Annotated in this window: 70 protein-coding genes and 1 riboswitch (1 of these 71 cut by a window edge); of the genes, 20 read left to right on the top strand and 50 right to left on the bottom strand. The window is 55.8% G+C overall.

The features are described 5' to 3' along the window. The 4 genes from ACXJGX_RS12310 to ACXJGX_RS12295 form a co-directional block, all read left to right on the top strand. A protein-coding gene (locus ACXJGX_RS12310) for a PQQ-dependent methanol/ethanol family dehydrogenase (RefSeq protein ID WP_474782076.1) crosses the window boundary here: on the top strand, window positions 1-706 show its 3' end. 1058 nt of this gene lie to the left of the window's left edge; only the last 706 of its 1764 coding nucleotides appear in the window; the start codon falls outside the window, past its left edge; its stop codon occupies window positions 704-706. A gap of 110 nt (window positions 707-816) precedes the next feature. After that, window positions 817-1512, top strand: coding sequence for a response regulator (locus ACXJGX_RS12305; protein WP_474782074.1), 696 nt, complete (start codon window positions 817-819; stop codon window positions 1510-1512). Between the two features lie 144 nt (window positions 1513-1656). Then, entirely contained in the window at window positions 1657-2703 is a 1047-nt protein-coding gene (locus tag ACXJGX_RS12300) for an FIST N-terminal domain-containing protein (protein ID WP_474782072.1), read from the top strand. Then, window positions 2703-4931: a hybrid sensor histidine kinase/response regulator gene (locus ACXJGX_RS12295; RefSeq protein WP_474782070.1), complete on the top strand. Its 2229-nt coding sequence runs from the start codon at window positions 2703-2705 to the stop codon at window positions 4929-4931. Before ACXJGX_RS12300 ends, ACXJGX_RS12295 begins: the two co-directional genes overlap by 1 nt. Before the next feature lie 151 nt (window positions 4932-5082). On the opposite strand, the gene ACXJGX_RS12290 is transcribed toward ACXJGX_RS12295, so the two are convergent. The 11 genes from ACXJGX_RS12290 to ACXJGX_RS12240 form a co-directional block, all read right to left on the bottom strand. Next, complete coding sequence (locus ACXJGX_RS12290) at window positions 5083-5850, bottom strand: ABC transporter permease (RefSeq protein ID WP_474782068.1); 768 nt, start codon at window positions 5848-5850, stop codon at window positions 5083-5085. Next, on the bottom strand, window positions 5847-6572 hold the full coding sequence (locus tag ACXJGX_RS12285; RefSeq protein ID WP_474782066.1) for an ABC transporter ATP-binding protein: 726 nt from the start codon (window positions 6570-6572) through the stop codon (window positions 5847-5849). The genes ACXJGX_RS12290 and ACXJGX_RS12285 overlap by 4 nt, the downstream gene beginning before the upstream one ends. Further along, on the bottom strand, window positions 6569-7255 hold the full coding sequence (tenA, locus tag ACXJGX_RS12280; RefSeq protein WP_474782064.1) for a thiaminase II: 687 nt from the start codon (window positions 7253-7255) through the stop codon (window positions 6569-6571). The genes ACXJGX_RS12285 and tenA overlap by 4 nt, the downstream gene beginning before the upstream one ends. Continuing rightward, window positions 7252-8190, bottom strand: a complete 939-nt coding sequence (locus ACXJGX_RS12275; protein ID WP_474782062.1) for an ABC transporter substrate-binding protein — start codon at window positions 8188-8190, stop codon at window positions 7252-7254. Before ACXJGX_RS12275 ends, tenA begins: the two co-directional genes overlap by 4 nt. A 14-nt stretch (window positions 8191-8204) precedes the next feature. Next, window positions 8205-8999: a bifunctional hydroxymethylpyrimidine kinase/phosphomethylpyrimidine kinase gene (thiD, locus tag ACXJGX_RS12270; RefSeq protein ID WP_474782060.1), complete on the bottom strand. Its 795-nt coding sequence runs from the start codon at window positions 8997-8999 to the stop codon at window positions 8205-8207. Next, window positions 8996-9628, bottom strand: a complete 633-nt coding sequence (thiE, locus tag ACXJGX_RS12265) for a thiamine phosphate synthase (RefSeq protein WP_474782058.1) — start codon at window positions 9626-9628, stop codon at window positions 8996-8998. Before thiE ends, thiD begins: the two co-directional genes overlap by 4 nt. After that, complete coding sequence (thiM, locus tag ACXJGX_RS12260) at window positions 9625-10398, bottom strand: hydroxyethylthiazole kinase (RefSeq protein WP_474782056.1); 774 nt, start codon at window positions 10396-10398, stop codon at window positions 9625-9627. The genes thiE and thiM overlap by 4 nt, the downstream gene beginning before the upstream one ends. 44 nt (window positions 10399-10442) lie before the next feature. Continuing rightward, a riboswitch (TPP riboswitch) is annotated at window positions 10443-10531 on the bottom strand. A 72-nt stretch (window positions 10532-10603) separates the two neighbouring features. Then, complete coding sequence (locus ACXJGX_RS12255) at window positions 10604-11656, bottom strand: NAD(P)-dependent alcohol dehydrogenase (RefSeq protein ID WP_474782054.1); 1053 nt, start codon at window positions 11654-11656, stop codon at window positions 10604-10606. A gap of 97 nt (window positions 11657-11753) precedes the next feature. Further along, window positions 11754-11861, bottom strand: coding sequence for a DUF2474 family protein (locus tag ACXJGX_RS12250; protein ID WP_474782052.1), 108 nt, complete (start codon window positions 11859-11861; stop codon window positions 11754-11756). Next, window positions 11858-12862, bottom strand: a complete 1005-nt coding sequence (cydB, locus tag ACXJGX_RS12245) for a cytochrome d ubiquinol oxidase subunit II (RefSeq protein WP_474782050.1) — start codon at window positions 12860-12862, stop codon at window positions 11858-11860. Before cydB ends, ACXJGX_RS12250 begins: the two co-directional genes overlap by 4 nt. Continuing rightward, the gene (locus tag ACXJGX_RS12240; protein WP_474782048.1) at window positions 12859-14265 is read right to left on the bottom strand and encodes a cytochrome ubiquinol oxidase subunit I; all 1407 of its coding nucleotides are present in this window, start codon (window positions 14263-14265) and stop codon (window positions 12859-12861) included. Before ACXJGX_RS12240 ends, cydB begins: the two co-directional genes overlap by 4 nt. Before the next feature lie 191 nt (window positions 14266-14456). On the opposite strand from ACXJGX_RS12240, the gene ACXJGX_RS12235 reads away from it, so the two are divergent. The 11 genes from ACXJGX_RS12235 (at window position 14457) to ACXJGX_RS12185 (ending at window position 25007) form a co-directional block, all read left to right on the top strand. Continuing rightward, window positions 14457-15125 (top strand): Crp/Fnr family transcriptional regulator, encoded by a 669-nt coding sequence (locus ACXJGX_RS12235; RefSeq protein WP_474782046.1) that lies wholly within the window; start codon window positions 14457-14459, stop codon window positions 15123-15125. 87 nt (window positions 15126-15212) lie between these two features. Beyond that, window positions 15213-15416, top strand: coding sequence for a YgaP family membrane protein (locus ACXJGX_RS12230; RefSeq protein WP_474782044.1), 204 nt, complete (start codon window positions 15213-15215; stop codon window positions 15414-15416). A 31-nt stretch (window positions 15417-15447) separates the two neighbouring features. Continuing rightward, window positions 15448-16329, top strand: coding sequence for an MBL fold metallo-hydrolase (locus ACXJGX_RS12225; RefSeq protein WP_474782042.1), 882 nt, complete (start codon window positions 15448-15450; stop codon window positions 16327-16329). Window positions 16330-16352: 23 nt separating this feature from the next. Continuing rightward, entirely contained in the window at window positions 16353-18026 is a 1674-nt protein-coding gene (locus ACXJGX_RS12220; protein WP_474782040.1) for a bifunctional protein tyrosine phosphatase family protein/NAD(P)/FAD-dependent oxidoreductase, read from the top strand. A 53-nt stretch (window positions 18027-18079) separates the two neighbouring features. Continuing rightward, window positions 18080-19798: a SulP family inorganic anion transporter gene (locus ACXJGX_RS12215; RefSeq protein WP_474782038.1), complete on the top strand. Its 1719-nt coding sequence runs from the start codon at window positions 18080-18082 to the stop codon at window positions 19796-19798. A 279-nt stretch (window positions 19799-20077) separates the two neighbouring features. Continuing rightward, window positions 20078-20251 carry a hypothetical protein gene (locus tag ACXJGX_RS12210; RefSeq protein ID WP_474782036.1) on the top strand — a complete coding sequence of 58 codons (174 nt, stop codon included), beginning with the start codon at window positions 20078-20080 and terminating at the stop codon, window positions 20249-20251. 180 nt (window positions 20252-20431) lie between these two features. After that, on the top strand, window positions 20432-22249 hold the full coding sequence (gene yidC / locus ACXJGX_RS12205; protein ID WP_474782034.1) for a membrane protein insertase YidC: 1818 nt from the start codon (window positions 20432-20434) through the stop codon (window positions 22247-22249). A gap of 64 nt (window positions 22250-22313) precedes the next feature. Then, window positions 22314-22961 carry a ribosome biogenesis GTP-binding protein YihA/YsxC gene (gene yihA / locus ACXJGX_RS12200; protein WP_474782032.1) on the top strand — a complete coding sequence of 216 codons (648 nt, stop codon included), beginning with the start codon at window positions 22314-22316 and terminating at the stop codon, window positions 22959-22961. Between the two features lie 17 nt (window positions 22962-22978). Continuing rightward, the gene (gene argB, locus ACXJGX_RS12195; RefSeq protein ID WP_474782030.1) at window positions 22979-23833 is read left to right on the top strand and encodes an acetylglutamate kinase; all 855 of its coding nucleotides are present in this window, start codon (window positions 22979-22981) and stop codon (window positions 23831-23833) included. Between the two features lie 5 nt (window positions 23834-23838). Next, on the top strand, window positions 23839-24486 hold the full coding sequence (locus ACXJGX_RS12190; protein ID WP_474782028.1) for a ferredoxin: 648 nt from the start codon (window positions 23839-23841) through the stop codon (window positions 24484-24486). Further along, entirely contained in the window at window positions 24483-25007 is a 525-nt protein-coding gene (locus tag ACXJGX_RS12185) for a SixA phosphatase family protein (RefSeq protein WP_474782026.1), read from the top strand. Before ACXJGX_RS12190 ends, ACXJGX_RS12185 begins: the two co-directional genes overlap by 4 nt. Before the next feature lie 101 nt (window positions 25008-25108). On the opposite strand, the gene ACXJGX_RS12180 is transcribed toward ACXJGX_RS12185, so the two are convergent. From ACXJGX_RS12180 to rpmC, 28 genes are all read right to left on the bottom strand, one after another. Then, window positions 25109-25891, bottom strand: coding sequence for an amino acid ABC transporter ATP-binding protein (locus tag ACXJGX_RS12180; RefSeq protein WP_474782024.1), 783 nt, complete (start codon window positions 25889-25891; stop codon window positions 25109-25111). A 21-nt stretch (window positions 25892-25912) separates the two neighbouring features. Beyond that, window positions 25913-27226, bottom strand: a complete 1314-nt coding sequence (locus ACXJGX_RS12175) for an amino acid ABC transporter permease (RefSeq protein WP_474782022.1) — start codon at window positions 27224-27226, stop codon at window positions 25913-25915. A 1-nt stretch (window position 27227) separates the two neighbouring features. Further along, window positions 27228-28445, bottom strand: a complete 1218-nt coding sequence (locus ACXJGX_RS12170; protein WP_474782020.1) for an amino acid ABC transporter permease — start codon at window positions 28443-28445, stop codon at window positions 27228-27230. A 136-nt stretch (window positions 28446-28581) separates the two neighbouring features. Further along, the gene (locus tag ACXJGX_RS12165) at window positions 28582-29601 is read right to left on the bottom strand and encodes an amino acid ABC transporter substrate-binding protein (protein WP_474782018.1); all 1020 of its coding nucleotides are present in this window, start codon (window positions 29599-29601) and stop codon (window positions 28582-28584) included. Between the two features lie 215 nt (window positions 29602-29816). After that, entirely contained in the window at window positions 29817-30527 is a 711-nt protein-coding gene (locus ACXJGX_RS12160; protein WP_474782016.1) for an ATP12 family chaperone protein, read from the bottom strand. After that, on the bottom strand, window positions 30524-31201 hold the full coding sequence (locus tag ACXJGX_RS12155) for an HAD-IA family hydrolase (RefSeq protein WP_474782014.1): 678 nt from the start codon (window positions 31199-31201) through the stop codon (window positions 30524-30526). The genes ACXJGX_RS12160 and ACXJGX_RS12155 overlap by 4 nt, the downstream gene beginning before the upstream one ends. Then, the gene (locus tag ACXJGX_RS12150) at window positions 31194-32249 is read right to left on the bottom strand and encodes an RluA family pseudouridine synthase (RefSeq protein WP_474782012.1); all 1056 of its coding nucleotides are present in this window, start codon (window positions 32247-32249) and stop codon (window positions 31194-31196) included. Before ACXJGX_RS12150 ends, ACXJGX_RS12155 begins: the two co-directional genes overlap by 8 nt. After that, window positions 32246-32623, bottom strand: coding sequence for a fluoride efflux transporter CrcB (gene crcB, locus ACXJGX_RS12145; RefSeq protein ID WP_474782011.1), 378 nt, complete (start codon window positions 32621-32623; stop codon window positions 32246-32248). The genes ACXJGX_RS12150 and crcB overlap by 4 nt, the downstream gene beginning before the upstream one ends. Window positions 32624-32655: 32 nt before the next feature. Then, on the bottom strand, window positions 32656-33966 hold the full coding sequence (locus ACXJGX_RS12140) for a replication-associated recombination protein A (RefSeq protein WP_474782009.1): 1311 nt from the start codon (window positions 33964-33966) through the stop codon (window positions 32656-32658). Window positions 33967-34050: 84 nt separating this feature from the next. Next, entirely contained in the window at window positions 34051-34470 is a 420-nt protein-coding gene (gene rplQ, locus ACXJGX_RS12135; RefSeq protein WP_474782007.1) for a 50S ribosomal protein L17, read from the bottom strand. Between the two features lie 133 nt (window positions 34471-34603). Continuing rightward, window positions 34604-35620 (bottom strand): DNA-directed RNA polymerase subunit alpha, encoded by a 1017-nt coding sequence (locus ACXJGX_RS12130; protein WP_474782005.1) that lies wholly within the window; start codon window positions 35618-35620, stop codon window positions 34604-34606. A 110-nt stretch (window positions 35621-35730) separates the two neighbouring features. Beyond that, a complete protein-coding gene (gene rpsK / locus ACXJGX_RS12125) occupies window positions 35731-36120 on the bottom strand; it encodes a 30S ribosomal protein S11 (RefSeq protein WP_474782003.1) in 390 nt (129 codons plus the stop codon). Between the two features lie 14 nt (window positions 36121-36134). Then, on the bottom strand, window positions 36135-36503 hold the full coding sequence (gene rpsM / locus ACXJGX_RS12120) for a 30S ribosomal protein S13 (protein ID WP_474782001.1): 369 nt from the start codon (window positions 36501-36503) through the stop codon (window positions 36135-36137). Window positions 36504-36722: 219 nt separating this feature from the next. Continuing rightward, window positions 36723-37367, bottom strand: a complete 645-nt coding sequence (locus tag ACXJGX_RS12115; RefSeq protein WP_474781999.1) for an adenylate kinase — start codon at window positions 37365-37367, stop codon at window positions 36723-36725. Continuing rightward, the gene (secY, locus tag ACXJGX_RS12110; RefSeq protein ID WP_474781997.1) at window positions 37364-38725 is read right to left on the bottom strand and encodes a preprotein translocase subunit SecY; all 1362 of its coding nucleotides are present in this window, start codon (window positions 38723-38725) and stop codon (window positions 37364-37366) included. The genes ACXJGX_RS12115 and secY overlap by 4 nt, the downstream gene beginning before the upstream one ends. 102 nt (window positions 38726-38827) lie before the next feature. Then, a complete protein-coding gene (gene rplO, locus ACXJGX_RS12105; RefSeq protein WP_474781995.1) occupies window positions 38828-39310 on the bottom strand; it encodes a 50S ribosomal protein L15 in 483 nt (160 codons plus the stop codon). Between the two features lie 232 nt (window positions 39311-39542). Continuing rightward, window positions 39543-39764: a DUF1127 domain-containing protein gene (locus ACXJGX_RS12100; RefSeq protein WP_474781993.1), complete on the bottom strand. Its 222-nt coding sequence runs from the start codon at window positions 39762-39764 to the stop codon at window positions 39543-39545. 236 nt (window positions 39765-40000) lie between these two features. Beyond that, window positions 40001-40189 carry a 50S ribosomal protein L30 gene (rpmD, locus tag ACXJGX_RS12095; RefSeq protein ID WP_474781991.1) on the bottom strand — a complete coding sequence of 63 codons (189 nt, stop codon included), beginning with the start codon at window positions 40187-40189 and terminating at the stop codon, window positions 40001-40003. A gap of 3 nt (window positions 40190-40192) precedes the next feature. After that, window positions 40193-40777 carry a 30S ribosomal protein S5 gene (gene rpsE, locus ACXJGX_RS12090; RefSeq protein WP_474781989.1) on the bottom strand — a complete coding sequence of 195 codons (585 nt, stop codon included), beginning with the start codon at window positions 40775-40777 and terminating at the stop codon, window positions 40193-40195. A gap of 141 nt (window positions 40778-40918) precedes the next feature. After that, window positions 40919-41284: a 50S ribosomal protein L18 gene (rplR, locus tag ACXJGX_RS12085; protein WP_474781987.1), complete on the bottom strand. Its 366-nt coding sequence runs from the start codon at window positions 41282-41284 to the stop codon at window positions 40919-40921. Between the two features lie 11 nt (window positions 41285-41295). Beyond that, window positions 41296-41832 carry a 50S ribosomal protein L6 gene (rplF, locus tag ACXJGX_RS12080; protein WP_474781985.1) on the bottom strand — a complete coding sequence of 179 codons (537 nt, stop codon included), beginning with the start codon at window positions 41830-41832 and terminating at the stop codon, window positions 41296-41298. Window positions 41833-41841: 9 nt separating this feature from the next. Further along, window positions 41842-42234, bottom strand: a complete 393-nt coding sequence (gene rpsH / locus ACXJGX_RS12075; RefSeq protein WP_474781983.1) for a 30S ribosomal protein S8 — start codon at window positions 42232-42234, stop codon at window positions 41842-41844. 12 nt (window positions 42235-42246) lie between these two features. Continuing rightward, entirely contained in the window at window positions 42247-42552 is a 306-nt protein-coding gene (rpsN, locus tag ACXJGX_RS12070) for a 30S ribosomal protein S14 (RefSeq protein WP_474781981.1), read from the bottom strand. A 20-nt stretch (window positions 42553-42572) separates the two neighbouring features. Next, entirely contained in the window at window positions 42573-43136 is a 564-nt protein-coding gene (gene rplE / locus ACXJGX_RS12065) for a 50S ribosomal protein L5 (protein ID WP_474781979.1), read from the bottom strand. After that, window positions 43136-43441 (bottom strand): 50S ribosomal protein L24, encoded by a 306-nt coding sequence (gene rplX / locus ACXJGX_RS12060; RefSeq protein ID WP_474781977.1) that lies wholly within the window; start codon window positions 43439-43441, stop codon window positions 43136-43138. Before rplX ends, rplE begins: the two co-directional genes overlap by 1 nt. 2 nt (window positions 43442-43443) lie before the next feature. Beyond that, window positions 43444-43812 (bottom strand): 50S ribosomal protein L14, encoded by a 369-nt coding sequence (gene rplN / locus ACXJGX_RS12055; protein ID WP_339932868.1) that lies wholly within the window; start codon window positions 43810-43812, stop codon window positions 43444-43446. An 80-nt stretch (window positions 43813-43892) separates the two neighbouring features. Then, on the bottom strand, window positions 43893-44123 hold the full coding sequence (gene rpsQ / locus ACXJGX_RS12050) for a 30S ribosomal protein S17 (protein ID WP_474781975.1): 231 nt from the start codon (window positions 44121-44123) through the stop codon (window positions 43893-43895). Window positions 44124-44126: 3 nt separating this feature from the next. Then, a complete protein-coding gene (gene rpmC, locus ACXJGX_RS12045; protein ID WP_474781973.1) occupies window positions 44127-44333 on the bottom strand; it encodes a 50S ribosomal protein L29 in 207 nt (68 codons plus the stop codon). 203 nt (window positions 44334-44536) lie between these two features. On the opposite strand from rpmC, the gene ACXJGX_RS12040 reads away from it, so the two are divergent. The 5 genes from ACXJGX_RS12040 (at window position 44537) to ACXJGX_RS12020 (ending at window position 47743) form a co-directional block, all read left to right on the top strand. Next, window positions 44537-45046: a hypothetical protein gene (locus ACXJGX_RS12040; protein WP_474781972.1), complete on the top strand. Its 510-nt coding sequence runs from the start codon at window positions 44537-44539 to the stop codon at window positions 45044-45046. A gap of 181 nt (window positions 45047-45227) precedes the next feature. Beyond that, window positions 45228-45848, top strand: a complete 621-nt coding sequence (locus tag ACXJGX_RS12035) for a TIGR02466 family protein (protein WP_474781970.1) — start codon at window positions 45228-45230, stop codon at window positions 45846-45848. Between the two features lie 101 nt (window positions 45849-45949). Then, a complete protein-coding gene (locus ACXJGX_RS12030) occupies window positions 45950-46264 on the top strand; it encodes a hypothetical protein (protein ID WP_474781968.1) in 315 nt (104 codons plus the stop codon). Window positions 46265-46286: 22 nt separating this feature from the next. Beyond that, a complete protein-coding gene (locus tag ACXJGX_RS12025; protein WP_474781966.1) occupies window positions 46287-47087 on the top strand; it encodes a DUF2145 domain-containing protein in 801 nt (266 codons plus the stop codon). Window positions 47088-47170: 83 nt separating this feature from the next. Further along, entirely contained in the window at window positions 47171-47743 is a 573-nt protein-coding gene (locus ACXJGX_RS12020) for a hypothetical protein (RefSeq protein WP_474781964.1), read from the top strand. Window positions 47744-47781: 38 nt separating this feature from the next. On the opposite strand, the gene ACXJGX_RS12015 is transcribed toward ACXJGX_RS12020, so the two are convergent. The 11 genes from ACXJGX_RS12015 to rpsJ all read right to left on the bottom strand — a co-directional run bounded on the left by ACXJGX_RS12015 (window position 47782) and on the right by rpsJ (window position 54334). After that, the gene (locus tag ACXJGX_RS12015; protein ID WP_474781962.1) at window positions 47782-48333 is read right to left on the bottom strand and encodes a peptidoglycan-binding domain-containing protein; all 552 of its coding nucleotides are present in this window, start codon (window positions 48331-48333) and stop codon (window positions 47782-47784) included. 188 nt (window positions 48334-48521) lie between these two features. Next, entirely contained in the window at window positions 48522-48935 is a 414-nt protein-coding gene (gene rplP, locus ACXJGX_RS12010) for a 50S ribosomal protein L16 (protein WP_474781960.1), read from the bottom strand. A gap of 12 nt (window positions 48936-48947) precedes the next feature. Continuing rightward, window positions 48948-49664, bottom strand: a complete 717-nt coding sequence (gene rpsC / locus ACXJGX_RS12005) for a 30S ribosomal protein S3 (protein WP_474781959.1) — start codon at window positions 49662-49664, stop codon at window positions 48948-48950. After that, entirely contained in the window at window positions 49664-50044 is a 381-nt protein-coding gene (gene rplV / locus ACXJGX_RS12000; protein ID WP_474781957.1) for a 50S ribosomal protein L22, read from the bottom strand. Before rplV ends, rpsC begins: the two co-directional genes overlap by 1 nt. Before the next feature lie 3 nt (window positions 50045-50047). After that, window positions 50048-50326, bottom strand: a complete 279-nt coding sequence (gene rpsS, locus ACXJGX_RS11995) for a 30S ribosomal protein S19 (protein ID WP_474781955.1) — start codon at window positions 50324-50326, stop codon at window positions 50048-50050. A gap of 2 nt (window positions 50327-50328) precedes the next feature. After that, window positions 50329-51171: a 50S ribosomal protein L2 gene (rplB, locus tag ACXJGX_RS11990; RefSeq protein WP_474781953.1), complete on the bottom strand. Its 843-nt coding sequence runs from the start codon at window positions 51169-51171 to the stop codon at window positions 50329-50331. 365 nt (window positions 51172-51536) lie between these two features. Then, window positions 51537-52157, bottom strand: coding sequence for a YdeI/OmpD-associated family protein (locus ACXJGX_RS11985; protein ID WP_474781951.1), 621 nt, complete (start codon window positions 52155-52157; stop codon window positions 51537-51539). A gap of 212 nt (window positions 52158-52369) precedes the next feature. After that, window positions 52370-52666 (bottom strand): 50S ribosomal protein L23, encoded by a 297-nt coding sequence (locus ACXJGX_RS11980; protein WP_474781949.1) that lies wholly within the window; start codon window positions 52664-52666, stop codon window positions 52370-52372. After that, complete coding sequence (gene rplD, locus ACXJGX_RS11975; protein ID WP_474781947.1) at window positions 52663-53283, bottom strand: 50S ribosomal protein L4; 621 nt, start codon at window positions 53281-53283, stop codon at window positions 52663-52665. The genes ACXJGX_RS11980 and rplD overlap by 4 nt, the downstream gene beginning before the upstream one ends. Further along, complete coding sequence (rplC, locus tag ACXJGX_RS11970; protein WP_474781945.1) at window positions 53273-54010, bottom strand: 50S ribosomal protein L3; 738 nt, start codon at window positions 54008-54010, stop codon at window positions 53273-53275. Before rplC ends, rplD begins: the two co-directional genes overlap by 11 nt. Before the next feature lie 12 nt (window positions 54011-54022). Next, window positions 54023-54334 (bottom strand): 30S ribosomal protein S10, encoded by a 312-nt coding sequence (rpsJ, locus tag ACXJGX_RS11965; RefSeq protein WP_090194803.1) that lies wholly within the window; start codon window positions 54332-54334, stop codon window positions 54023-54025. Between the last annotated feature and the right edge of the window lie 381 nt (window positions 54335-54715).

The following is a 54715-nucleotide window of genomic DNA, read 5'->3' as shown; positions in this document are numbered from 1 at the left end:
CGAAGATGGCGCATTCATATCTGCCGCGCCATTCGTCAAGGATATCACTTGGGCCGAGGGGATCGACGAAAACGGGCGTCCGATCTTTAACGAGGCGAACCGTCCGGGCGATCCCGCCGCCGCCGCAGATGGCGACCGGAGCGAAGTCGTGTTTGCATCGCCATCCTTCCTGGGTGGCAAGAACTGGATGCCAATGGCGCATTCGCCAACCACCGGCCTGTTCTACGTGCCATCAAACGAATGGGGCATGGATATCTGGAACGAACCGATTACCTACAAACAGGGTGCGGCCTATCTGGGTTCAGGATTTACCATCAAACCGAACTACGCCGATCACATCGGCAGTCTCAAGGCGATCGACCCCGATACCGGTGAAATCGTCTGGGAATTCCAGAACCCTGCACCGCTTTGGGGTGGCGTGATGACAACCGCTGGCGGTCTGGTGTTCACCGGCACCCCAGAAGGCGACTTCATCGCGTTCGATGACACGACCGGGGAAATCCTGTGGAGCTTCCAGACCGGGTCTGGCATCGTCGGCCAGCCGATCACATGGGAACAAGACGGTGAACAGTATGTCACCGTAATCTCTGGCTGGGGCGGGGCTGTGCCGCTTTGGGGTGGTGAAGTCGCAAGTGCGGTGAACTACCTTAATCAGGGCGGCACGCTTTGGACATTCCGCCTGCCAAAGCAATTGGCCTCCAACTAATTTCTTTCTCCCTGACCGAAGAGCGCATCCCCTAACGGGGGTGCGTTTTATTGTCCGTCTAAGACCTTTGGCGAATTGGCAGCACGTCGGCAGGTCTTTATGATGGAGGAATGATAGCATCAAATTTCAATTCACCCGTACACACACAGCCGCGCGGCTGGGCGTTGGTTATCGACGACCATCCGCTTTTTGCAGACGCGCTGGAACTGACTTTGCGGGCCATGAATGAATTCAGCGAAGTTATTACCGCAGATTCGGTAGAGGCCGGGTTGCGCATTCTGCGTGAAACGCGCAGTGCGCCATCGCTGATCCTGCTCGACCTGAATCTTCCCGATGTAAGCGGGCTGGACGGGCTCATCCGGATCAAGCGCTGCGTGGACAAATGCCCTGTGCTGATTGTGTCGTCCATGACAGAGGATGCGATCGTGAACGGCGCGATTGCGGCTGGGGCATCGGGCTTTGTGCCCAAACATTCCGGCCGCGCAGTGTTCAAGGAAGCCTTGGCCGAAGTTGCCCGCAGCCGGGTCTACAGACCTGCAGGGGTCATCGAATCCGCAGGTGGCAACCAACACAACGAAATTCTGTCGCGGCTGTCGTCGCTTACCTACCAGCAGGGCCGTATTCTGGAGCTGATCTGCGAGGGGAAGCTGAACAAACAGATCGCATATGATCTTTCCATAGCCGAAGGGACCGTTAAGGCCCATGTGACCGCCATCATGCGCAAGCTTGGTGTACAGCGGCGCACGCAGGCAGTTCTGGTCGCGCAGGAGGCGCGCACCTTTACGACCTTGCCAAGCTCAAATTGATCATCATATCCTTCAGTTCTGGGAGGAACATTTTCGATGATGACGGTAGCCGCGTCGCACCAAAGCCTGCTGTGCAGGGCTCAGGTGCGCCATACAACCATTTCGCCGGTTAAGACGCTGCAGCAGCAACTAGGCGATGTCCCCATGTCTCTGCTTGCGCTTTTCGTATCGCCTGAAAGCGATTTTGAAGCTGTCGTCGCCGAGGCGGAACTGCTTTATCCGGACACAGATGTGGTCGCCTGCACAACTGCGGGCGAAATCGGGCATGACGGCTATGACGAGGGCCTGTTGGTTGCGGTTGGCTTCCCCAAGGCCGATTTCGCATCAACCTCGCTGGCGATCGGCTCTCTCGACACGTTCGACACGAAGGCCGAAATGGATCGGATCGCACAGCAGCGCGTCGTGCTGGAAAAACGCAGTCCCAGCATGGAGTCAGGCTTTGCCTTTCTGATCATCGACGGGCTTTCCCTGCGCGAGGACACGCTGACTGCCACGATTTCCCCCGCGCTGCGCGACATGCCGCTTTTTGGCGCCTCTGCAGGTGACGGCACCAATTTTCGTAACACGTATGTCGCGCTGAATGGCCGAATTCTGCTGAACGGGGCGGTGCTGAACCTGATCCGCAGCCATCATACGACACAGGTGTTCAGTCTTGACCACCTTGTGCCAACCAGCACCAAAATGGTCGTAACCAGCGCTGACCCGGAACGGCGGATTGTGCGATCCATCAACGCCGAGCCTGCCGCACGGGAATATGCACGCATCGTCGGCAAAGACCCAGAGCAGCTTGACCGGTTCACCTTTGCGTCGCACCCGGTGGTGGTGCGCCTTGGTGACGATCACCACGTCCGTGCCATCCAGCAGGTCAACGACGAAGGCGAACTGGTGTTCTTTTCCGCCATCGACGAAGGCATGGTTTTAACGGTCGCCGAACCGCAGAATATGGCCGCCCATCTGCGCACCCAACTTGCCGCTCTGGCGGAAAAAACCCCGTTCAGCGATATAATCGGCTGCGACTGCATCCTGCGCCGGATCGAGGCGGAACAGACCCAGATGACCCGCGAAGTTTCAGACGTGCTGTCAGATTATCACGTCACAGGGTTTTCCACCTATGGCGAACAGATTGGGCCGCTGCATGTGAACCATACGATGACTGGCGTTGCGTTCTATCGAAAGGAGGAAGCACCCTGATGTCGATCATCGACCCAAACGATCCGCTTGACCGACAGAACGAAAAATTGCTTCAGATCGCTCATTCTCTTATGCGCCGGGTTGAACAGAAAAACGATCAATCCGGGCTTGCGTATCAGCAGTTCGAACGGGCAGCACTACTAGAAACAAAAGTCCGACAACGTACCAACGAACTTGAACAAACTTTGGCGCTGCTCAAAGAGTCAAACGCCCAGCTAGAGCGCGCCAACGTCGAAACAGAGGCCGCGCAATCAAACATGACCGAAGCGATCGAAACGATCAACGAAGGTTTTGCGCTGTTTGATGCCGACGACAAGCTCGCGCTGTTCAACAGCCGTTTTTGTCGCGACATTGCCGATATCACGGGCGATCTGACCGAAGGGATGCATTTCAACGACTACGTGGCGCTGGTGTCTCGCAGCAAGCATCTGGCGATCCCCGACGGTGAAACGCCCGAGGATTGGGCCGCCCAACGTCTTTCGCGTCACAGCACTGACCATGTGGTGTTCAACGTCCGCCTGCGATGGAACCGCTGGCTGCAAATCAGCGAACATCGGACAGCGCGCCGTGGCACCGTGATTTTGCAGACAGACGTCACCGAGATGATGCGCTCGGAACGCCAGCAACGAGATAGAATGCTCAACCAACAGGCCACGATTTTGCAAGCCACATTGGACCACCTTAATCAGGGCGTCTGCATTTTCGATAATAACAAGCGGCTGGTTGGCTGGAATAAAAAGATGGACGAGATCCTTGAGATGCCGGCGAAAAAAGACCCCCAAGGTCTTTCGTTCGCGGCCATCCTGCATGGACTTCGCAAGGAAGTCGCCTTTCATGGCGATTTTGACGAGCAAAAATTTGAAAACTGGACCAATCAACGCGCACGCCGCAAGCCGGTCATCTTTGAAATATTGCGCAACAAAGTGCAGATTCTGAATGTTTTCGCCCAAGAGATGCCTGACTGTGGATTTGTGATCAGCTTCAGCGACGTCACTGCGGAACGCGAGGCGGCACAGGCGCTATCGGACATGAACGAGCGCCTTGAACTGGGTGTTATCAAACGAACAGAAGAACTCGGCGAGGCATTGGCCGAGGCGGAAAGGGCCAATGCCTCTAAATCACGTTTCGTGGCAGCGGCAAGCCATGACCTGTTGCAGCCGCTTTCCGCGGCAAAGTTATTTATTTCGTCCATATCTGATCAGGTCGACGACGCTGACCTGCGAAAAGTCGTTGTTAAGGCTGAAACAGCCTTGTTGGGTGTTCAAAAGATCATCGAAGCCCTTCTTGATATTTCGAAACTAGATGCGGGCAAGGCGGTATTTGATGTGCAGCCGGTCGCTTTGTCCGCGATCTTGCGGCCCTTGCGCGACGAGCTGACGCCGATGGCGCTTGCAAAAGGTCTGGACCTGACCATCATCGACAGCAGCTTATATGTCGTGAGTGATCCCAGCTATCTGCGCCGTATTTTACAGAATCTTATCACCAACGCTATCAAGTATACGCCGAAGGGGCGCGTGATCGCTGGCGCACGCCGCAAGGGAACATCTGTACGCATCGAGGTCTGGGATACAGGCCCCGGGATTGCTGAACAGGACAGCCGAACCATCTTTCAGGAATTCGAGAGGCTCGACGGTCCGGCGAGCGATGATAGTCTCGGGCTTGGCCTTGCTATCGTTGAACGCGCGGCAAAGGGTTTAGGGCACGACCTGAACCTTTGGTCGGAAATCGGACGCGGCAGCTGTTTTTCGGTTACAGCCAAGACGTCGTCATTCACATCGTCGGCGTTTCAGGGTCTGCCGCAGTTAAAGGCCGTGCGGGCCGATAGCCTGAATGGCATGATCGTCATGGTCGTGGAAAATGACGTACAGATTGCCAATGCAATGAGTCTTTTGATCGAAAACCATGGTGCAGAGGTAATTTTGGCCCATAGCGCACAAGATGCAAAAGCATTGCTATCGGAAATCGACCTCGTGCCTGATGCTTTACTTCTGGACTACCAGCTTGAAACTGGCGTGAACGGGATCTCTCTTTTCGAAGATATCCGCGCAACATATGGTCCGATTTCTGCGGCTATGATTACGGCTGACAGAAGCAATGAGCTTCAGAAAAGATGCGCGGCATTATCGCTCACACTTGTTCCCAAGCCGATAAACAAAGCAAAGCTGCTGAGCCTCTTGGCCGGGATGAAATCAATTGAACGGCCACGTGTGGATGCACGAGAACAGTAAATAAGGGCGCCAATTGTGATCGCAATGCCATGCCGCCGGCGTTTCGCGGGGTGCGATGGAATGCCAATCAATATGCGTCTCGCGAACCCGTGTGCGAATTGCATGAAAGCGAACACGGTCCCGCGTGAAACACCCGAACCTTGTTTTTGGATCACCGCGTCTTAAACTTTTCCTGCGGCGGCACTTCGGTCTGACTTGCCAAATATTGCGACAGTTGTCCGATCGCCATATGCAAAAGCACCGTCATGATCGCCAGCGTGATCAGGCTTGCAAACATGAGATCCGTTTTCGCGCGCCCGTTGGCCAATAGCATCAGATAGCCCAGACCGCGCGACGCCCCGACCCACTCGCCAATAATTGCCCCAATCGGCGCATAGACCGCCGCCAATTTTAGCCCTGTCGCCAATGACGGCAGCGCATGAGGGATGCGAATGTGCCGCATAATTTCGCGTGGTCTTCCACCCATCGCGCGCGCCATGTCCATGATATCGGCAGGCACCCGCGTCAGCCCGTCGTAGAACGCGGATGTCACCGGAAAATAGATGATCAACACGGCCATCGCGACCTTTGACGCGATGCCATACCCCAACCACAGCGTCAAAATCGGCGCAAGAGCAAAGACAGGCACTGCTTGGGTCGCGACCAGAACCGGCATGACCAAACTATGCAGCCGCGCAGAGCGCGCCAACAGGATCGCAGTAACAACGCCCAAAACGCTGCCGACAATCAGGCCCATCACAACTTCGGTTGCCGTCACAACGGCATGGTGTCCAATCAACGCCCGGTTTGAAAAAGCAGCTTTTGCGACCTGCACTGGTGACGGTACTATGAAATGCGGGACAGCTGTGATCCAAACCACGCCCTGCCACAGGACCAGTGTCAGCAGGCAGGCAGCCAGCCCATACCCGAACCGCATCATGTCATGGCTCGCAAGTGTGCCAGCAAACCCGCCTGACACTGCGCGGTCTCAGGGGCATATTGATCACGCACGGGCGGCGTTTCGGGGACGCGCCAGAACTGTGCATGACCAGACGATAAAACGACGATCTGGTGACCCAGACGGACGGCCTCTGCGGGATCATGGGTGACCAGCAACACGGTTTTACCCCCCAGTTGTGCTGCCGCCAGTTCCTGCATGTCGGCACGCGTACTGGCATCAAGCGCGGAAAACGGTTCATCCAGCAAGGCAATCGGGCGATCCTCCATTAATGTCCGGGCAAGCGCCGCGCGTTGGCGCATCCCCCCCGACAGCGCACCAGGCTTTTTGCGCAGATGCTCTGCCAGCCCCACACGGGCCAGCAGGGCTTTGGCCCGTGGCAGGTCCGGCGCCTGCCCCCGCAGACGCGCACCGATGACGGTATTGTCCAGCACGCTGAGCCACGGTAGCAACAAATCAGATTGCGCCATATAGCTGACGCGACCCGCCAGACCGGCGCCATCATGCGCTGTAATCACCCCGTCGAACTGCCCCGCGCACGACAAACCCGCGATCAGCCGAAGCAGGGTTGATTTCCCGACGCCAGACCGCCCCAAGACGCAGGTCCATTTCCCGGCAGGTATGTGCAGATCAACAGGTCCGAACAAACGGACACCTTGGATATGATGGGCGCCCTGCACCGTGATGTCCGGAGCCTGCCTCACGCGCCGCGCAGCCCCATATCCCAGAACCCGACCTCAAGCCGCGTAGCGGTCGCAAAGCGCGCCTGTAGTTGCGGCCAACGCGCTGTTTGCGACGGATCAGGCCCCAGTCGGCGCATGACAGCGGCATCTATCATCTGCCCCACAGTTTCCATGACGCTTTGATAGTCTTCGTCGGCGTAGATATCGATCCAACTGCGATAGGGCGTATCAAGGCAGGCCGAGCCCGCCAATCGTTGACCAATTTCGCCATACCCGAAACAGCAGGGCGCAAGCGCCGCCATCAAATCAAGAAAATCACCCTGAATTCCGGCGTCCATCACATAGCGCGTATAGGCAAGATTTTCGAATTCCTCGGTCGCGGCGAAAAGGGTGGCCTCGGTGATACCCGCTGCGGCGCAGGTTTGTACGTGCAGCCCCATTTCGTGATTGACCAATGCGTCGACGGTGCGCGCACAGACCTTCATTTCATCCAGCGTTTCAGCTTTGACAACACCCAGCGACCACGCCCGTGCGAAATGCACCAAAAAGACGTAGTCTTGGACAAGGTAATGCAGAAATGATGCGGCAGGCAGCGTCCCGTCAGCTAAACCCTGCACAAAGACATGATGGGTATAGGCCTGCCAAGGGCCGCGACAACCCGCACGCCATAGCGCGAATGTTGTCCCGTAACGTGACGCGGTCATTGTGCCGTCACATCGATTGCAATGTCGCTGACCGGATTCATCGCAGGGATCAGGCCTGCATCATGCAAGAAAGATTCAAAGCTGGCATAGCGGCCAGCATCCATCGCGGTGGGACGCAGCGCAAACCGCGGCACTGTATCAACCCACGCCTGACTGTTCAGCGCGTCGTTTAGCTCTGGTGCGGTGCCTGCAAAGATTTCCCAGCTCTCGTCCGGATGATTGACGATGAACTGTGTGGCCTTTTCGGTGGCGGCCAGAAAACGCCGGATCATATCGCGGTCCATCGTGTCTTTATGCGCGACATAGATCAGTTCATCGTAAGGGGGTAATCCTTCTTCTTCGACGTAAAAGCAACGACCCGGCACGCCTTCGATCGACATCTGGTTCAGTTCGAAATTGCGAAACGCCCCAATCACGGCATCCACCTGCCCCGTCATCAATGCCGGCGACAGCGACCAGTTCACATTCACCAGTTCAACGTCGTCAAGCGAGAGATCATAGCTGCGCAACATGGTACCCAGCACGGCGTCATCCACCCCGCCCACCGAAAACCCAACCTTGCGGCCCTTCAGATCAGCAATTGTGGTGATCGGCCCGTCGTCCAAAACCAACAGACAATTCAGCGGCGTCGCAACCAATGTTCCAACACGTTGCAACGGCAATCCCTCGTGAATGTGCATGTGCAATTGCGGCTGATATGAAATCGCCAGATCTGCACGTCCTGCCGCCACCATCTTGGGTGGGTCAGACGGGTCTGAGGGGGCAATAATTTCGACAGCAAGGTTCTGTTCCGCGAAATACCCGTTTTCTTGCGCGACAATAATCGGTCCGTGGTCGGGGTTCACAAACCAGTCCAGCAACAGGGTCATTTGATCCTGCGCCCACATGGGTTGCGCAAAAAGTGACAGCAAGCTCGCAGCGATAATCGGTTTCATATTGGGGTCTACTTTCAAAGATTGAAAAAATGGTGGGTTGGTCCGTGACCGGTTCCAACTGATAAGGCGTCCGCATATGAAACGGCGCCCGAGACATAAGTTTTTGCGGCCGAAACTGCCTGTGTTAGACTCTGGTTTTTGGCCAACTGCGCCGCCAATGCCGACGACAACGTACAGCCCGTACCGTGGGTATTTGCGGTCTGTGTGCGGATGGCGTCGAACCACGTCACCCCTGCGGCTGTCACCAAACAATCGGGGCTGTCGCCCGCGTCCAGATGGCCACCCTTCATCAGGACCGCCTGCGCCCCTAACGCGCAGAGCGCCACGCCCTGCGCTGCCATCTGATCACGCGTGTTAGCGGGTGCAACGCCCAGCAGATGCGCGGCCTCGGGCAGATTGGGCGTCAACACGGTACACAGCGGCAACAACACATCCCGCAGCACCGCAATGGCGTCCGGGTCCAGCAAGGCAGCACCGCCCTTGGCAATCATCACGGGATCCAACACGATGGGAACGCCCGTCATGCCTTGCAATGCGCTGGCAACCGTGCGGGCGACCTGCGCATTGGCAATCATCCCCACTTTGACAGCATCCACGCGAATATCGGCTTTAATAGACTCTATCTGACGGCCAACAAAGTCCGGCGGGATCAGATGTATACCCGTAACGCCTTGGGTATTTTGCACCGTCAGCGCGGTGATCACGGCCATCGCATAGGCACCATTGGCGGAAATCGCTTTGATATCCGCCTGACTGCCAGCGCCGCCCGATGGGTCCGATCCTGCAATGCTAAGAACATTCGGGATCATAGCGTTGCCTCTTGGACGTTGAACGCGCGCGCCGCAGCCGCGGGGTCAGGCTGGCCGCAAATCCCCGACACAACGGCGATGCCATCCGCGCCCGCCGCACGCACATCATTGGCGTGGGCCGCCTTAAGACCGCCGATTGCGACCGTGGGCAAGGCCGCCACTGCCACCAGCTGTGCCAATCCGTCAAACCCCAAAGGCTGCGCATGGTCTGTTTTAGTCGCGGTCGCAAAGACCGGTCCAAGACCAAGGTAATCCACCAGACGGGGGTCGGCGGCCTGCACTGCCTTTGGTGTTTCACATGATAGCCCAAGGATTTTCACCGGCCCGAGCAGTGCACGCGCCTGGGCGGGTGACATATCGCCCTGCCCGATGTGCGCGCCGTCGACATCCGCTGCGATCGCCGCATCAATGTCGTCGTTGATCACAATTGGCACACCTGTTCCGACCAGCGCCTGCCGCAACGCGCGGGCCACGTCGATACGCTCTGCTGTGGTCGCGGTTTTGTCGCGCAATTGCACCATGGTGACACCGCCTGCAACAGCACGGCACACCGTCGGCACCACGCCGATCTGCGCGCACATCTGGCGATCTGTCACCAGATACAAACGCAAGCTTTGGCGCAGCATCATGCGTTCACCTGCGCCAGATCAGCCGGCATTGTCGCCGCAAGCGCATCCAGAAAATGCACGGTAAAACTCCCCGGTCCCGCAGCCGTTGCGCCGGCACGGGTGCCAGCCACCTTGAAATGGGCAAGGGTCGCACAAGCCGCATCAAATGCCGGGCCGACCGCAGCATAGGCCCCCATTAATGCGGTCTGCGCACAGCCTAATGCCGTGACCTGCGGCATCAGTGCAGAGCCGCCGGCGAAATGCGATTCCTGGGTACCGTCGGTGACAAAATCAATCGGACCTGTCACCGCGACAACGCACCCGAAATTCTGCGCCAGCGCCCGTGCGGCACCTTCGGCGGCGGCAACACTGTCACCTGTGTCAGCGCCTTTACCCGCGCCGGCCTCGCCGGCCAGCGCCAATATCTCGGATGCGTTCCCACGCACGATGGTGGGACGCAGCGCCAGTAAATCCTGCGCCGCATGCTTGCGATAATCCGATATAAAGTGGGCCACCGGGTCCAGAACCCACGGGATATTGCGGTCGCTGGCGATGTTGGCAGCCATCAGCATGCTCGACAACCACGACGTCGACAAGGTGCCGATGTTGATGGTCAACGCGCCACATATCGGTGTGAACGCTGGAATTTCTTCTGGCGCGTGAACCATGGCTGGTGACCCACCCGCCGCCAAAACCACGTTCGCCGCGATATTCATCGCGACATAGTTCGTCATGCAGTGAACAAGCGGTTTTTGGTCCCGCAAGGCTATCAGCACATCATCAAGGGGCATTTTGTCTCCTTTTTTCGGGCGAAAAAAGAGAGAGCGCACGCGCAAGCAGAAACATACGACCTCCCTCCGCCAGCATTATCTGGTTCAGGTTCAAAGGGTACATCTCAGCTTTTCAGCGCCCCTGGTGTCGCGGAGAGTACAGGGCTTTGGCGGGAAACGTCAAACGCATTGTGGCGCTGCCGCAAAGATCGCGGCAGTGGCGTATTTATTGCGGCAGTTCGATCTGCATTTTCACATCTGTCGCGGGTGCAGATGCGGCGATTTCAAATGCCTGCACGCTATCTTTGAACGCAAATGTGCGGGTGATAAGCGGTTTCACATCAATCGCGCCTGAACTGATCATGCCAACGCAGCGCGGAAACACATGCGCATAGCGAAAGATATTTTCGACGCGGGCTTCGCGCACCATTGCGGCACCTGCATCATATAAAATTGGTTCGGCCTGACCACCAATCATCACCACGCAGCCCCCTGGGGCAAGCGGTTCAAACACCTGCGCGGCGGCTTTGGGCGATCCTGTCGCCTCGAAAACTACATCGGCGCCCCAGCCATCGGTGGCGGCTTTCACGACGTCGGTCATGTTCTGCTTGGTCACGTCAACCGGTGTGATCGCCGGTGACAGGCTGGCGGCGATTTCCAACTTTTGCGGGGCCATGTCGCTGACAAACACTCGAGCGCACCCGGCCGCCAAGGCTGACAGCGCGGTGACCAGTCCAATCGGCCCCGCACCCATTACCACCGCCAGATCACCCGGTTTGATCCGGGCCTTGGTTGCGGCATGCACGCCAACCGCCAAAGGTTCGACCATCGCCGCCTCGGCAAAGGTGACGTTATCGGGCAGTTTAAATGTGAAATCCGCAGGGTGGACACAGGTCGGGCGCAAGATACCGTGATAGGGCGGCGTCGCCCAAAATCGCACGGCTGGGTCGATATTGTACATCCCCAGTCGGGCCGCCTTTGAGGTTGGGTCAGGAATGCCGGGTTCCATACAGACGCGGTCACCCACCGCCAAATGGTTGACGTCACAGCCCAATTCAGTCACCGTGCCCGACGCCTCGTGCCCCAGAACAATCGGGGCATTCACAACAAAAGGGCCGATACGTCCATGCGTGAAATAATGCACGTCTGACCCGCAAATCCCCACGGTGTGCAGTTTGATCCGCACATCCCGCGGCCCAAGCGTTTCTTCGGATTTTGCGATTTCTGGAAAATCGCGCAGCGACAGCACATGTTGGCGTTCAAGAACAAGCGATAGCATCCAGTTTCCTCCCACGGGTTCACAAACAAGCCAACACTGATCCGACTGCAAAGATCAAGCCAGCGCAGCGAACGCGCGTGGTTTTGTTCACAAAGTATCAGCCCATGATCGCCCAGCGGATCGCATATGCCACGACGCCCAGCGCCAGAACACTCAGGACCCAAATCCCGATAAACCAGCCGAATTTCTTAACCGCCTGCTTCAATGATAGCCCTCGGTCGGGTCCACCTTGCCGCGAAAGACCCAATACGCATAGGCGGTGTAGATCAAAATCAGCGGCACCAGCACAACAGTGCCGACCAACGCGAATTTTAGGCTGGCGTCAGGGGCCGCTGCTTCGACGATGGTCAGGGATGGCGGGACGATATTGGGGTAAAAGCTGATCCCGATCCCGATAAAGCACAACACAAACAGCGCCAGTGCCGATAAAAACGGCTGTAAATCCTTGCCTGCATTTAACCCACGAAACAGCGAAACCGCCGTCAGCAGGACCGCCGCAGGCATTGCCACGCTAAATGCGCTGCCCGGCAAATTAAACCACCGCTGGAAATACACCGCGTCCTGAAACGGCGTCAGAACACTGACCAGACCGATAAAACCCAAAGTGGCAATCGCCAGACCCCACGCATAACGTTGCATTTGCCGCTGCAGGGGACCATCGGTTTTCACGATGATCCACGTTGCGCCCAACAATGCATAGCCCACAACCACGGCCACACCAGTCAGCACCGAAAACGGCGTCAGCCAGTCCCACCAGCCGCCTGAATAGGCGCGACCTGACACCTCGATACCTTGGACCAATGCGCCCAGCGCGATCCCCTGCATAAATGCCGCCACAATGGACCCGCCAAAAAACCCGAGGTCCCAAACGGGCTTCCAGGTCTCGGTGCGCCAGCGATATTCAAACGCCACGCCACGAAAAATCAGCGCCAGCAGCATGAGGATGATCGGCAAATAAAGCGCGGGCATGATAACCGCATAGGCCAGCGGGAACACCGCGAACAGGCCACCGCCGCCCAGTACCAGCCATGTCTCGTTGCCATCCCAAATCGGCGCGATCGAGTTCATCATTGTCGATTTGTCCTGCTCGCTTTTGGCGGTCGGGAATAAAATCCCGATGCCCAAGTCAAAGCCATCCAAAATGACATAGGTCAGCACCGCAAAGGCGATGATCCCCGCCCAGATAAACGACAGTTCAAACATCATGCCTCTCCCTTGTCGCTTTGGATTTCTTGGATCGGGGTGATCCCCGCTGTCCGAATAGGCCCATCACGCAGACCCAGTTTGATCGTGCCCGCGGGTTTGTTCATCATCGCCAGCAGGTAAACGGTGCCTGCGCCAAAGATAAAGAAATACACCACGATAAAGGCCAGCAGCGATGCCGCCACAGCCGGGGCGGCGACAGGCGCAAGACTATCAGAGGTGCGCAGCAACCCGTAAACGGTGAACGGCTGCCGCCCGACTTCGGTGGTGATCCAGCCCGCAAGCACCGCAACAAACCCCATCGGGCCCATCACAATGGCCGCACGGTGCAACAGCCGGTCGGCATATAGCTTGCCACGCGACCTGCGCCACAGGCTCCATGCGCCCAGACCCAGCATCGCAAAGCCAAGGCCAACCATGATCCGGAAGCTCCAGAAAACAATTGCGACAGGCGGTTCATCTTCGTCCGGGATCGTATCCAACCCGGCCAGCGGTGCATCCCAGCTATGCTTGAGGATCAGGCTCGATAGCTTGGGGATTTCAATCGCATAGTCGATCCGCTTTTCATCCGGGTTCGGTATCCCGAACAAGATCAGCGGGGCCCCATCCGGGTGACTGTCGTAATGGCCTTCCATCGCCATGACCTTGGCGGGCTGATGCTCCAATGTGTTCAGCCCGTGCGCGTCACCGACAAATATCTGCAAGGGTGCGACGATAACCAGCATCCACATTGCCATTGAAAACATCCGCCGGGCCGGAGCATTTTCGTGATTCCGCAACAAATGCAACCCGCCAACACCGCCGACGACCAATGCCGTGGTCAGATAGGCGGCCAGCACCATATGGGTCAGCCGGTACGGAAACGACGGGTTAAACACGATTTGCCACCAGTCTTCTGGTACAAACTGACCCAATTCATTGATGCTATATCCGGCAGGGGTCTGCATCCACGAATTCACCGACAAAATCCAAGTCGCCGACATCAACGTGCCAAACGCCACCATTGCCGTCGCAAACATATGCAGCCTGTCACCGACACGCGCACGACCAAACAGCATGATCCCCAGAAAACCTGCTTCGAGGAAAAACGCCGACAGCACTTCGTACGCCATCAACGGGCCCAGCACCGGCCCGGTTTTATCTGCAAATACTGACCAATTGGTGCCAAACTGGTAGGACATGACAATGCCCGACACGACCCCCATGCCAAACGCAACGGCGAATATCTTTTTCCAGTAGTTAAACAGGGTCAGGTATGTGTCATCGCGCGTCTTCAGCCACAGCGCGTTAAGTACCGCCAGATAACTGGCCAACCCGATCGAAAAGGCCGGGAAAATAATATGAAACGAGACCGTGAATGCAAATTGCACCCGCGCCAGCGTTTCCGCTGTCAGGTTGTCGAACATTGATTTCTCCGCATGTTTCGTGACTTTGCGCGCATTTTAGATATCGTAGTCATCACATCAGACCTACACATTTCTATTTTAGCATATGTTAAATTACATAGACTTTTGATAGACAGCGACAACGCAGATCCGCACGACGATCCCGTGGCATGGGGCCGCACTGCGGCAATAGGTAACGGAACATATTCATCATGACGCAAGCATCCTGGCTTTCACGCTTTCCCGGACTGACCCGACTCGAACCGGCGGCACAAAGCCTTTTGAGCGCAAGAAGCACGGTTATTTCCGCCCCCGCGGGCACGACAATTTTCGGACCGGGCAATTCGCCTGAAAACATGCTGTTCCTGCTGGATGGCACCGTGCGCGTGCAACAAGTGTCTGAAACCGGGCATGAAATCGTGCTATACCGGATCCACGCGGGCGAAAGCTGTGTGTTGACCACGGCTTGCCTGCTTGCCTTTGAAGATTATTCAGCCGAAGGCATTTGCGAGACCGATATTCAGGCGGCCGCGATCCCGCGCGCGGTCTTTGACGATCTGGTCAGCCAATCCAAATCCTTCCGCGACTTTGTGTTCGCCGCATTTTCGAAACGGATCACTGATCTGTTCCTGATGATCGACGAAGTTGCCTTTCAGAAAATGGATGTGCGGCTGGCCGACAAGCTGATCACATTGTCCGAAGGGAGCGACACCGTCGCAACCACCCACCAAAAGCTGTCGGTCGAATTGGGAACCGCCCGCGAGGTCATATCGCGGCAGTTGCAGGAATTTCAACGCCGTGGCTGGGTCGAACAAAGCCGGGGATGCATACAATTGATCCATCGCAATGCTTTAGAAAACCTTGCCGGCCATAATCGATAAATCGCCCCTGAGCAGCTTAGTGACAATGTCACCGACTCAGCTGCGGTTAGGGGATAGTTCTATCTCAACTTAACAAGGAGTCGCGACATGACATTGAACGTTGGAACGGTAGACCGCCTGATCCGCCTGATCTTGGGCGCCGTCCTTATTGCCGCGCCGTTTGTGGCCGGATTTGCCAGTACCACAGCAACCGTGATCGCGGTTGTCGTCGGGCTGGTGTTGATTGGCACCGCCGCGATGCGGTTTTGCCCGCTCTATCGCTTGCTCGGCATGAGCACCTGTAAAATCTGACCCTAAGTCTAAGTAAGTAAGGAAGAACCCCATGACATACCCCGTAGATATGACCGTCACGCCAGACGTTTCCGCCCACTTTGATGCAGCGACAAACACGATCAGCTACATCGTCAAAGACCCGACCAGTAACCACTGCGCCATCATCGATAGCGTGATGGACATCGACTATGCGGCTGGTCGGATCACCTATGACCACGCCGATGCGTTGATCAAAGAAGTTCAAGACCGTGGCCTGACGCTTGACTGGATCATCGAAACCCACGTTCACGCCGACCACCTGTCCGCCGCACCCTACATCCAGCAGAAACTGGGTGGCAAAATTGGTGTTGGCGACAAGATTTTGGTGGTGCAGGAAACCTTTGGCAAAGTCTTTAACGAAGGCACTGAATTCCAGCGCGACGGATCTCAGTTCGATGCCCTGTTCAAAGATGGCGACACGTATAAAATCGGTAACATGGATGTTTTTGCCATGTACACGCCGGGCCACACCCCCGCGTGCATGGTGCATGTCGTTGGTAATGCCGCTTTCGTTGGCGACACATTGTTCATGCCTGACGGTGGGTCTGCCCGCGCCGATTTTCCGGGTGGTGACGCCGCCACGCTGTATGACAGCATTCAAAAGGTGCTGACATTGCCAGACGATATGCGCCTTTTCATGTGCCACGACTACGGCCCAAACGGGCGTGACATTCAGTGGGAAACCACGGTTGGCGAAGAAAAAGCCCACAACATCCACGTTGGCGCAGGCAAAACACGCGAGGATTTCATCAAATTCCGCACAGAACGCGATGCAACCCTCGATATGCCCAAACTGATCATCCCTTCGCTGCAAGTGAACATGCGCGCGGGCACAGTCCCGACTGACAAAGACGGCAATCCGATGCTCAAAGTGCCCGTAAACGGACTTTAAGCTGAATTCTGGGAGTAAAGACTTTGGAACTAAGAACCCTCACTGCAGGGCTGTCCGTCAGTCCGCAAATTGCATCATCTGAAATGCAGGCGATCAAAGACGCCGGATTTCGGGCGATCATCTGCAACCGCCCTGACGGTGAGGGCGCGGATCAACCCAGCTTTGCGGAAATCGAAAAAGCCGCCGAAAAGCTGGGGATCACCGCACATTATCAGCCCATCGTTGCCGGCAAGGTCAGCGACGAAGACGCAACCGCGTTTGACAAAGCACTAACAGAACTGCCCGGTCCGGTGCTGGCCTATTGCCGCACCGGCACGCGGTCCGCGACGCTGTGGTCGCTGTCGCAGGCAAAAACGCGCAGCGTCGCCGATATTTTGGCGGCGACCAAGGCCGCAGGATATGACATGGGCGGCGTTGTTCGGCGCATCGTTAACGGCGGCAAAACCCCGACAGATACCGGCGACGCCAGTTTCGAGGTGGTGATTGTCGGCGCCGGCGCTGCCGGAATTTCCGTCGCGGCCAGCCTGCTGGCGCGCAAATCCGATCTGCAAATCGCCATCATCGACCCCGCCGATATCCACTATTACCAACCCGGCTGGACCATGGTTGGAGGCGGCATTTTCGACGCCCAAGACACCGCCCGCACTATGGGGTCGCTGATCCCCCGCGGCGTGCATTGGATCAAATCCGCCGTCGCCGCGTTTGAACCCGGCAATAACGCTGTCATCCTGGACGGGTGTCGGGTGGTAAAATACAAACGTCTGGTGGTCTGCCCCGGCATCAAGCTCGACTGGAACAAGATCGAAGGTCTGGTCGACACGCTGGGCCAGAACGGCGTTACATCAAACTACCGCTATGATTTGGCCCCCTACACATGGGAATTGGTCAACAGCATGCAGTCAGGGCGCGCGATTTTCACCCAGCCACCGATGCCAATCAAATGCGCAGGCGCACCGCAAAAAGCGATGTACCTGTCCGGCGACGCATGGTTCCGGCGCGGCGTTCTGAAAAACATCGACATTCACTTTAATAACGCGGGCGGTGTGCTGTTTGGTATCAAAGATTACGTGCCTGCGCTGATGGACTACGTCGAAAAATACGACGCCAACCTGAATTTCTTTCACAACCTCGTCGCCGTCGATGGTCCCGCGAAAAAAGCGTGGTTCGATGTGTCCAAACCCGACACCCCGGTAGAACGGGTCGCGATGGACTTTGACATGATGCATGTTGTGCCGCCGCAGACGGCACCTGATTTCATCCGCGTGTCGCCATTGGCGGATGCCGCAGGTTGGGTCGATGTCGATCAGGCAACGTTGCGCCATAAAACCTATGACAACATCTGGTCATTGGGCGACGTGATGAACGCACCCAATGCCAAGACCGCTGCTGCTGCGCGAATTCAGGCCCCCGTGGTTGCCGAAAACATGGTCGCCGATATGCGCGGCGGTGCGCCCGTTGCGCAGTATAACGGGTACGGGTCATGCCCACTGACCGTTGAACGCGGCAAAATCGTACTGGCTGAGTTTGGCTATGGCGGCACCTTGCTGCCCAGTTTCCCCAAATTCCTGATCGACGGCACCAAAGCGACGCGCGCCGCGTGGTTGTTAAAGGAAAAAATACTGCCGCCGATCTACTGGAAAGGCATGCTGCGCGGTCATGAATGGATGGCCAAACCTGAAAAAATCTCAGCCAACTAATGTAAACGCCACCTTTGCGACCTGCAAAGGTGGCCCGTAATTGTATGAATAAAATGACACAATCATTGGCCCGCTACCTGCCCATCCTGACATGGGGCAAGACATATAACCGCACGACACTGTCCAACGATCTGGTCGCGGCACTGATTGTGACGATCATGCTGATCCCGCAATCGCTAGCCTACGCCTTGCTTGCGGGCCTCCCACCAGAGGCCGGTCTTTACGCCTCGATTGCGCCCATCATCTTGTATGCGATCTTTGGCACCAGTCGCGCCTTGGCGGTCGGCCCTGTGGCGGTTGTTTCGCTGATGACTGCCGCCGCGCTTAGCAATATCGTGGAACAAGGCACGATGGGCTATGCAATGGCCGCGCTGTCATTGGCGGCGCTATCGGGTCTTATTTTGCTGGCGATGGGTCTGTTTCGACTTGGCTTTATCGCGAACTTCCTGTCGCACCCGGTCATCGCGGGCTTTATCACCGCGTCCGGGATCATCATCGCAGCAAGTCAGCTAAAGCATATTTTGGGCATCAAGGCTGAAGGCCATAACCTGCTGGATGTTCTCGTCTCGCTCGCCGAAAACCTGCCTGAAACGAACATTATCACAGCAATCATCGGCATCCTGGCGACCGCGTTCCTGTTCTGGGTCCGCAAAGGGCTGAAACCTTTGTTGCAAAAAATGGGACTTAGCGCCGGATTGACCAGCGTCGCCGTCAAAGCCGGGCCTGTTGCGGTTGTTGTGGTCACCACCTTGGCGGTTTGGCTGTTCAACTTGGCGGACAAAGGCGTAAAGATCGTCGGCACCGTCCCACAAAGCCTGCCGCCGCTGACGATGCCAGACTTTTCACCCACGTTACTGGGACAACTATTGCTGCCGGCCTTCCTGATCTCGATCATCGGCTTCGTAGAATCGATTTCCGTCGCGCAAACTCTTGCCGCCAAGAAACGCCAGCGGATCGACCCTGACCAGGAATTGATCGGGCTTGGGGCCGCCAACATCGGCGCGGCGTTTACCGGTGGTTTCCCGGTCACTGGTGGTTTTTCCCGCTCTGTCGTCAATTTCGACGCTGGTGCTGACACGCCAGCAGCAGGCGCGTTCACCGCGATCGGTCTGGCAATTGCTGCCCTTGCCCTCACTCCGCTGATCTATTTCCTGCCAAATGCAACACTGGCTGCGACCATTATCGTTGCCGTGCTCAGCCTTGTGGATTTTAGCATCCTGAAACGCGCATGGGGTTACTCCAAGGCCGATTTTGCCGCAGTGCTTGCAACAATCGTGCTGACCCTCGCCATGGGCGTCGAAGTCGGGGTATCCGCAGGGGTCGGCCTGTCGATCCTGTTGCACCTTTACAAAACCTCGCGCCCCCACATTGCCGAAGTCGGCCAAATGCCCGGAACCGAGCATTTCCGGAACATCAAACGCCACGATGTTCTGACCGACCCGACAATCGTTACGCTAAGGGTGGATGAAAGCCTTTATTTTGCCAACGCGCGCTTCCTCGAAGACAAAATCCAAAACCGGGTTGCCGGGGATAAACAGGTGCGCCATGTGATTCTTCAGTGTTCTGCGATCAATGAAATCGACCTTAGCGCGCTCGAATCACTTGAAATGATCAATACCCGCCTCCACGAGATGGGGGTCACACTGCACCTCTCCGAGGTCAAAGGACCCGTGATGGATCGCCTCAAGGAACAACATTTCCTGCAGGAACTCACGGGCAAGGTGTACCTGTCGCAGTTTGATGCGGTGAAGGGTATCTTGTCAGCGTCATGACTGACGGGCGCGCCTTTGAATGTCCGTTCAAAGGCGCGCCCGATGATGAATTTTGTTTCCTACGGGGCAGCTTTTAGCCTAACCTCTGGCTTTAAGACGCTCGAATTGAGAAACAATTTTATTTTTAGTCTATGATTTTAATAACTTCGTAAACGGCCGCAGGGTTGGCTTGCAAATATAAAAAGCGTATTGTGCGCGCGCAGGTATCTTAATGCTGCCTCATTTACACCCCTAACCGCCGCTAATATGGGGCAGTTAAAGGTCAGAAAGTAAGCATTTATGAAACAAACTTCCAAACTCACTGCGCCACATGACGCTGCCGCATCATCGTTCTATGGCCAGGACTTTGAAGCATTCGCGGCCCAGGTCGCACAGCTTGCCGCAAGTGATCCACGATTGGTTGCCGTCTTCCACCAAACCCGCGTCCACTATATCCAGTCACGCCAGAACTAATCCCCGGTCAAGCCTCCTGCGCGTCGTTTCAGAAATTATACCCGGTTTGGCCCACTCATTTGCGATTATAGGGGTCACAACTGCTTCAATACGTCCTTACATCCTGAAAACCGCTTGACCTTTCGGACCCTGACGGGTTGAACGGCCCTCAGATTTTCACGTGGAAATGGGTAGTTTCAGATGGACGACCAGAACAAGAACCTGATTTTGGCAGCGGTGCTCAGCTTTGCTGTCTTTATGGCATGGACCACCTTTTTCCCACCCGAAGATATCCCGATCGACCCATCCACCGGAACAACAATCAGCCAAGTTGATCCCGCGCTGCCGGCAACGGAACAGACCGGTGCTACGGGAACCGCCCCGACGACCACCGAAGCTTCTGCTGCTCCTGCGCCGCGCGTGCAGATCGTGACGCCATCACTCCAAGGGTCATTGTCGCTGCGCGGTGGCCGTATCGATGACCTCGCGCTGAGTGATTATCGCGAAACAATCGACCCAACATCGCCGATCGTGCAGCTTCTGCGCCCCGAAGGCGAAGCAGACGCATACTATGCAGCGTTTGGCTGGATCGGGGTTGACGGTATCGACGCAGCAAATGTGCCAACACCAGACACCATCTGGACCTTGGAAACCGGTGACGTGCTGACACCGGAAGCCCCCGTAACCCTGCTGTGGGACAACGGCGTGGGTCAGGTGTTTCGCACCATCGTTTCCGTCGACGAAAAATTCATGTTCAGCTTTGAACAAAGCATTGAAAACATGGGCGACACCGAAATTTCGGCACGCCCCTACGGCCTGATCCGCCGCCACGGGCTTCCCGACGGCAACAAATTCTTCATCCTGCACGAGGGTCTGGTGCGGATGACCGATGGCGCGCTGGAAGAAACCAAATACGACGACATCCAAGATTATGAACCCAGCGCCACCGAAAACGCGCTGGCTGAACGGCTCGAGGCGGAAACATCAGGTTGGATCGGCTATACGGACCACTATTGGATGTCGACCCTGATCCCTGAACAGGGCATGCCGTTCCGGTCCACATCAAAATATTACGAAAACCGGGCCTTGTTCCAAGCCGAAGCCGTGATGGCCGTCGAAACCATCGCCGCAGGTGCAACAGCCACCAACACGACCCGCTTTTTCGCAGGTGCGAAAGAATGGGAAACCATCAAGTCCTATGAAGACAACGAAGGCGTTGGCGGTTTCCTCGACAGCATCGACTGGGGCATGTTCTTTTTCCTGACGAAACCGATCTTTTGGCTGCTGCACACCCTGCACGGGTTGATTGGCAACATGGGCTGGTCGATTATCGCGCTGACCTTCTTCCTCAAGGCGCTTGTGCTGCCGCTGGCTTACAAATCCTACGTTTCGATGGCCCGGATGAAAGAACTCCAGCCGCAGATGGAAGAGCTGAAAGAAAAGTCCGGCGACGACAAGCAGGCGCTTCAGCAAGGCATGATGAAGCTTTACAAGGACAACAAGGTCAACCCGGCGGCGGGCTGTTTGCCAATGCTGCTGCAAATCCCGATCTTCTTCTCGCTTTACAAAGTGATCTTTGTGACAATCGAACTGCGCCACACCGCGTGGATCGGCTGGATCCAAGACCTGAGCGCGCCAGATCCATCATCAATCCTCAACCTGTTTGGCCTTCTACCGTTCGCAGTGCCAAATTTGGGGCCGCTTGAGATCTTGTCCCTTGGCATCCTGCCAATCTTGCTGGGCCTGTCGATGTGGTTGCAGCAACGTCTGAACCCGGCGCCGACTGACCCAACACAGCAAATGATCTTTGCGTGGATGCCATGGGTATTCATGTTCATGCTGGGGTCGTTTGCGTCTGGTCTTGTGCTTTACTGGATCACGAACAACACGATCACGTTCATGCAGCAGTACCTGATCATGCGTAGCCACGGGGCCAAGCCCGACGTTTTTGGAAACATCAAGTCAAGCGTGCGCCGCAAAAAGGCTGCCGCAGACGCCAAAGCCAAAGACGATAAATAGCCGTTCCGCGCGATGATCAGACGCGGTAAGGTGCATTGAAACGATAAGCCGAGGTGCTTGAAACATGGAAATGCGCTTTCCCGAAGCCGCGATGCCGGAACCTGACGAACTCGAAGCCGGGCGGCTTTTGTTTGCCGGACAAACAGAGTTCGTCAAAGGCGTCGTCGCAATGGACGGGCTGCCGCCCGCCGACCGGCTTGAGGTATGCTTTGCTGGCCGCTCGAATGTCGGCAAATCGTCTTTGATCAATGCGTTGACAGGCCGTAAAGGTCTGGCACGGGCGTCCAACACGCCCGGCCGCACCCAAGAAATCAACTATTTCACCGCGGGCGAATTTTATGTCGTCGATTTGCCCGGCTATGGCTTTGCCAATGCGCCCGTCGCCGTAGTCGAAAAATGGCAGCGTCTGCTGAAAAACTACCTGTCAGGCCGCCCCACCCTGCGCCGCGTGTTCGTGTTGATTGACGCGCGCCATGGGGCCAAAGCCGTCGACGAAGAAATCATGACGCTGCTCGACCGCTCTGCGGTGACGTTTCAGGTGGTGATGACCAAGGTCGACAAACTGCGCGGCGATGCATTGCAAGTCTCGCTTGATAAAACCCGCGCGGCACTGGCAAACCATCCGGCGGCCTACCCCGAACTTATCCTCACCTCTTCGGAAAAAGGCGAAGGTATCCCAACGCTTCGCGCCATCATTGCAGGTATATCATGAAAGCAAGGACACAGGACATGAACCGTGATTGGATCGCCACTGCCCGTACACTCTCCGAAGCACTGCCGTACCTGCAGCGCTATTCCGGGGCGATCGTGGTGGTCAAGTTCGGCGGCAATGCCATGGGTGACGCGGACGCAATGGCGCAATTCGCGCGCGACATTGTCTTGATGAAACAGGTCGGAATGAACCCTGTTGTCGTGCACGGTGGCGGCCCAATGATCAATGAAATGCTGGATAAACTTGGCATTAAGTCCGAATTTATCCGTGGCAAACGCGTCACTGATCAGGCAACTGTCGAAGTCGTTGAAATGGTGCTGACGGGTCTTGTGAACAAACGCATCGTACAGGCCATTATGGACGAAGGCGGGCGCGCTGTCGGCCTGTCGGGAAAAGACGACGACCTGATGGTCGCCGAAGCAGACGATCCCGAACTGGGCTTTGTCGGTCGCCCGGTCGAGATGAACGTCCAAGTGCTGCGCGATCTGTTCACTGCCGGTATTATCCCTGTGGTGGCCCCCGTCGCGACGGGCATGGATTTCCTTGAAACATTCAACGTGAACGGCGACACCGCTGCAGGCGCCATCGCAGGCGCGCTGAAGGCGGACCGCCTGCTGCTGCTGACCGATGTCCCCGGCGTCAAAGATGCCGATGGCAACGTGGTGACACAGCTTTCCCCCGAACTGGTGCGCGCAATGATCGCTGACGGCAGTATTTCGGGCGGGATGATCCCCAAAGTGGAAACCGCGCTTGATGCAATCGAAAAAGGCGTGCGCGCTGTTGTGATCCTTGACGGTCGGTTGCCAAACGCAAGCTTGCTGGAACTGTTCACCGAACACGGCGCAGGGTCGATCATCCGCGAACCGCGTTAACACGGATGCACACCGACCAAACAGGACTGCAACACGCCCTTGAGGGCGCGCGTTTGCAGGTTCTGGGCGAATTTCGGGTCAACGCCAATGACAGGCTGCCAGTCCAGTCAGGATCGCTCCTGCTCGTCGGGCCGGACGAGCCAGCATTCTGGCCGTATTTTACCACATCACCCGAATATACCGACGGGCAGGCAGACCCGCTGGACCGCTGGTCGCGCCGCACCCTTGATGCGATTGCGGCCACAGCTGGTGCCGTTGCACTGTATCCGTTTGGCGGACCTCCCTATCAGCCCTTCTATCAGTGGGCACTGCGTTCCCGACGCGCGTGGGCATCCCCCGTGGGGTTTCTGGTGCATGACCGGACAGGGCTATTCGTGTCATACCGTGGCGCGCTTGTGGTGCCTTGGGTGGTTGAAACCAATCCGGGCATTTGCCCCTGCGACACCTGCGCAGAAAAGCCATGTCAAACCACCTGCCCTGTTGGCGCATTGACCAAAGACGGCTACGCTGTACCCACCTGCAAATCCTATCTACGCACATCCGCAGGCCATACCTGTATGACAATGGGCTGCGCCGTCCGCCGCGCCTGCCCCATCGGTCAAGACCTTCGCATTTCTGCCCAATCCGCTTTTCACATGGATGCATTTTTATGACGCTACGCCTGATCCTGATCCGCCACGCTAAATCCAGCTGGGGTGACCCTTTTTCCGACGACCACGCCCGCGTATTGAACGCACGGGGACGGGCCTCGGCTGTGGCCATTGGGGAATGGCTGGCCAGCCATGGGTATATCCCTGACGACGTGCTCTGTTCCGACGCCACGCGCACGCGCGAGACGGCTGACCTGATCTTGCCGACCATGACACCGACACCCAAACTACGGCTCTCAGCGGGGCTGTATCACGCGTCCCCCGACATGCTGATGGATATGATGCACCGCGAAACCGTCCAAACAGTCGCGATGATCGGCCACAACCCCGGAATCGGCATGTTCGCCAGCGGCATGGTCGCCACCGCGCCCAAGCACGCACAATTCGCCGCCTACCCCACCTGCGCCACAACCGTGATCGATTTTGACGCGCCGCACTGGGGTGCGGTGCAGCGACATACAGGCAGATGCGTGGATTTCATCGTGCCGCGTGATTTGATTGGGACAACGGGTGTTGCGGGGTAAAACCCGGGCTATCGATAGGCCAGCGGCTGGGTCTTGATCCGGGACGCAGCCACAGCTGCGCCACAAATAAAAAGCCCCGGACATTGCCGGGGCTTTTGTTTTCAGTGTCCCAAGATCTGGCTTAGGAACAATTTGGTCCGTTCGGATTGCGGGTTGTTAAAGAACTCTTTGGGTTCGTTTTGTTCCACAATCTGGCCTTGGTCCATGAAAATAACCCGGTTCGCCACCGCCTGTGCAAACCCCATTTCGTGGGTCACGCAAAGCATGGTCATGCCTTCTTCGGCCAATTCAATCATTGTATCCAGCACTTCTTTGATCATCTCAGGGTCAAGCGCGGACGTCGGCTCGTCAAACAGCATGATGCGGGGCTTCATGCACAACGACCGTGCGATCGCCACACGCTGCTGCTGACCACCTGACAACATGCCGGGGTATTTATGGGCCTGATCGGGGATCTTCACCTTTTCAAGGAAATGCATCGCAATCTCTTCGGCTTCCTTTTTGGGTGTCTTACGGACCCAGATCGGTGCCAGCGTACAGTTCTCGAGGATCGTCAGGTGCGGGAACAGGTTAAAGTGCTGAAAGCACATGCCAACCTCTGACCGGATCTTGTCGATATTTTTCAGATCTGACGAAAGCTCTGTGCCATCAACAATAATGTCGCCCGCTTGGTGTTCTTCCAAACGGTTGATGCAACGGATCAGTGTCGATTTACCGGACCCTGACGGGCCGCAAATCACGATCCGTTCACCGCGCTGCACAGTCAGATTGATGTCGCGCAACACGTGGAAAGTGCCGTACCATTTGTTCATGTTGCGGATTTCAATCGCGACCTCATCCGAAACCTGCATATGGCTACGATCGATGGCGTGTTCTTGTGTCATTTCAACCATTGTCAGGTCTCCTTAGCGGTTTTCACGCTGGAGTTTTTTCTCCAGGTAAAGTGAATAGCGGCCCATGCTGAAGCAAAAGATAAAGAACATCAGGCCGATGAATACGTATAGTTCCCAGTAGATGCCGTTCCAGTCTGTGCTGGCGCGGATCGAGTTGATCAGCCCAAGCGGGTCAAGAAGCCCGATAAACACCACCAGCGTGGTATCTTTGAACAACCCGATAAAGGTGTTCACGATCCCCGGAATCGAGATTTTCAACGCTTGCGGCAGAATGATCAGACGCATCGCCTTCCAATAATCCAGCCCCAGCGCATCCGCGGCCTCGTATTGGCCCTTGGGCAGGGCAGCCAAACCACCGCGCACAACCTCGGCGATATACGCCGCCGAGAACAGTGTCACCATGATGATCACGCGCAGCATCAGGTCAAAGTTGGTGCCCGGTGGCAGGAAGTAGTTCAAAAGCAATGATGCCGTGAACAGCCACACAATCAGTGGAACGCCCCGGATGATTTCGATGAAAGCAACAGACAGTTTATTGACGATCATCAGCGGCGACTGACGACCCAGAGCCAACAAAATGCCCAGCGGCAACGATAGAAAGATTGCCGCGAAACCAATGACGATCGACAAAAGGAAGCCGCCAAAGTCTTTGGACGGGATATATTCAAGCCCGATTGGCAATATAGACCCAAGTCCCGATGCAATCGGCCCCGCCGCAAACAGCCAAAATACCAACGGCGCAACAATCGCCGCGATAATTGCGATCAGCCCGTTGATTCCCGCCAGCAAACGGAACACGGCATATCCAACGCCAAAGCCCAACGCAAAAGCAACAGGGCCCCAAATTGAACCGCCCCAAAGCAGAAGATACGCGATCAACGGAGAGACCGCCGAAAACGCCAGCGCTTTGCGCGGCAGGTTGTCAAACAGCACTGGTGCAAGACCGGCAAGGATAACAACCAATGCCACGACAGGGCGCCAATAGTATTCCTTGGGATAGAACCCAAAAAGCAATTGTTGCCAACGGTCGCTGATCACCGCAAAACACGCGGCTGATGCATCTTCGCCCAATGTGGCATTGCGAATTTCGCGGCATTCGGTCAGCGATGACGCATCCCAAATTCCGTTATAGAACCATGGGAAAAAGTGGCTAAACAGATACCAGACCGTCAGAATTGACAAAATGGTCAGGATCGCATTCAGCCAGCTTGAGAACAGGTTCTCGCGCAGCCATCTGATCGTACCCGTCTGCCCGATCGGTGGTGCCGACTGGGGCAGCATGGTGTCACGAACGTAGGTGACGGTTTGTGCATGTGTATCGCTCATATCACCGCTCCGCCAATTTTTTGGAATTGTTGTAGATGTTCATCACCGTCGAAATCGCCAGCGACAAGGCCAGATAGAACAGCCCCAGCAGCAGCATACATTCCAACGCGCGCCCGGTTTGGTTCAACGTAATCCCGCCCAGCGTGGCGCGAATATCCGGATACCCCACCGCAATCGCGAGGGACGAGTTTTTGGTCAGGTTCAGGAACTGCGAAATCAGCGGCGGAATGATGACCCGCATCGCTTGCGGCAAAATCACAAGGCTCATCGTGCGCTGCGGACGCATCCCTAGCGCAAATGCCGCCTCGGACTGGCCTTTGCTGACAGCCAGAATACCGGCGCGCACGATCTCTGCGATGAACGACCCGGTGTACAGAGACAACGCCAACCATAGCGCCAGCAGCGGGTTGCTGATCTGAATACCGCCCTTGAAGTTAAAGCCGCCTAATTCAGGGTAGGACAGCGTGACGGGGCCACCAAGGATAAAGTAGAACAGGATCGAGGGCACAATCGCGATCAACAGCGCAGGCCAGATCATCGGCAACAGCCGCCCCGTGTCGAACAATACCTTCTTCGCATATGAACGGTACACAAAGGCACCAATCACAGACAGAACAAACACCCCGACAAGGATCAGCGAATACTGCCCCCAAACCGGTCCGGGAATATAAACGCCCCGGTTCGTGACTGCGACAGTGTCAAACAGCTTCATTGCTGCAATACCACCCTCGCGGAAATCGCGGGGTTGCGGCATAGATTCGGTCATCACCGCATAGATCAGCAGGATCCACAGCAGCAGCGGCACGTTACGGAAACCTTCGACGTAAACGGCGGTCAGCCGGCTGACGATCCAGTTTTTCGACAGACGCAACACACCGGCAAGCACACCGATAATCGTGGCCGTGACGCAGCCCAGAACGGCGACCAGCAGTGTATTCAGAATACCAACGACAGCCGCGCGACCGTGCGTATCAGCACTGTCATAATCGATAAGGGTCGTGCCAATGTCATACCCTGCGCGGCTTTTCAAAAAGCCATAATCAGGTTCAAGCCCAAGATTGCCAAGGTTGGTCATCAGGTTGATATAAAGATACCCGATCCCCAGACAGACCAGCACCAAAGTCACAACCTGAATGGTCATGGAGCGGTAACGGGTGTCATAAATCAGCTGTTCCAACCGAAAGCTTTGCTTCGGCGGAATGTCCGTCGTTGTCGACATTACGTTCTCCCCAGGCTCCCGTTCTTTTTTGGTCGCTTCGGCCAGGTCCGAGGCGCCATGCGCGGGATGCTCTTTTTTACGTTATTTTAGCATAGAAAGCGAAAGGCCCGGATAAACCGGGCCTTTGCCGTCGTATTTAGCGGAAAGGTGGTGAATACAGCAGGCCGCCGTCAGTCCACTGTGCGTTCAGGCCACGTGCCAGCGCAATTGGTGTCGCTTCGCCGATGTTCGATTCGAACACTTCGCCGTAGTTACCACCAGCGGCAATCGCGTTCTTCGCCCATGCAGCGTCCAGACCGATCATCGCGCCCAGTTCACCTTCGGTACCCAGCAGACGGTTGATTTCTGGGTTGTTGGTTGGTGCAGCTGCCAGTTCTTCGATGTTGGCCGAAGTCACACCCAGCTCTTCAGCTGTGATCAGTGCGTTCAGTGTCCACATCACAATATCACCCCAGTCGTTGTCGCCGTGGCGAACAAGCGGGCCGAGTGGCTCTTTTGAGATGATTTCTGGCAACAGAACGTGGTCGGCAGGTGCTTCGAATGTTGCACGAGTCGCAGCCAGACCAGATGCGTCTGTTGTGTAAACGTCGCAAGCGCCAGCAAGGTACTGCTGTTGTGCTTCAGCGTTGGTCTGAATTGGCACAGGCTCATAGCTGATGTCGTTGGCACGGAAGAAATCTGCCAAGTTCAGCTCTGTTGTTGTACCAGTCTGGATACAAACAGTTGCGCCATCCAGATCTTTTGCAGATGTCACGCCAAGCGCCTTTGGCACCATGAAGCCCTGACCATCGTAGTAGTTCACGCCGACGAAATCAAATTTCAGATCGGTGTCACGGCTCATTGTCCATGTTGTGTTACGCGCCAGCATGTCGATTTCGCCGGACGACAGCGCAGTAAAACGTGTTTCGCCGGTTGTTGGTACAAACTCAACAGCAGTTGGGTCGCCAAAGATCGCAGCAGCAACAGCGCGGCATACAGCCACGTCAAAGCCTTCCCAAACGCCTTCAGCGTTCGGAGCAGCAAAACCTACAAGACCAGTTGTCACGCCGCAGTTCAGCGAGCCACGTGCTTTGACATCATCAAGGGTCGCAGCAGAAGCCATGCCGGCAGCCAAGCCAGCAATTGTCAGCGCGCCGAAGAATACGGTTTTTTTCATAGTTACCTCTTCCTGAGTTTCCGCCCTCTTAATGGAGGGCAGTCATTTTTCCGTCCCCAAGGACAGTCTTTGATAGCGATAGCGATTTCTCGCGCATCTGAGGCAGAGTGTGCGGAATCGGCTGGGGAGGTCAAGGGAAACAAGGCGGAAACACTGCGCATCTGCCATATTAAGAGGCTAATTTTCCGAAAAGTACGCAAATTAGGTCAGTTTCTTTAGGTTTGTGACAAGGCAAAGAAACGCGCGGCGTCCAAAAATGCGGCACGTTTGATCGCCTCTGTGGCGGCGGCATCATCATCATGTCCCCACTGTTCAACCTGCCAATGCTCGTCCACGCGCGATACCACCCAAGCGTGTTCAACATCCACCGCCTGTCGTGTCACCGCCAGCGCCAGAACCAGTGATCCTGACATGCTGATCAGGTCATGCGCCGCAGCCAAAGCAAAGTCATCAAAGGCAGCAACTTCGGCGGTCAGCCGGGCGAGCGCTGCCGGGTCTTGGGGCACGTGCATCACGCCTTCGCCAACTGCCAGCCGCACGTCCAGCGTATCCGCAGCCCATTCCAACAACGGGTCCCAATGTGCGGCCTGCCGTTCAATCAATCCGTCGGGGCCAGCGGCACGGTAACACAGCAAATCGCTGTCGCCATATTCCGCCAACAAGGCCACAACCTCGTCGCGTTGCGTGCGCACCTTGTCAATCGCGGCATTGGCCCCGCGCGTCACTGGCATTGTGCGTGGATCGATCAGTTTTTCTTGCGCGTCCCATTCCACTGCGATTGCTTCAGCCAGCGCGAGGGTCGGCACTGTCAGCGACGCCTTTGCCGGGGTTTTCACAGCCCGCCCATCCAACAGTACGGTAAATCCACCCTCGCAAACTGTGGGGGTGGCGGTTTTCCAGAAACGTTTTGGTTTCCAATCGCTCATCTCATCGGTCCTAACAAAGTGTCGATCGCGCCCGGCAACGCGGTAAAGTCATCAATCAAGATATCGGGGCGCAGCATTTCGGCGGGGTGATACCCCCAACTAACACCAATTTTGGCGACGCCAGCGGCGCGTGCCATGTCCATATCGAACGTGGTGTCACCGACCATCACGGCCCGCTGCTGCCCAATCCCCAGTTCGCTGAGCGCGGTCAGTATCATCGATGGGTTTGGCTTGGACGGATGGTGGTCGGCAACCTGTTCACTGTGGAACATCCCTGTCAGCCCGTAGCGTTCCAGCAGTTTATCCAACCCACGCCGGGATTTTCCTGTCGCGACCGCAAGCAACGTGTTGTCTTGGCCCGCCAAAATATCCAACACCGCCAAGGCACCCGGAAACAACAGGCTTTTTTCGGCAGTGCCGTCCGCACCGCGCAAGGCGTTGAACGCGTCCTTGTAGGCCTGCACAAGGCTGGCCAGCACCACATCGTCCGCGTCCGGACACAATTGGCGAAATGCCACATCCAATGACAGGCCTACAATCGACAACACCGCTGTGCGCGGCAGCATCGGCAGACCGTTGGCGGCAAACGACATCTCCATCGCAGCCATGATTTCGGCCTGACTGTCGACAAGTGTGCCGTCGACGTCGAATATCACAAGGCGCAGATCACTCATCAGGCATATTGAACGGATCGACAGGCGCGTGGCCTACAACCCACCCCACAAAATCCCAAGTGTTTTGCATGTGCTCTGGCAAGGGCGCTGTGACGTGCAAGGTTTTGCCTGTCGCCGGGTGCTCAATCGTCATCGACCGCGCGTGCAAATGCATTTTGCGGCCGATCTCGCTGCCCATGCCGGCACCCCAGCCATCACCAAGGTTTTCCTGACTGGACCCGCCGTATTTGCCATCGCCAATGATCGGATGCCCGATTTCGGCCATATGGGCACGTAGTTGGTGGGTGCGGCCCGTGATCGGGACCAGCGCGCACCACGCGGCGCGGCTGGCCAGCGTATCCATCACCGCATAGTCGGTGGTCGCGCGCTTTGCGCCTTCGGTGCTGTCTACATCGCGCGGATGCACACAGCGCATTTTTTCGTTCTCGCCGCCATGACCATGCCCCGGGGCCTTGACCAATCCGTATTTGATCGTACCCGCACGCGGATGCGGCACGCCTGCGACAGCGGCCCAATAAATCTTGCGGGTCTCGCGGTGTTTCATATTTTCGGTCAATTGCTTGGCCATCATCCGTGTGCGCGCCAAAAGCAAGACACCCGACGTATCCTTATCCAAACGATGCACCAAGCGCGGCTTTTCTTCGTAACCAAAGGTCAGCGCCTCGGCCATACCATCGACGTGGCGGGTCGTCTTGGAACCCCCTTGCGTGGCCAGACCAGCCGGCTTGTTGATCGCAATGATGTGGTCGTCTTTATAGATGACCAGCGATTGGATCAGTTTCGCATCTGCCTTGGTCACGCCCGATTTCATCAGCGATGCGGTCGCTGCCACCTCTTCCTCGGACGGGAGCGGTGGGATACGGATCTTTTGTCCGACCTCAAGACGGGTATTCGTTTTCACCCGCCCCCCGTCGACACGCAATTCACCCTTGCGGCACAGCTTTTCGATGCGGCCTTGGGTCAGATGCGGGAACAGGCGGCGCAAATAGCGGTCAAGCCGCTGATCGCCGTCGTCTGGGCCGATAATCCGTGTTTCTACGCCGCTCATGCCAATACCATCCGTGTCAGGGCCATTCCGGCCATAATTGCAATTAATCCGACCAGCACTGTGCCAAACACATAGGCTGCCGCCGGGACGATCTGACCACGCTCGAACAAGGTCACCGCATCCAGTGAAAACGCCGAAAACGTGGTGAACCCGCCCAGCACGCCGGTCATCAGGAAAGGTGCAAACCGCATCCCGCCCTTGTTGGCCAATGTCACTATCATCACGCCCATTAAGAATGACCCGATCACATTGACGGCCACGGTCCCCCACGGAAAACCGATCCCGATCAACCGCGTCGCCGCGACATTCACGCCGTACCGACCGACAGCGCCAATCGCGCCGCCCAAAGCCACTGAAATTACTGGTGTCATCATGTCGTGTGCCTTGGCCTGTTCATGTCAGGATGTCAATTCTTGGACCGCTTTGCGCGTAGTCCCGCAAAGAAATCGACCCGTTTTTTCAAATCACGCTCGAACCCGCGGTCCACGGGTAAATAGTAAACACCGCGCTTCATGCCTTCGGGGAAATAGTTTTGCCCTGAAAACCCGTCTTCGGCATCGTGGTCATAGGCGTAGCCCGCGCCAAATCCCTGCTCTTTCATCAGCTTTGTCGGGGCGTTCATGATATGCGCCGGCGGCGGTTCAGACCCGGTCTGTTTGGCCGCCGCAACAGCCGCCTTGTACGCCACATAAGCCGCATTCGATTTCGGAGCCAGCGCCAGATAGGTCACCGCCTGTGCCAGCGCTAATTCACCTTCGGGCGATCCCAACCGTTCATAAGTTTCCCAAGACTGCAAACACACAGCCTGCGCCTGCGGGTCTGCCAAACCGATATCCTCCACCGCCATCCGGGTGATGCGACGGGCCAGATAACGTGGGTCTTCGCCCCCCGCCAACATCCGCGCAAACCAGTATAGCGCGGCATCCGGGTCCGACCCCCGTACCGACTTATGCAAGGCGCTGATCAGGTTGTAATGCTCTTCGCCAGACTTGTCGTATTTCGCCGCGCGTTTCATCAACCGCTTGGTCAGATCATCGGTGGTCAGTTTGCTGCCGGGCTTCCACGCCATCACCTGTTCAATCAGGTTCAGTAATGCGCGCCCATCGCCATCGGCCATATGCAACAGCGCATCACGCGCCGGGCCGTCCAGCGGCAGCGCGCGATCCATTTCCTTTTCGGCACGCTGCGCCAACCGTTCAAGGTCACGCAATTCGAGCCGCTTGAGGATCAACACCTGCGCACGGCTTAACAGCGCGGCGTTCAATTCGAAACTGGGGTTTTCGGTGGTGGCCCCCACCAACAAGATGGTGCCATCTTCCATATAGGGTAAAAACCCGTCTTGCTGGGCTTTGTTGAAACGGTGGATCTCGTCCACGAACAGCAGCGTGCCCTTACCGTTCTGGCGACGGATCTTGGCCGCCTCGAAGACCTTGCGCAATTCAGGCACACCGGTGAAAATCGCGCTGATCTGGACAAAATGCAAATCGGATTCATTGGCCAGCAACCGCGCAATCGTTGTCTTTCCGACACCGGGCGGCCCCCAAAAGACCAGCGACGACAGCGACCCCGATGACAGCATGATCCCCAGCGGCGCATCTGGCCCAAGCACCTGTTCCTGACCAATCACATCCCCCAAACTTGCCGGGCGCAAGCGGTCTGCCAGCGGGCGCGGGCCTGCCGGGGGCGGAGTGGTCGGGCTGTCAAACAGGTCTGTCATAGGGGCAACATATGCCTTGTGCAAAAAAGCGAAAGCCCCGCGATATCCGCGAGGCTTTCAAAACTTCGTCGAAGTCGCGGGATATTAATCCTCGAGCGCTTCGTACTCAGCCAAACGGGCTTTGTCTGCGGCGCCTTTTGCGTCCACATCGCGGTCAACGAATTCGATGATCGCCATTGGAGCCATGTCGCCGTAACGGAAGCCAGCCTTCATGATACGCACATAACCACCTTGGCGGTCTTTGTAGCGTGGGCCGATGATTTCAAACAGTTTCGCTGTGTGGATGTCTTGCTTCAGGCGCGCATCGGCCTGACGACGGGCGTGCAGGTCGCCGCGTTTTGCCAATGTGACCAGCTTTTCAACAATGCGACGCAGTTCTTTTGCTTTTGGCAATGTTGTTTTGATCTGTTCGTGTTCAATCAGTGAACCGGCCATGTTTGCGAACAGCGCTTTGCGGTGTTCATGGGTGCGGTTCAGTTTGCGGTAGCCATTCGAGTGACGCATTTTGTGGTCTCCTAAGGTTTATACTTTGTCCAACGGTCTGATGCGTGCCAGCCGTATTATTGGGGCAGAATTACCCAGATGTTCCCCGCTCTTGCGGGCATTTGCGGATGGGCCCGAAGGCCCATCCAAAGTCTTAGAACTGATCTTCGAACTTTTTCGCCAGATCTTCGATGTTGTCTGGTGGCCAGTCCTCGACGTCCATGCCAAGGTGCAGACCCATACCTGACAGCACTTCTTTGATTTCGTTCAAAGATTTGCGGCCAAAGTTCGGTGTGCGCAGCATTTCTGCTTCGGTTTTCTGGATCAGATCGCCGATATAAACGATGTTGTCGTTCTTGAGGCAGTTTGCCGAACGGACAGACAGTTCCAGCTCGTCCACTTTCTTCAGCAGAAGCGGGTTGAACTCGAGACCGTCATCATCTGCACCAGCAGAGGCTGATTCAGGCTCGTCAAAGTTCACAAAGATCGACAGTTGATCCTGCAAAATACGGGCTGCATAGGCAACCGCATCGTCAGGTGTCAACGATCCGTCGGTTTCAACCTTCATGGTCAGCTTGTCATAGTCCAGCACTTGACCTTCGCGGGTCGGCTGCACGTCGTAGCTAACTTTTTTCACGGGGCTGTAAATCGCGTCGATCGCGATCATGCCGATCGGTGCGTCTTCTGGCTTGTTCTTGTCAGCCGCAACATAGCCTTTGCCGGTGTTGACGGTCAGTTCCATGTACAGGCTTGCGCCATCATCAAGGTGACAGATCACGTGGTCCTTGTTCAGAACTTCGATACCTGCTGTTTCCGAGATGTCAGCAGCCGTAACAACGCCCGGACCTTTTGCTTGGACAGACAAACGCTTTGGGCCTTCGACTTCCATACGGATGGCGACACCCTTGAGGTTCAAGACGATGTCGGTGACGTCTTCACGTACACCGGACACGGATGAAAACTCGTGCAATACGTTGTCGATCTGCACAGCAGTGATCGCAGCGCCTTGCAGGGACGACATCAGGATGCGGCGCAATGCGTTCCCCAGTGTCAGACCAAAACCACGCTCCAGCGGTTCAGCGATCACTGTCGCCTGACGCATAGGGTCGTTACCCGGCTTTACTTCAAGTTGTGTTGGCTTGATCAACTCAGCCCAGTTCTTGTGGATCATGTGTCCCTCCATTCCTGTTTGCCCTCATGTCCAAGTGGCAAACGCCCGAGGTTTCAAAATGACGTATTGGGGCCGCGCAAATAGCACGACCCCAAAGCGTTTGGGTGATATTAAACGCGGCGGCGCTTAGGTGGGCGGCAGCCGTTGTGCGCCATTGGTGTCACGTCACGGATCGATGTGATGTTGAAACCCGCAGCAGCCAAAGCGCGCAATGCGCTTTCACGGCCAGAACCCGGACCCTGCACTTCGACCTCAAGCGTTTTCACGCCGTGGTCTTGTGCTTTCTTGCCGACATCCTCAGCAGCCATCTGGGCAGCGTAAGGTGTCGATTTACGCGACCCCTTGAAACCCATTGTACCAGCAGACGACCAAGCGATCGCGTTGCCCTGCACATCGGAGATGAGGATTTTTGTGTTGTTGAACGAAGAGTTCACGTGAGCAACGCCTGCGGCGATGTTCTTGGAGACCTTCTTTTTGGTGCGTTTTGCTTCGCGTGCCATGTGTCAGACCTCCCTTATTTCTTCTTACCAGCAATGGCCTTAGCGGGGCCCTTGCGAGTACGTGCGTTTGTGGATGTCCGCTGACCGCGAACCGGCAGGTTACGACGGTGACGCAGGCCACGGTAGCAACCAAGGTCCATCAGACGCTTGATGTTCATCTGTGTTTCACGACGCAGGTCACCTTCAACGGTGAGGTTGGCGTCAATGTATTCACGGATCGACAGAACTTCTGCGTCAGACAGTTCGTTCACGCGACGGGCGCGATCGATCTTTGTTGCTTCACAGATTTCCTCGGCTTTGGCTGGGCCAATACCGGTAATATATGTCAGGGCGATTGGAACCCGCTTTGCAGTCGGGATGTTAACGCCGGCAATACGTGCCACGTGTGCAATTCCTTTTTTGTTGCGGGTCCGTCATTCCAGACCCTTTTTTCACAACGCAAGCCCGCAGCGATTCGCGCGGGCTTAAGTCATATCGAGGTGGTTGATGGCGTCCCGGGGGCGACCCGTTAACCGATCATTGATTCCCTTGCGGGATGGCGCTGTTTAGGGGGCATTCCGGTGCGGGTCAACCCATCCCAAACAGATTAACAAAGCGCGACCCTAAGCAAGCGCATCCGCAATACTTGCCGCGACTTCATCCATGCTGGCCAATCCATCTACAGTCTTCAGATCACCCTTGGCATAATAATATCCAACCAGCGGGCTGGTCTGTTTGTAGTACGCCATCAGGCGCGTTTTCAGACTGTCTTCGTTGTCGTCGGCGCGACGCTGGAAATCAGATGCGCCGCAATTGGTGCATTTACCGTCAGCTGGGATCGGCTTGGTGTTGTCGTTATAGACTTCACCACAGGATCCACAGGTCGAACGGGCCGTGATCCGGGCGACTAGCGCCTCATCATTCACTTGCATCTCGATCACACAATCGAGGTTTTCGCCCATATCCGCCAGCAAACGGCCCAAGGCATCGGCTTGCGCCAAAGTGCGGGGAAAGCCGTCAAAAATGTAGCCAGCCGCGCCGTTATCCGCTTCAAGCTGCTCGCGGATCAGGCCAATCACGATATCGTCGGTGACAAGGTTGCCCGCGTCCATCACGGCCGCGACCTTCTTGCCCATTTCTGTTCCGCTGGTCCGCGCGGCACGCAACATATCGCCAGTGCTGAGTTGCACCATATTACGTTCATCCACGAGCTTGCGTGCTTGTGTTCCCTTGCCCGCCCCCGGCGGTCCCAGCAGAATAATATTCATTTACGCGATGGTCCCTTACGCTTGGATGCGCTGCGCTTACCGCGCAACTGTGACTTCTCGATCAGCCCTTCGTATTGATGGGCCACAAGATGCGATTGGATTTGCTGGATTGTATCCATCCCAACCGACACGATAATCAACACGGATGTGCCGCCAAAGTAAAACGGAACTGACAGTTGCGACCGAATAATTTCGGGCAGCAACGCGACAAGCGCGAGATACCCAGAACCCAAAACCAGAATACGCGTCACAACATAGTCAAGGTATTCCGCGGTCTTTTTACCGGGACGAATGCCAGGCACAAAACCATTCTGGTTCTTCAGGTTATCGGCGACATCTTCTGTCTTAAACGCCACTTCGCGGGTGTAGAAATACGTGAAGAACACGATCATACCGCCGAAGAAAATCAGATAAAGCGGCTGGCCGGGGCCAAACAGCGCCAGAATGGTCGACATAACGGGACCAGTCGCGCCACCACTAAAGGTGCTGATGGTGGTCGGCAGCAACAGCAATGCAGAGGCAAAGATCGCAGGGATCACACCAGCCGGGTTCACCTTGATCGGCAGGTGGCTGCTGGATCCGTCATATACCTTCATGCCGCGTTGTTGGCGCGGGTATTGGATATGGATCTTGCGCAACGACCGCTCCATGAAGACAACAAAGGTTAGAACGACCGCAACCATGATCAAAATACCGATGATGGTCAGCGGGCTGACCAGACCGGAACGGCCCTGCGCCAGAAACTGCGCCAATGCAGCAGGAATTTCAGCGATAATACCAACAAAGATGATCAAAGAGATCCCGTTGCCGATCCCGCGCGCCGTGATCTGTTCACCAATCCACATCAGGAACATTGTCCCACCGACGATCGTCAGAACGGCAGACGCCCGGAAAAACAGGCCCGGATCCAGCGCAAAGTCACCGGCTTCCAGCCCGACGGATAAGAAATAGGCCTGTACGGACGCCAGAAACACGGTGCCGTAGCGTGTATATTGGGTCAGCTTACGGCGGCCCTGCTCGCCTTCTTTTTTGAGGTTCTTCAGTGGCTCCCACATCGAACCCAGCAACTGGATCACAATCGAAGCAGAGATGTACGGCATGATGCCCAGCGAAAAGATCGCCATACGCGACAGTGCGCCGCCCGTGAACATCGACAAAATGCCACCGATCCCGCTTGCCGCCTGCTGCATAAAGTCACGCAGCGCGATAGGGTCGACGCCAGGCACAGGGATATACGTCCCAAGACGGTAAACCATCAACATGCCGATCGTGAACAGGATACGTTGGCGCAGTTCAGTTGCTTTGCCGAAGGCGCCCCAACTGATGTTGGCTGCCATTTGCTCTGCTGCAGAAGCCATTAAAGTCTCTTTTCATCAAAAAACGCCGCCAGACGGGTTCCCGTTGGCGGCGTTAGGGAAACGTGAGGAATATGTAAGCGACGTTTCCGCCGCTCACAAGCCTTACTCAGCCGCGACAGGTGTTGCTGGCGCTGCAACGGTCAAAGAACCGCCAGCTTTGGCAACGGCATCAACCGCACCTTGCGATGCACCAGTTACAACGATTGTTGCTTTCGCAGTGAAATCGCCTTTGGCCAGAACGCGGATACCGTCTTTTTTGCGGCGCACCAGACCGGACGCGATCAACGCATCTTCGGTGATGTCAGCTTTGATATCAATTTTGCCTTCGTCGATGAATTTCTGGATCAGACCCAGGTTCACAACAGAAAATGCCTTGCGATTTGGCTTGTTAAAGCCACGCTTAGGCAGACGTTGGTACAAAGGCATTTGGCCGCCTTCGTAACCCTTGATCGCAACACCCGAACGGGATTTTTGACCCTTGATACCACGGCCACCGGTCTTACCTTTGCCGGAACCTGGACCACGGCCAACGCGTTTGCGACGGTGGGTTGCGCCTTCGTTATCGGCTAGTTCATTCAGTTTCATGTCGCTTCTCCTTTTGCCGGAACTGACCCCCAGCGACGGGAGCGGTCAAACACGGCGTTACAATTGAGTCGGGCCATGCGTGGTCCGACCAGCGGCGTATAGACGGATGCGTGGGCTGGATCAAGTGGGCGCAGTCAACTTGCCCCCTGCCCGTGCGAATTTGACGCGCAGCAACAAAAAAGGGCGCCGCGTGATGTCTCACTGGCGCCCCGATAACGATGTCATGAAATGCTTATGCCGCGCCGTAGGCCGCCTGCACAGCGACGTCACGGATGGTGATACGGCTGACGCCGATATCTGCCAAGTCGCGGTCAGACATGTTGTGCAATTGCCCGTAAACCTCGCGGTAGACAGCCCGACGCGCACTTGCGGTTTTGATTTGCGCGATTGCGTTGTTAACGATCTGACCAAAGTTGATGCCAGTGTTTTGACCTGTTGTATTCACGAATGCCATATCAGTTTTCCTTTTCCTACCGTGTCCCTGCGGCCGGATGCCTGCTGTGGGACGTTGAATTCCATGACTTCAAAGTAGGGGACGTTAGCGCAAACAACAAACGCCGGTTCGGAATTGCCGCTATGCAGCAACGTCATGCCGCATGGCAGCATTGTGGCGAAATAGCGGCATCCAACAAAAAACGCCCCGGGTTTCCCGAGGGCGTTTCTATGTCTCTACAAACCAGACTGGTCTGCCTAGCCGCGCTCTTCGATGATCTCAACGAGGTGCGGGATAGAGTTGACCATGCCGCGAACCGAAGGTGTATCTTCGAGTTCTTTGGTACGGTGCATTTTGTTCAGGCCAAGACCAACCAACGTTGCGCGCTGCTTGGCAGGGCGACGGATTGGCGAACCGATTTGCTTAACGACGATAGTTTTTGCCATGGTTTAAGCCTCCTCAGCGACTTGAGCGGATGCAGCAGGTGCGTCGTCACGCTTTGGCAGAATGTCGGCAACTTTTTTGCCGCGACGCTGCGCTACGTTCCGTGGTGACTGCTCTTTGGACAGGCCGTCCATTGTGGCGCGGATCATGTTGTAAGGGTTCTGCGAACCGATCGACTTCGATACAACGTCCTGGACGCCCAACATTTCGAATACGGCACGCATTGGACCACCGGCGATGATCCCAGTACCCGCAGGTGCTGAACGCATCACAACTTTACCAGCACCGTGACGACCTTCGATGTCGTGGTGCAGCGTACGACCATCGCGCAGTGCAACGCGGATCATCTGACGCTTGGCTTGTTCAGTCGCCTTACGGATCGCTTCAGGGACTTCTTTTGCTTTCCCTTTACCGAAACCGACGCGACCTTTTTGGTCACCAACAACAACCAAAGCAGCAAAGCCAAAGCGCTTACCACCTTTTACGGTCTTGGAAACCCGGTTGATCGCGACCAGACGGTCAGCAAACTCGGGTGTTTGTTCTTCACGGGGACGACGGTTGCCGCCGCGATTGTTATCACGTTCTGCCATTGATGGCGTCCTTATATTTCGTGGCGCGATGCGCCGTTTTCCAATCAAAGTGCCAAACCGTAGCTTAGGCCTTGATCATCGAAGGCAGGCGGACCCGCCTTGCAGTATGCGCGCAGGGTGGGCTTGCACCCACCCTACCCTTTAGACTTTCAAACCACCTTCACGGGCAGCTTCGGCCAAAGCCTTGATCTTGCCGTGAAACAGGAAACCACCACGGTCGAAATAAGCAACTTCGATGCCCGCTTTTTTCGCGCGTTCTGCAATTGCAGCACCCACTTTTGCAGCAGCTTCGATGTTGTTCTTGCCAACCACGCCCAAATCTTTTTCCAGCGACGAAGCGGACGCGATAGTCACGCCGTTCACGTCGTCGATCAGCTGGGCGCTGATGTTTTTGTTCGAGCGGTGAACCGAAAGGCGCGCACGCCCTTGGTTCGCAGTGATGCTCTTGATTTTGTTCCGAACGCGCATGCGGCGCTTCAGAAACAGAGTTCTTTTGCTGTTTGCCATTTGTGCGTTCCTTACTTCTTCTTGCCTTCTTTGCGGAAGATGTATTCGCCTTTGTACTTGATGCCCTTGCCTTTATACGGCTCGGGTTTACGCCATTCGCGGATGTTTGCCGCGACCTGACCAACAAGTTGCTCGTCGATACCTTCCACAGTGATTTCGGTCTGCTTAGGAGATGTAACAGTAATCCCCTCTGGCACTTCGAAGTTCACATCATGGCTATAGCCCAAGGACAGTTTCAGGAGCTTATCGCCCTGCATCTGTGCCCGGTAACCAACGCCCGACAGTTCAAGTTCTTTTTTGAAGCCTGTCGATACGCCAGTCGCAAGGTTCGCAACCATTGTGCGGCTCATGCCCCACTGCTGGCGCGCGCGCTTGGATTTGCCGCGTGGTTCTACTGTAACAACATTGCCATCAACAGTGATGGTGACGTCGTCGGTTGCTTTAAAGCTCCGGGTCCCTTTAGGGCCTTTCACTTCAATGGTTTGACCAGACACAGACGCGGTAACGCCTGATGGCAGCTCAACCGGTTTTTTACCAATACGAGACATGTTATCCCCTTAGAATACAGTGCAGAGCACTTCGCCGCCAATGTTGGCCGCCCGTGCGTTTGCATCCGACATCACACCTTTTGAGGTGGAGACAATCGACACACCCAGGCCCTGACGGACAGATGGGAGGTCATTTGCACCGAGGTACACACGACGACCGGGTTTCGAGACCCGTTTCACTTCGCGAATAACTGCAGCGCCCTCGTAGTATTTCAGCTCGATCAAGAAAGCAGGGTGGCCATCTTTGCCATCCTTCTTTGCGTAACCGCGGATGTAACCTTCGTCAGAAAGCACGTCCAGAACCCAACCGCGCAGTTTCGAAGCAGGTGTTTCCACCGCTGCTTTGCCGCGCATTTGGCCGTTACGGATACGTGTGAGCATATCACCGATAGGATCGTTCATAGTGTGTGCTCCTTACCAGCTCGACTTAACCATACCGGGGATTTCGCCATTGGAACCAAGGTCCCGCAGCGCGATCCGGCTGATCTTGAGTTTACGGTAATAGGCGTGTGGACGCCCGGTGAGCTGGCAACGGTTGTGCAAACGTGTCGCAGAAGAGTTGCGCGGCAGTTTTGCCAATTCAAGGGTTGCCTTGAAACGCTCTTCGACGGGTTTTGCTTGATCGTTGATGATAGCCTTCAATGCGGCGCGCTTTTCAGCGTACTGCTTGACCAGCTTTTCGCGCTTCACTTCACGCGCGATCATGGATTTCTTAGCCATTTCTAATCTCTCCCTAACGCTTAGCTGTTGAAAGGCATGTTGAAAGCTTTCAACAATGCTTTTGCTTCAGCGTCAGTGTTCGCTGTGGTGCAGATAACGATGTCCATGCCCCAGTTCTCATCGATTTTATCGAAGTTGATCTCGGGGAACACCAGGTGCTCTTTTAGGCCAGTGGCGTAGTTGCCGCGACCGTCAAAGGATTTGCCAGATACGCCGCGGAAATCGCGGATACGAGGCATTGCAACTGTGATCAGACGGTCAAGGAATTCGTACATCCGGTCGCCGCGCAGCGTCACCTTTGCACCCAAAGGCATGTCTTCACGGACCCGGAAACCCGCGATGGATTTCTTGGCTTTGGTGACGACAGCTTTTTGGCCAGCGATGGTAGACAGATCGTCTTGGGCTGATTTTGCTTTCTTGCTGTCACGGACAGCTTCGGCGCCACAGCCAATGTTTAGAACAATTTTGTCCAAACGTGGGATCTGCATGTCGTTTTTGTAGCCGAACTCTTCTTTCAAAGTCGCGCGGACCTTGGAAGCATATTCAGCCTTCAAACGTGGGGTATAGTTTGCGGTATCAAGCATTAGATCGCATCCCCTGTTGTCTTGGCGAAACGGACCTTGTTGTCGCCATCCATACGGAAGCCAACGCGGGTCGCTTTGCCATTTTTGTCAACGATTGCCAGGTTCGACAGTTGGATAGGCATCGCCTTTGGCGTGCGGCCACCTTCTGTAGACTGGGATTGCTTTACGTGGCGGATCGCCATGTTGACACCGTCAACAATTGCTTTGCCAGACTTTGGGTCGATAGACGAAATTGTGCCCTTCATGCCCTTGTCCTTGCCAGCAAGAACGATCACGTCGTCACCTTTGCGGAGTTTAGCAGCCATAGTTACAGCACCTCCGGAGCAAGCGAGATGATTTTCATAAAGTTCTTTGCGCGCAATTCGCGAACAACTGGTCCAAAGATACGTGTACCTACTGGCTCGTTGTTGTTGTTCAGAATAACAGCAGCGTTGCTGTCAAAACGAATGGCTGTGCCGTCTTCACGGCGAACTTCTTTTGCGGTGCGTACGACGACGGCCTTACGGACGTCACCTTTCTTTACGCGGCCACGTGGAATGGCTTCTTTCACCGATACAACGATAATGTCACCGACACTCGCGTAACGACGATGTGAGCCACCCAGAACCTTGATGCACTGAACACGGCGTGCGCCGCTGTTGTCAGCAACATCCAGATTGGTCTGCATCTGGATCATTTGGTTTCCTTCCGACCTATGAGGTATTCCCGATTTCCGTCCGGGGCCCCAGGGTTTCGTTTAATCTGTTGGTAACCGCCTTAAGAGGCGATAACTTCCCAGCGTTTCGTTTTCGATTTTGGTGCACATTCCTGGATACGGACCTGATCACCAACGTTGAAAGTGTTGTTCTCGTCGTGCGCCCGGTACTTCTTGGACTTACGCACAGTCTTGTGCAGCAGCGGGTGCTTGAAACGACGCTCTACAGAAACTGTGACCGTCTGTTCGTTTTGGTTGCTTGTGACAACCCCGGCTAGGATACGCTTAGGCATGGATTAAGCCTCCGAAGCAGCGGATGCTGCTTTTTCGTTCAGGATTGTTTTAACTTTGGCAGCATTGCGACGTGCATTTCGGATACCAGCAGTGTTTTCAAGTTGGCCAGTCGCCTGCTGAAAACGCAGGTTAAAGGATTCTTTTTTGAGGTTCACCAGCTCTTCACGGAGCTGATCGGGCGTTTTATCCCGCAGTTCATTGGCGTTCATGCCGTTTTCCTTTGTCAACATCACCGGAGGGCCGTGCAACACGTCACCCGAATCCCAGTGGAGTGGGGGTAGAAGTGCGCCGTATAGGGGGGGATGGTGCAGTTGGCAAGCGTTTTCACAAGCCGATCGCTAGACGTTCAGCATACTCTATTCTTATGCCTCATACACTCATGCCGCCTCCGTCAAGACACCCATCCATCGATATGGACGTATTGCTAAAACATGCCCTTGAGGGGGGAGACGGAAGAACAACTTTGATATTGAAGGGCCATCTTGCTCTCGAACAAACCCTAGAGGCTGCGGCCGCTAAGCGGCTCAAAAATCCACATGCAATTCTTGGGAATCAAACGAAGTTCGCAACTAAGTTATCACTGGTGAAGGCGCTATACGGCGTCGATCTGGACAACTCGCTTTACACTCTTTGCAACAAACTGAATACGCTGCGGAATCAACTTTCTCACGACCTGCAGGCAAAAAGTGTCCCAAAACTAATCAATGACATACTTAATTTGGCTGATCCTGGAATGCCCGGTAAAGGGCGCAAAGAGCTAGAGTTTCTTGATAGCGATAGTCTGGATGAATTGCTTTACTATAAAATTGCTGCCGTCTTGGAAGGTATTTGTGAGGTCGCGTTTGCAGAAGAGATTGCTAACCATAACGAAGAGATGACTGAATGGCTGGCAAAGCTTCCCAAAAACCCCGCGCGACCCTAGTCGGCGCGCAGTTGCCCAGCGGATGTCCGACACCAATCCAGCGCGGTGCCAACAACAGATTTCATATAGCAGGTGCTTTTACCCACGATTCGCGCAGCATCGACCACCTATCGCACATCACGTGACGGCAGGGTGTGCGCCCCGCTGGCGCAACACCCCAACCTTGGGGTATTATTGCGGCATGACACATATCAAATCGCTGTTCGCGACCCGCCTTTACCACGCCAAGCTGTCAGAGCATGGCCCGATTGACCCCAGCGAGCTGGAAAACTCTTGCCTTGTCATTGCTGACGATGACGAGGCTGGCCAGGAATGGTGCGAAGAAAACGGCTATCCCGGATACACCTCTTATGCATCGCTGACCGACCTGCCATGGCGGTTTCCGATCTTTAAGGATCTGGTCAAAGTTCTGGATGCGCACGTTGCTGAATTTGCGAAGGATCTAGAATTTGATCTTGGTGATAAAAAGCTGAAGCTTGAAGATATCTGGATCAACATCCTGCCCCCCGGCGGCACACATTCCAGCCACATCCACCCCCATTCCGTCATCAGCGGCACCACCTATGTCGCCATGCCCGAAGGCGCCAGCGCGCTGAAACTCGAAGACCCGCGCCTGCCGATGATGATGGCCGCCCCCACCCGCGTGAAAACCGCCCGCGAGGAATTGCGCCCGTTTATCTACGTCAAACCGGAAGTCGGCGAGGTCCTGATGTGGGAAAGCTGGCTGCGCCACGAGGTTCCCATGAACATGGCCGAGGAAGAAGAACGCATCAGCGTCAGCTTCAACTATAGTTGGGAATAGTCAGGAAATACATTTATTGAACATAGTTCAAAAAATGTATTGACCGCTGCAAGGTCTTATTCTACCAGTTTGTGAGCAACGTTCACAAACTGGAGAACACCATGTCATTTCGATCTTTTCCTGCCGTCGCCCTGATCGCAACAATCAGCGTCGCAGGCTGCGCGACAACAAGCGGTCAACACTCTGGCCAAGCCGTAAACCACAGCGGTCAAGCGATCGGTGAAAGCACTGCAGCGGCAGTGACCGGTGTCGCGACGGTCACCGCTGTCCCTATGATGGCTGCAGGATCGGTGTTGACGGTATCAGGTGCCGCGCTGGCTGATGTCGGCACGGCTTCCACCAACGCCGGTATCGTCATGTATAATGCCGACGGCACCGTCGCCACAGTCGCACCCAACGCACCACCAAAGCTATAGTCGGCTGGAAAAGGAAAACACCATGCGAACCTTTTTACGCCATTGCCTGTTCATAGCCGCACTCGCGGCACCCGTCCCCGCCGTTGCCGGTAGCAGCGCCGCTGGCAACCCGGTCCTGCCCATTGAACAGGTCGCAAATTTTTCGAACCGCGTCCAACAAGACCTCGCATCACGCGGTGCCAGCGTTGCATTGGTGGGTCGCGTCGGCCGCGACCCCGCCCAACTGCCTGATGGCGTCACCTATACGCATGTTGGCATCTGGGTATACTCGCGGATCACCCTGCCGGACGGATCGCGGGGCATGGGATATCAGGTTTATAACCTGTATCAGCAGCCCAATGATGACAGCCGCAGCAGTCTTGTTCAGGACCGCCCTGCCGACTTTTTCGCCGGTGCCCATGTGCTTGACGCTGGTGTGATTATTCCTGATGCAAGGCTTCAACAAAAGCTGCTCGATGTGATCAACAGCCCGGCCTATGCCGGACTGCACAACCCGAACTATTCAGCGCTGGCCAACCCGAACACGAACCAGTTTCAAAACTGCACAGAGCACACGCTGAACATCTTGATGGCCGCGCTATACGGCACCAGCGATATGGCGCAAATCAAGGCCAACATCACAGCCTACTTCGACCCACAGGACATCCGGGTCAGCGGCCTGCAACGGGCGCTTGCACCGGCGGCATCGCGGGCGTTGACCACCGCGGATCATGGGGCGAATGTCGCAACGGCCACCTTTGGGTCTATCGCGCGTTTCATGGACACCAACGACCTTGATCAAGTAACCTACCGGATCACCCCAGACCGCATTGTGCGGTTCTGATGTGGCAGGCCCGTGACGGCCACCCTATTGACACATGAAGGCACCGTCAGGGACAGTCATCTTATCATTCCGAAGGATCAACAATGAAACATACGCTTGTTTTTTCGCTGGCGATCTGTGTCGCATCGGAATCTGTCGCGGCTGAAAAAGTGACCTTTGAGAGATGGTCGTACGGTGCGTGGACGGTGCGCAAATATGAATATGTCGAATTTGATTCATACGGCTGCGAAGTTTGGACCGGGAACGACGGCGGCGCCGGGGTTTTAGCAATCGACGTTAACGACGGCGGTGCGGAGGTAACGATCACATACACCCCGGCAAACCTGCGCGATTCAGCGGGCCCAATGACGCCGGGCGACTCGGTCGTCCTGATCGTGGACAGCCTGATCCTGCCAATTTCCACAAAAATAGAGGTCGGCGCATTTCAAAACGATTGGAGCGACAGCGAATTCAGCGCATTGGCGCATAATGCCTTTGTCACTGAAACGATCGACGCACTGCGTGCCGGGGATCTTGTGGAGGTCGGAGTGCAACACGCAGGGCAGTTTATGATCTACGATGTCTTCTCGTTGTACGGCGTTACAGCAACTTGGTTAAAAGCATCAGAGTGGTGCGGCTTTGACCCTGACAGGCCGTTGGTGTCGACGTCACCTTAAATAGCCCCCTCTGACATCGCAGAAGGGGCTTTTTAGCGTTAAGAGAACCAGCCTTTTACTTTGCCCCAAGCAGACTTGGGAGGAGCAGCCTGTTCTGCTTCGGCAGCCTGAACCACCTCGACGCCATTCAGTTCTGGAAGTGGCTCAGCCTCGAAATGCTCTTCGTCTGGCTGCACGGCGGCGGCCTGAACAACAGCCTCGGTGACAACTTCTGCAAAAGCGGTCATCTTGGAAAGCGTATCGGGACCAGCAACGCCGTCAGCTGCCAAACCGTTGGCCGCTTGAAAATCAGCAACTGCTTTCGCTGTACCCGGACCGAATGCGCCATCAGCGCTAATGCCCAGATCAGCTTGTAGTTTCTTAACCTGCGCGCCGCGGGAGCCTTTGCGCAGCAGGATCAATTCTGGCAGACCGATGGCCGCGAACGTATCGGGGCCTGCAATGCCATCAGCGGCCAGACCATTTGCAGATTGCCACTCTTTCAGAGCTTTTTCAGTTCCCGGACCAAAGTCGCCATCGTCAGCAATGCCCAACTTCTTTTGAAGTCGCTTAACAGGCGCACCCTTTAGGCCGCGTTTAAGAATAGACATATGGAATTCCCCTTCTGGTCAGATTTATGCCGGTGTGAAACCTTGTTCACATGGTGCACGGTAGCGGGCGTGTGACGGCATGGCGAGGGGAAATTAGACGCAGAGTTACCCCCCACCACCCATAAGAAAAGCCCCCGCCGATTACACAGCGGGGGCTTATTTTGATCACTGGTTACAGCCGACTAGGCTTACCAGTCTTCGCGCACCACGGTGCGTGTTTTGATCGGCAGCTTCATCGCAGCAAGGCGCAGGGCCTCACGTGCGACAACTTCGGTAACGCCATCAATTTCAAACATGATCCGGCCTGGTTTGACCTTGCATGCCCAAAAATCGATGGAGCCTTTACCTTTACCCATCCGCACTTCGACAGGCTTCGATGTGACTGGCGTATCTGGGAAGATACGGATCCAGACGCGACCCTGACGTTTCATGTGACGTGTCATCGCGCGGCGTGCCGCTTCGATTTGACGTGCGGTGATCCGCTCTGGCTGGGTCGCCTTCAGGCCGAAGGTGCCAAAGTTCAGGTCAGACCCGCCCTTTGCTTCACCCTTGATCCGGCCTTTGTGCAGCTTGCGGTGTTTTGTACGCTTTGGTTGCAGCATATCGTCTACTCCTTAGCGGTCGCGGCGTGGGCCGCCGGGGCCGCGTGGAACAGCACCCTCTTGCAGCTCAGCGTGTTTACGGTCGTGCGCCTGAGGATCATGCGCCATGATATCACCTTTGTAGATGAAGACCTTAATGCCGATGATCCCATAAGGTGTCATCGCCTCGAACAGTGCGTAATCGATGTCCGCACGCAGTGTGTGCAGTGGCACGCGACCTTCACGGTACCATTCGGTACGCGCGATTTCAGCGCCACCCAAACGACCGGACAAGTTCACGCGGATACCCAAAGCACCCATGCGCATTGCGTTCTGAACCGAACGCTTCATCGCGCGACGGAACGAAACACGACGCTCAAGCTGCTGACCGATGGATTCAGCAACAAGGGCTGCGTCCAGTTCGGGCTTGCGCACTTCAACAATGTTCAGGTGCAGTTCTGATTTGGTCAGTTTCGCCAGCTTCTGACGCAGACCTTCGATGTCTGCACCTTTCTTGCCGATGATCACACCAGGGCGCGCAGCATGGATCGTAACGCGGCACTTTTTGTGCGGACGTTCGATGATCACGCGGCTAATGCCAGCCTGAGCACATTCTTTCTTAACGAAAGCTTTGATTTTCAGGTCTTCCAGCAGCAGGTCACCATAGTCTTTGGTGTCTGCATACCAGCGGCTATCCCAGGTGCGGTTGACCTGAAGACGCATGCCGATGGGGTTTACTTTGTTACCCATTATGATTGCTCCTCAACTTGACGCACCTTGATGGTCAGTTCTGAAAACGGCTTCACGATCTTGCCAAAACGGCCACGTGCCCGTGGACGACCGCGCTTCATGATCAGGTTCTTCCCGACATAAGCTTCGGCGACGACCAATGCGTCGACGTCCAGGTTGTGGTTGTTTTCAGCGTTGGCGATTGCCGACTGAAGACATTTCTTCACATCATCCGAAATCCGCTTTTTCGAGAAAGTCAGGTCAGTCAGAGCCTGCTCAACTTTCTTGCCGCGGATCAGTGTTGCGACGAGGTTCAGTTTCTGTGGCGAAGTACGGAGCATGCGCAGTTTTGCCATTGCTTCGTTGTCGGCCACGCGGCGGGGATTCTTATCCTTGCTCATGGCTTATTTCCGCTTCGCTTTTTTGTCTGCTGCGTGACCGTAATAGGTCCGTGTTGGCGAATATTCACCAAACTTCTGACCGATCATGTCCTCAGAGACGTTCACAGGGATGTGCTTCTTGCCGTTGTACACACCAAAGGTGAGACCAACGAACTGAGGCAGGATTGTAGAACGACGCGACCAGATCTTGATCACTTCGCTGCGGCCGCTTTCGCGGGATGCTTCGGCTTTTTTCAGCACGTAGGCATCCACAAACGGGCCTTTCCAGACGGAACGAGCCATAATTAACGACCCTTCTTCTTGGCATGACGCGAACGCACGATAAGGCGCTGCGATGCTTTGTTCTTGTTACGTGTGCGCGTACCCTTGGTATCCTTACCCCATGGGGTAACAGGTGTACGACCACCAGATGTCCGGCCTTCACCACCACCGTGAGGGTGGTCGATCGGGTTCATCGCAACACCGCGGACAGAAGGACGAACGCCCTTGTGACGCATACGGCCTGCTTTACCGAGGTTCTGGTTGGAGTTGTCTGGGTTCGACACAGCACCGACAGTGGCCATGCATTCCTGGCGGACCAGACGCAATTCGCCAGAAGAAAGACGGATCTGTGCGTAGCCGCCATCACGACCAACAAACTGGGCGTAAGTACCAGCTGCACGGGCGATCTGACCGCCTTTGCCTGCCTTCATTTCGATGTTGTGAATGATCGTACCGATCGGCATGCCAGAAAACGGCATTGCGTTGCCGGGCTTAATGTCAGCCTTGGCGGATGCAATGACCTTGTCACCAACGCCAAGGCGCTGTGGTGCAAGAATGTAGTTCTGTGTGCCATCTTCGTACTGGATCAGCGCAATAAATGCGGTCCGGTTCGGGTCATATTCGATCCGGGCAACAACAGCTGGCATATCCAGTTTGTTGCGCTTGAAATCGACGATGCGGTAAAGACGCTTTGCGCCCCCACCAATGCGACGCATTGTGATCCGTCCGGTGTTGTTCCGGCCACCCGATTTTGTAAGACCCTCTGTGAGGGCCTTAACTGGGCGTCCTTTCCAAAGCTCCGAACGGTCGATCAGCACCAGCCCGCGCTGGCCTGGCGTCGTCGGCTTATACGACTTAAGTGCCATGTTAGCTTCTTCCGTTTGCTTGGCGGCCCCTTGTGAGGAGCCTGAAGTTATAGGGCCCCGAAGGTCCCCAAGACAATAAAACACGACCCCGGAACGAATCCGGGGCCGGGTGATTGCGGGGATGTAGCAGGGAGGGAGGAAGGTGGCAAGGGGTGTTGGCCCAAACTGGTCGCGGGCGACACCGCACCAACACAAATCCACCCTTTCGTGCGCCGCCGCATCCATGCTTTCATTTCGGGCTATACGATGACGGCGTCTTGTTGACCAAACCATGCATCTACACCCGCGCAGGCAATACGCGCGCCACATTCACAAATTCGGCAACACCAGTCAGCATGCTGTCGCGATGTAAGGCGTGTCGGCTATCACCGCTCCAATGCGCCCTTCCCGGCTATGATCTTTTCGCGGAACTTCGTGATGCGCGTTACTCGTGTGGCGGGTTGCTTGGCGCTGTTTAGGTTGATCACATAACTTTTCTGCCGGCCCGGCGTCAGGCCGTGGAAGGCTTCGGCCAGTTCAGGGTCATTATCGAGCGCGTTAACCAGCTCTTCGGGCAATGCAAGATCACGGTCTAACTTGCGTGGTTTTGTCCCGGCCTCGGCGTGGATTTTTAACGCGTCCAAATAGGACCGGATGGTCGGCTCTATCCGCTGCACGTCATCGGCAGATCGGAAAAATACCACGCTTGCCGTGGCCGTATTAGGGCCGTTCTTTTCCAGCACCCCGGCGGTGTCTTGCAGCAAGGCGGCGTTCATGAACGTCAGCCGAAAGTCACCGCGAAACGCCCCGATCATCGCGATATTGCGGCCCGCATGCATATAGCACGGATGCCCCCATTTCACCGCTTCTTCCAAACCTGCGCCAAGACAGATGGCGCGCAGCAGCATCACGCCATCGGCCCAAACCCGTGCCGCACAATCGGCTGTGTCAAAGCGGGCGCAGCGTCCGCACCCCTTGGTGAAAAAATCCTGCACGTCGGTGATCAACAGTTTGGCTCCTTCAGCCCGCTGCAAAAAAGCAGCGCAAAAATGGTCATTTGCGCGCGCCTCATTTTCCCAGACTACGTCCCCCGCATGGGTCCGCCTAGCCGAAACAGGGTTAACGCATTGGCATTGCAACCAGGGGACAAAACGACCGCGCGACACAAAAAAAGGCCCTGCAAAAGCAGGGCCTTTAAAATGTTCGCTAACGACGGTCTTTACAGACCTGTGCTGACGTCGATCGTGTTGCCTTCAGCCAAGGTCACATAGGCTTTCTTGACGTCCTTGCGGGTACCGATGGCGCCACGGAAGCGCTTAACTTTACCTTTAGTGATCGTCGTGTTGACCGCTTTGACCTTCACACCAAACAAAGCTTCAACAGCTTCTTTGATCTGTGGTTTGTTGGCGTCGATTGCCACTTCGAAAACAACGGCATTGGCTTCAGAAGCCATTGTTGCTTTTTCAGTGATGATCGGCTTGCGGATCACGTCGTAATGTTCTGCTTTCACGCTCATGCTAAACGAGCCTCCAGTGCTTCGACGCCTGCTTTGGTCAACACAAGTGTGTCGCTGCGCAGAATGTCGTAAACGTTGGCACCCTGCGAAGGGAGAACGTTCAGGGTTGTGATGTTTGCAGCTGCACGGACAAAGTCAGCGTTCAGTTCGGAACCATCAATGATCAGCGCACGCTTCCAACCCAAAGTCCCGACCATTTTGGCCAGAGCAGAGGTTTTTGCGTCCTTGATGTTGATGTCCTCAACGATCACCAGCTCGCCTGCGGCCACTTTCGCGGACAGTGCGTGCTTCAGACCAAGCTTACGGAACTTCTTGGTCAGCTCGTGCGCGTGGCTACGTGGGGTTGGACCCTTGTAAGTACCACCGTGACGGAAGATCGGCGCGCCTTTGGAACCGTGACGTGCGCCACCGGTGCCTTTTTGGCGATAGATCTTCTTGGTCGAATACGAAACTTCGGACCGGCCCAGAACATCGTGTGTCCCTGCCATGGCTTTGTTCCGCTGCCAGCGCACCACACGGTGCAGGATGTCCTTGCGTGGCTCAAGACCGAAGATTGCGTCGTTCAGTTCGACGGAACCAGCAGCATTGCCATCAAGTTTGATTGCATCAGCCTTCATTGTTTTCGCCTCCCTCAACTGGGGCATCGGTTTGATCAGCCGCTTTCACAGCAGACCGCAGACCAGCAGGGTAAACGACATTTTCAGACAACGGCTTTTTGACCGCATCCTTCAAAGTCACCCAACCACCTTTGGAGCCAGGAACAGCGCCTTTGACCATGATGATACCACGGTCCAGATCTGTTTTGATGACCTGAAGGTTCTGTGTCGTCACGCGGGCAGAACCCATGTGGCCGGCCATTTTCTTGCCTTTAAAGATCTTACCTGGATCCTGACACTGGCCAACAGACCCGTGCGAACGGTGGCTGACCGACACACCGTGAGACGCCCGCAGACCCCCAAAGTTGTGACGCTTCATCGCACCCTGGAAACCTTTACCGATCGATGTGCCGGATACGTCAACGTATTGGCCTTCGAAGTAATGGTTCGCTGTCAGCTCTTCACCGACGTTGATCATGTTTTCCGGGGCAACGCGGAACTCAGCGACCTTGCGCTTGGGTTCAACCTTAGCCGCGGCAAAGTGACCACGCATCGCTTGGCTTGTGCGCTTAACCTTAGCAGAGCCAGCACCAAGCTGAACAGCAACATAGCCATCCTTCTCAGCGGTACGCTGTGCAACAACCTGCAGGTTTTCGAGCGAAAGAACGGTCACAGGAATCTGCTTGCCGTCTTCCATGAAAAGCCGGGTCATGCCGACTTTCTTTGCAATAAGTCCTGTACGGAGCATCTGATCTACCCCTTATACAGAAATCTGAACGTCAACACCGGCGGCCAGGTCGAGCTTCATCAGCGCGTCCACAGTCTGTGGTGTTGGGTCAACGATGTCGAGAAGACGCTTGTGCGTACGGATCTCGAACTGATCGCGGGATTTCTTGTCAACGTGTGGACCACGCAGAACGGTGAACTTTTCGATCTTGTTTGGCAGTGGGATCGGACCACGCACAGAGGCGCCAGTGCGCTTTGCTGTGCTGACGATTTCTGCAGTGCTTGCATCAAGCACGCGGAAATCAAACGCCTTAAGGCGGATACGGATGTTTTGGCTAGCGGCCATGTCATCACCCTTTTGATAGGGTTGAGATCGGAGAGGAAGAGTGACGACCACCGCCATCCTTCATCGCGTCTATAATGAACCAAAAAGGGCACGCAAAGCGCACCCTGTCAGGATTTGTGCCGTATAGGGGGAGTCGGCGTGGGTGGCAAGGGGTTTCGCGGAAACAATTATCTGCGCGGCTTCTGGCATTCCGATCGCCCTTAATCCCTTAACAGCAATGGGCATCGTCGCAGAAGCCGCATCGCAAAAAGGCCGCCCACTATGGGCGGCCTTTGTTATTGATATCGTCTGCGTGGGTTGTCGGTGATTGCTGTGCGATCGCCTGCCACCCACCCGGTGTTTCCCCGCTTGCGCGGGGAAGACCCCGTTACTCGACGATTT

The organism is Yoonia sp. SWMV100 (assembly GCF_056108365.1).
Note: the sequence above shows the minus strand (reverse complement) of the source record. Positions and strands in the feature narration are given on the sequence as shown.

Coding starts and splice junctions, on each gene's coding strand:
- thiD (WP_474782060.1), bottom strand. CDS start 8,999: ATGATCCCGAATGTTCTTAGCATTGCAGGATCGGACCCATCGGGCGGC.
- ACXJGX_RS12230 (WP_474782044.1), top strand. CDS start 15,213: ATGACATTGAACGTTGGAACGGTAGACCGCCTGATCCGCCTGATCTTG.
- rpsS (WP_474781955.1), bottom strand. CDS start 50,326: ATGGCTCGTTCCGTCTGGAAAGGCCCGTTTGTGGATGCCTACGTGCTG.
- ACXJGX_RS12030 (WP_474781968.1), top strand. CDS start 45,950: ATGTCATTTCGATCTTTTCCTGCCGTCGCCCTGATCGCAACAATCAGC.
- argB (WP_474782030.1), top strand. CDS start 22,979: ATGAACCGTGATTGGATCGCCACTGCCCGTACACTCTCCGAAGCACTG.
- ACXJGX_RS12190 (WP_474782028.1), top strand. CDS start 23,839: ATGCACACCGACCAAACAGGACTGCAACACGCCCTTGAGGGCGCGCGT.
- rpsQ (WP_474781975.1), bottom strand. CDS start 44,123: ATGCCTAAGCGTATCCTAGCCGGGGTTGTCACAAGCAACCAAAACGAA.
- ACXJGX_RS12025 (WP_474781966.1), top strand. CDS start 46,287: ATGCGAACCTTTTTACGCCATTGCCTGTTCATAGCCGCACTCGCGGCA.
- rpsJ (WP_090194803.1), bottom strand. CDS start 54,334: ATGGCCGCTAGCCAAAACATCCGTATCCGCCTTAAGGCGTTTGATTTC.
- rplF (WP_474781985.1), bottom strand. CDS start 41,832: ATGTCTCGTATTGGTAAAAAACCGGTTGAGCTGCCATCAGGCGTTACC.
- yihA (WP_474782032.1), top strand. CDS start 22,314: ATGGAAATGCGCTTTCCCGAAGCCGCGATGCCGGAACCTGACGAACTC.
- ACXJGX_RS12160 (WP_474782016.1), bottom strand. CDS start 30,527: ATGAGCGATTGGAAACCAAAACGTTTCTGGAAAACCGCCACCCCCACA.
- ACXJGX_RS12020 (WP_474781964.1), top strand. CDS start 47,171: ATGAAACATACGCTTGTTTTTTCGCTGGCGATCTGTGTCGCATCGGAA.
- ACXJGX_RS12295 (WP_474782070.1), top strand. CDS start 2,703: ATGTCGATCATCGACCCAAACGATCCGCTTGACCGACAGAACGAAAAA.
- secY (WP_474781997.1), bottom strand. CDS start 38,725: ATGGCTTCTGCAGCAGAGCAAATGGCAGCCAACATCAGTTGGGGCGCC.
- ACXJGX_RS12290 (WP_474782068.1), bottom strand. CDS start 5,850: ATGATGCGGTTCGGGTATGGGCTGGCTGCCTGCCTGCTGACACTGGTC.
- ACXJGX_RS12300 (WP_474782072.1), top strand. CDS start 1,657: ATGTCTCTGCTTGCGCTTTTCGTATCGCCTGAAAGCGATTTTGAAGCT.
- ACXJGX_RS12100 (WP_474781993.1), bottom strand. CDS start 39,764: ATGGCATTCGTGAATACAACAGGTCAAAACACTGGCATCAACTTTGGT.
- ACXJGX_RS12150 (WP_474782012.1), bottom strand. CDS start 32,249: ATGAGCGGCGTAGAAACACGGATTATCGGCCCAGACGACGGCGATCAG.
- rplO (WP_474781995.1), bottom strand. CDS start 39,310: ATGAAACTGAATGAACTAGCCGATAACGAAGGCGCAACCCACCGTCGC.
- ACXJGX_RS12115 (WP_474781999.1), bottom strand. CDS start 37,367: ATGAATATTATTCTGCTGGGACCGCCGGGGGCGGGCAAGGGAACACAA.
- rplB (WP_474781953.1), bottom strand. CDS start 51,171: ATGGCACTTAAGTCGTATAAGCCGACGACGCCAGGCCAGCGCGGGCTG.
- rpmC (WP_474781973.1), bottom strand. CDS start 44,333: ATGAACGCCAATGAACTGCGGGATAAAACGCCCGATCAGCTCCGTGAA.
- yidC (WP_474782034.1), top strand. CDS start 20,432: ATGGACGACCAGAACAAGAACCTGATTTTGGCAGCGGTGCTCAGCTTT.
- rplQ (WP_474782007.1), bottom strand. CDS start 34,470: ATGCGTCACTCGAATGGCTACCGCAAACTGAACCGCACCCATGAACAC.
- ACXJGX_RS12255 (WP_474782054.1), bottom strand. CDS start 11,656: ATGCTATCGCTTGTTCTTGAACGCCAACATGTGCTGTCGCTGCGCGAT.
- ACXJGX_RS12015 (WP_474781962.1), bottom strand. CDS start 48,333: ATGTCTATTCTTAAACGCGGCCTAAAGGGTGCGCCTGTTAAGCGACTT.
- ACXJGX_RS12155 (WP_474782014.1), bottom strand. CDS start 31,201: ATGAGTGATCTGCGCCTTGTGATATTCGACGTCGACGGCACACTTGTC.
- ACXJGX_RS12175 (WP_474782022.1), bottom strand. CDS start 27,226: ATGAGCGATACACATGCACAAACCGTCACCTACGTTCGTGACACCATG.
- rpsC (WP_474781959.1), bottom strand. CDS start 49,664: ATGGGTAACAAAGTAAACCCCATCGGCATGCGTCTTCAGGTCAACCGC.
- ACXJGX_RS12180 (WP_474782024.1), bottom strand. CDS start 25,891: ATGACACAAGAACACGCCATCGATCGTAGCCATATGCAGGTTTCGGAT.
- rplC (WP_474781945.1), bottom strand. CDS start 54,010: ATGCTCCGTACAGGACTTATTGCAAAGAAAGTCGGCATGACCCGGCTT.
- rplR (WP_474781987.1), bottom strand. CDS start 41,284: ATGGCAAACAGCAAAAGAACTCTGTTTCTGAAGCGCCGCATGCGCGTT.
- rplN (WP_339932868.1), bottom strand. CDS start 43,812: ATGATCCAGATGCAGACCAATCTGGATGTTGCTGACAACAGCGGCGCA.
- ACXJGX_RS11980 (WP_474781949.1), bottom strand. CDS start 52,666: ATGAGCGTGAAAGCAGAACATTACGACGTGATCCGCAAGCCGATCATC.
- ACXJGX_RS12240 (WP_474782048.1), bottom strand. CDS start 14,265: ATGTTCGACAACCTGACAGCGGAAACGCTGGCGCGGGTGCAATTTGCA.
- rpsH (WP_474781983.1), bottom strand. CDS start 42,234: ATGAACGATCCTATCGGTGATATGCTCACACGTATCCGTAACGGCCAA.
- ACXJGX_RS12210 (WP_474782036.1), top strand. CDS start 20,078: ATGAAACAAACTTCCAAACTCACTGCGCCACATGACGCTGCCGCATCA.
- ACXJGX_RS12035 (WP_474781970.1), top strand. CDS start 45,228: ATGACACATATCAAATCGCTGTTCGCGACCCGCCTTTACCACGCCAAG.
- ACXJGX_RS12185 (WP_474782026.1), top strand. CDS start 24,483: ATGACGCTACGCCTGATCCTGATCCGCCACGCTAAATCCAGCTGGGGT.
- cydB (WP_474782050.1), bottom strand. CDS start 12,862: ATGATGTTTGAACTGTCGTTTATCTGGGCGGGGATCATCGCCTTTGCG.
- thiE (WP_474782058.1), bottom strand. CDS start 9,628: ATGATGCTGCGCCAAAGCTTGCGTTTGTATCTGGTGACAGATCGCCAG.
- rplX (WP_474781977.1), bottom strand. CDS start 43,441: ATGGCTGCTAAACTCCGCAAAGGTGACGACGTGATCGTTCTTGCTGGC.
- crcB (WP_474782011.1), bottom strand. CDS start 32,623: ATGATGACACCAGTAATTTCAGTGGCTTTGGGCGGCGCGATTGGCGCT.
- ACXJGX_RS12225 (WP_474782042.1), top strand. CDS start 15,448: ATGACATACCCCGTAGATATGACCGTCACGCCAGACGTTTCCGCCCAC.
- rpmD (WP_474781991.1), bottom strand. CDS start 40,189: ATGGCAAAAACTATCGTCGTTAAGCAAATCGGTTCGCCAATCCGTCGC.
- rpsK (WP_474782003.1), bottom strand. CDS start 36,120: ATGGCACGCGAAGCAAAACGCACCAAAAAGAAGGTCTCCAAGAACATC.
- rplE (WP_474781979.1), bottom strand. CDS start 43,136: ATGCTTGATACCGCAAACTATACCCCACGTTTGAAGGCTGAATATGCT.
- ACXJGX_RS12235 (WP_474782046.1), top strand. CDS start 14,457: ATGACGCAAGCATCCTGGCTTTCACGCTTTCCCGGACTGACCCGACTC.
- ACXJGX_RS12305 (WP_474782074.1), top strand. CDS start 817: ATGATAGCATCAAATTTCAATTCACCCGTACACACACAGCCGCGCGGC.
- ACXJGX_RS12130 (WP_474782005.1), bottom strand. CDS start 35,620: ATGATCCACAAGAACTGGGCTGAGTTGATCAAGCCAACACAACTTGAA.
- rplP (WP_474781960.1), bottom strand. CDS start 48,935: ATGCTGCAACCAAAGCGTACAAAACACCGCAAGCTGCACAAAGGCCGG.
- ACXJGX_RS12215 (WP_474782038.1), top strand. CDS start 18,080: ATGACACAATCATTGGCCCGCTACCTGCCCATCCTGACATGGGGCAAG.
- thiM (WP_474782056.1), bottom strand. CDS start 10,398: ATGCCCCTTGATGATGTGCTGATAGCCTTGCGGGACCAAAAACCGCTT.
- tenA (WP_474782064.1), bottom strand. CDS start 7,255: ATGACCGCGTCACGTTACGGGACAACATTCGCGCTATGGCGTGCGGGT.
- rplV (WP_474781957.1), bottom strand. CDS start 50,044: ATGAGCAAGGATAAGAATCCCCGCCGCGTGGCCGACAACGAAGCAATG.
- ACXJGX_RS12040 (WP_474781972.1), top strand. CDS start 44,537: ATGGACGTATTGCTAAAACATGCCCTTGAGGGGGGAGACGGAAGAACA.
- rpsN (WP_474781981.1), bottom strand. CDS start 42,552: ATGGCTAAGAAATCCATGATCGCGCGTGAAGTGAAGCGCGAAAAGCTG.
- rpsE (WP_474781989.1), bottom strand. CDS start 40,777: ATGGCAGAACGTGATAACAATCGCGGCGGCAACCGTCGTCCCCGTGAA.
- ACXJGX_RS12140 (WP_474782009.1), bottom strand. CDS start 33,966: ATGACAGACCTGTTTGACAGCCCGACCACTCCGCCCCCGGCAGGCCCG.
- ACXJGX_RS12165 (WP_474782018.1), bottom strand. CDS start 29,601: ATGAAAAAAACCGTATTCTTCGGCGCGCTGACAATTGCTGGCTTGGCT.
- ACXJGX_RS12170 (WP_474782020.1), bottom strand. CDS start 28,445: ATGTCGACAACGACGGACATTCCGCCGAAGCAAAGCTTTCGGTTGGAA.
- ACXJGX_RS12275 (WP_474782062.1), bottom strand. CDS start 8,190: ATGAAACCGATTATCGCTGCGAGCTTGCTGTCACTTTTTGCGCAACCC.
- rplD (WP_474781947.1), bottom strand. CDS start 53,283: ATGAAGGCTGATGCAATCAAACTTGATGGCAATGCTGCTGGTTCCGTC.